Source organism: Copranaerobaculum intestinale, assembly GCF_009831105.1.
GTDB classification, from domain to species: domain Bacteria; phylum Bacillota_I; class Bacilli_A; order Erysipelotrichales; family Erysipelotrichaceae; genus Copranaerobaculum; species Copranaerobaculum intestinale.
The window spans coordinates 1-57,671 of record NZ_WUUQ01000004.1 but is presented as its reverse complement, the minus strand read 5'-3'; the positions used below and the strand labels follow the sequence as shown (position 1 = coordinate 57,671).

Annotated in this window: 50 protein-coding genes; 8 read left to right on the top strand and 42 right to left on the bottom strand. The window is 41.8% G+C overall.

The features are described 5' to 3' along the window. The first annotated feature begins 118 nt into the window (after nucleotides 1–118). Entirely contained in the window at nucleotides 119–556 is a 438-nt protein-coding gene (locus tag GSF08_RS09705) for a helix-turn-helix domain-containing protein (protein ID WP_160625609.1), read from the top strand. Nucleotides 557–565: 9 nt separating this feature from the next. Beyond that, the gene (locus GSF08_RS09700; protein ID WP_160625608.1) at nucleotides 566–862 is read left to right on the top strand and encodes an ImmA/IrrE family metallo-endopeptidase; all 297 of its coding nucleotides are present in this window, start codon (nucleotides 566–568) and stop codon (nucleotides 860–862) included. On the opposite strand, the gene feoB is transcribed toward GSF08_RS09700, so the two are convergent. The 14 genes from feoB to GSF08_RS09630 all read right to left on the bottom strand — a co-directional run bounded on the left by feoB (nucleotide 852) and on the right by GSF08_RS09630 (nucleotide 12,547). Further along, nucleotides 852–2,960, bottom strand: coding sequence for a ferrous iron transport protein B (gene feoB / locus GSF08_RS09695; protein WP_160625607.1), 2,109 nt, complete (start codon nucleotides 2,958–2,960; stop codon nucleotides 852–854). The two genes, GSF08_RS09700 and feoB, sit on opposite strands and share 11 nt — an antisense overlap. A gap of 3 nt (nucleotides 2,961–2,963) precedes the next feature. Beyond that, complete coding sequence (locus GSF08_RS09690; protein ID WP_160625606.1) at nucleotides 2,964–3,191, bottom strand: FeoA family protein; 228 nt, start codon at nucleotides 3,189–3,191, stop codon at nucleotides 2,964–2,966. A 329-nt stretch (nucleotides 3,192–3,520) separates the two neighbouring features. Further along, complete coding sequence (locus GSF08_RS09685) at nucleotides 3,521–3,712, bottom strand: hypothetical protein (RefSeq protein ID WP_160625605.1); 192 nt, start codon at nucleotides 3,710–3,712, stop codon at nucleotides 3,521–3,523. 12 nt (nucleotides 3,713–3,724) lie between these two features. Then, nucleotides 3,725–4,006, bottom strand: a complete 282-nt coding sequence (locus GSF08_RS09680; protein WP_160625604.1) for a hypothetical protein — start codon at nucleotides 4,004–4,006, stop codon at nucleotides 3,725–3,727. A gap of 28 nt (nucleotides 4,007–4,034) precedes the next feature. After that, on the bottom strand, nucleotides 4,035–4,439 hold the full coding sequence (locus GSF08_RS09675; protein WP_160625603.1) for a phage baseplate protein: 405 nt from the start codon (nucleotides 4,437–4,439) through the stop codon (nucleotides 4,035–4,037). Nucleotides 4,440–4,698: 259 nt separating this feature from the next. Next, a complete protein-coding gene (locus GSF08_RS09670) occupies nucleotides 4,699–5,157 on the bottom strand; it encodes a phage baseplate protein (protein WP_160625602.1) in 459 nt (152 codons plus the stop codon). A gap of 87 nt (nucleotides 5,158–5,244) precedes the next feature. After that, nucleotides 5,245–6,699: a hypothetical protein gene (locus GSF08_RS09665; RefSeq protein ID WP_160625601.1), complete on the bottom strand. Its 1,455-nt coding sequence runs from the start codon at nucleotides 6,697–6,699 to the stop codon at nucleotides 5,245–5,247. Further along, a complete protein-coding gene (locus GSF08_RS09660) occupies nucleotides 6,699–8,705 on the bottom strand; it encodes a hypothetical protein (protein WP_160625600.1) in 2,007 nt (668 codons plus the stop codon). The genes GSF08_RS09665 and GSF08_RS09660 overlap by 1 nt, the downstream gene beginning before the upstream one ends. 2 nt (nucleotides 8,706–8,707) lie before the next feature. Beyond that, nucleotides 8,708–9,073, bottom strand: coding sequence for a DUF6711 family protein (locus tag GSF08_RS09655; protein ID WP_160625599.1), 366 nt, complete (start codon nucleotides 9,071–9,073; stop codon nucleotides 8,708–8,710). A gap of 10 nt (nucleotides 9,074–9,083) precedes the next feature. Beyond that, nucleotides 9,084–10,940 (bottom strand): phage tail protein, encoded by a 1,857-nt coding sequence (locus GSF08_RS09650; protein WP_160625598.1) that lies wholly within the window; start codon nucleotides 10,938–10,940, stop codon nucleotides 9,084–9,086. Between the two features lie 57 nt (nucleotides 10,941–10,997). Continuing rightward, on the bottom strand, nucleotides 10,998–11,297 hold the full coding sequence (locus tag GSF08_RS09645) for a Gp15 family bacteriophage protein (protein ID WP_488225836.1): 300 nt from the start codon (nucleotides 11,295–11,297) through the stop codon (nucleotides 10,998–11,000). A 38-nt stretch (nucleotides 11,298–11,335) separates the two neighbouring features. Beyond that, nucleotides 11,336–11,698: a hypothetical protein gene (locus GSF08_RS09640; RefSeq protein WP_160625597.1), complete on the bottom strand. Its 363-nt coding sequence runs from the start codon at nucleotides 11,696–11,698 to the stop codon at nucleotides 11,336–11,338. A 13-nt stretch (nucleotides 11,699–11,711) separates the two neighbouring features. Then, on the bottom strand, nucleotides 11,712–12,155 hold the full coding sequence (locus GSF08_RS09635) for a phage tail tube protein (protein WP_249806058.1): 444 nt from the start codon (nucleotides 12,153–12,155) through the stop codon (nucleotides 11,712–11,714). A 2-nt stretch (nucleotides 12,156–12,157) separates the two neighbouring features. Further along, nucleotides 12,158–12,547 (bottom strand): phage tail terminator protein, encoded by a 390-nt coding sequence (locus GSF08_RS09630; RefSeq protein WP_160625595.1) that lies wholly within the window; start codon nucleotides 12,545–12,547, stop codon nucleotides 12,158–12,160. A 242-nt stretch (nucleotides 12,548–12,789) separates the two neighbouring features. Here GSF08_RS09630 and gdhA point away from each other — a divergent pair, with 242 nt between their 5' ends. Further along, nucleotides 12,790–14,124 carry an NADP-specific glutamate dehydrogenase gene (gene gdhA, locus GSF08_RS09625; protein ID WP_160625594.1) on the top strand — a complete coding sequence of 445 codons (1,335 nt, stop codon included), beginning with the start codon at nucleotides 12,790–12,792 and terminating at the stop codon, nucleotides 14,122–14,124. Between the two features lie 39 nt (nucleotides 14,125–14,163). Here gdhA and GSF08_RS09620 read toward each other — a convergent pair whose 3' ends face one another. The 4 genes from GSF08_RS09620 to GSF08_RS09605 are packed head-to-tail and all read right to left on the bottom strand — an operon-like array spanning nucleotide 14,164 to nucleotide 18,397. Further along, nucleotides 14,164–15,072: a phosphocholine cytidylyltransferase family protein gene (locus GSF08_RS09620; protein WP_160625593.1), complete on the bottom strand. Its 909-nt coding sequence runs from the start codon at nucleotides 15,070–15,072 to the stop codon at nucleotides 14,164–14,166. Nucleotide 15,073: 1 nt separating this feature from the next. Next, nucleotides 15,074–16,657 (bottom strand): ABC transporter permease subunit, encoded by a 1,584-nt coding sequence (locus GSF08_RS09615; protein ID WP_160625592.1) that lies wholly within the window; start codon nucleotides 16,655–16,657, stop codon nucleotides 15,074–15,076. After that, on the bottom strand, nucleotides 16,647–17,435 hold the full coding sequence (locus GSF08_RS09610; RefSeq protein ID WP_160625591.1) for an ABC transporter ATP-binding protein: 789 nt from the start codon (nucleotides 17,433–17,435) through the stop codon (nucleotides 16,647–16,649). Before GSF08_RS09610 ends, GSF08_RS09615 begins: the two co-directional genes overlap by 11 nt. Then, nucleotides 17,423–18,397, bottom strand: a complete 975-nt coding sequence (locus GSF08_RS09605; protein WP_160625590.1) for an extracellular solute-binding protein — start codon at nucleotides 18,395–18,397, stop codon at nucleotides 17,423–17,425. The genes GSF08_RS09610 and GSF08_RS09605 overlap by 13 nt, the downstream gene beginning before the upstream one ends. A 135-nt stretch (nucleotides 18,398–18,532) precedes the next feature. On the opposite strand from GSF08_RS09605, the gene GSF08_RS09600 reads away from it, so the two are divergent. Next, the gene (locus tag GSF08_RS09600; protein WP_160625589.1) at nucleotides 18,533–19,123 is read left to right on the top strand and encodes a hypothetical protein; all 591 of its coding nucleotides are present in this window, start codon (nucleotides 18,533–18,535) and stop codon (nucleotides 19,121–19,123) included. A gap of 110 nt (nucleotides 19,124–19,233) precedes the next feature. Here the strand turns inward: GSF08_RS09600 and nadE are convergent, their stop codons facing one another. After that, a complete protein-coding gene (gene nadE, locus GSF08_RS09595) occupies nucleotides 19,234–20,886 on the bottom strand; it encodes an NAD(+) synthase (protein WP_160625588.1) in 1,653 nt (550 codons plus the stop codon). A 148-nt stretch (nucleotides 20,887–21,034) separates the two neighbouring features. On the opposite strand from nadE, the gene ku reads away from it, so the two are divergent. Then, nucleotides 21,035–21,823, top strand: a complete 789-nt coding sequence (gene ku, locus GSF08_RS09590) for a non-homologous end joining protein Ku (protein WP_160625587.1) — start codon at nucleotides 21,035–21,037, stop codon at nucleotides 21,821–21,823. Next, a complete protein-coding gene (locus GSF08_RS09585; RefSeq protein WP_160625586.1) occupies nucleotides 21,820–22,758 on the top strand; it encodes an ATP-dependent DNA ligase in 939 nt (312 codons plus the stop codon). The genes ku and GSF08_RS09585 overlap by 4 nt, the downstream gene beginning before the upstream one ends. A gap of 46 nt (nucleotides 22,759–22,804) precedes the next feature. On the opposite strand, the gene GSF08_RS09580 is transcribed toward GSF08_RS09585, so the two are convergent. From GSF08_RS09580 to GSF08_RS09530, 11 genes are all read right to left on the bottom strand, one after another. Beyond that, entirely contained in the window at nucleotides 22,805–24,511 is a 1,707-nt protein-coding gene (locus GSF08_RS09580) for a C69 family dipeptidase (RefSeq protein WP_160625585.1), read from the bottom strand. A gap of 300 nt (nucleotides 24,512–24,811) precedes the next feature. Continuing rightward, entirely contained in the window at nucleotides 24,812–26,455 is a 1,644-nt protein-coding gene (locus tag GSF08_RS09575; RefSeq protein WP_160625584.1) for a putative manganese-dependent inorganic diphosphatase, read from the bottom strand. 173 nt (nucleotides 26,456–26,628) lie between these two features. Continuing rightward, the gene (locus GSF08_RS09570; protein ID WP_160625583.1) at nucleotides 26,629–27,102 is read right to left on the bottom strand and encodes a PTS sugar transporter subunit IIA; all 474 of its coding nucleotides are present in this window, start codon (nucleotides 27,100–27,102) and stop codon (nucleotides 26,629–26,631) included. 54 nt (nucleotides 27,103–27,156) lie between these two features. After that, on the bottom strand, nucleotides 27,157–28,557 hold the full coding sequence (locus GSF08_RS09565; RefSeq protein WP_160625582.1) for a serine hydrolase domain-containing protein: 1,401 nt from the start codon (nucleotides 28,555–28,557) through the stop codon (nucleotides 27,157–27,159). A 1-nt stretch (nucleotide 28,558) separates the two neighbouring features. Continuing rightward, nucleotides 28,559–29,983, bottom strand: coding sequence for a PTS transporter subunit EIIC (locus tag GSF08_RS09560; protein WP_160625581.1), 1,425 nt, complete (start codon nucleotides 29,981–29,983; stop codon nucleotides 28,559–28,561). Between the two features lie 134 nt (nucleotides 29,984–30,117). Further along, on the bottom strand, nucleotides 30,118–30,948 hold the full coding sequence (locus GSF08_RS09555; RefSeq protein WP_160625580.1) for a PRD domain-containing protein: 831 nt from the start codon (nucleotides 30,946–30,948) through the stop codon (nucleotides 30,118–30,120). Between the two features lie 249 nt (nucleotides 30,949–31,197). Next, nucleotides 31,198–34,701 (bottom strand): pyruvate:ferredoxin (flavodoxin) oxidoreductase, encoded by a 3,504-nt coding sequence (nifJ, locus tag GSF08_RS09550; RefSeq protein ID WP_160625579.1) that lies wholly within the window; start codon nucleotides 34,699–34,701, stop codon nucleotides 31,198–31,200. Between the two features lie 284 nt (nucleotides 34,702–34,985). Beyond that, nucleotides 34,986–42,596, bottom strand: coding sequence for an MSCRAMM family protein (locus GSF08_RS09545; protein ID WP_160625578.1), 7,611 nt, complete (start codon nucleotides 42,594–42,596; stop codon nucleotides 34,986–34,988). A 183-nt stretch (nucleotides 42,597–42,779) separates the two neighbouring features. After that, nucleotides 42,780–43,688 (bottom strand): LysR family transcriptional regulator, encoded by a 909-nt coding sequence (locus GSF08_RS09540; protein WP_160625577.1) that lies wholly within the window; start codon nucleotides 43,686–43,688, stop codon nucleotides 42,780–42,782. Between the two features lie 169 nt (nucleotides 43,689–43,857). Continuing rightward, a complete protein-coding gene (locus tag GSF08_RS09535; protein WP_160625576.1) occupies nucleotides 43,858–44,697 on the bottom strand; it encodes a hypothetical protein in 840 nt (279 codons plus the stop codon). Between the two features lie 34 nt (nucleotides 44,698–44,731). After that, nucleotides 44,732–45,187, bottom strand: coding sequence for a hypothetical protein (locus GSF08_RS09530; protein ID WP_160625575.1), 456 nt, complete (start codon nucleotides 45,185–45,187; stop codon nucleotides 44,732–44,734). A 134-nt stretch (nucleotides 45,188–45,321) separates the two neighbouring features. Between GSF08_RS09530 and GSF08_RS09525 the strand changes: the two genes are divergently transcribed. Then, nucleotides 45,322–46,164 carry a mechanosensitive ion channel family protein gene (locus tag GSF08_RS09525; RefSeq protein WP_160625574.1) on the top strand — a complete coding sequence of 281 codons (843 nt, stop codon included), beginning with the start codon at nucleotides 45,322–45,324 and terminating at the stop codon, nucleotides 46,162–46,164. 68 nt (nucleotides 46,165–46,232) lie between these two features. Here GSF08_RS09525 and GSF08_RS09520 read toward each other — a convergent pair whose 3' ends face one another. The 10 genes from GSF08_RS09520 to GSF08_RS09475 all read right to left on the bottom strand — a co-directional run bounded on the left by GSF08_RS09520 (nucleotide 46,233) and on the right by GSF08_RS09475 (nucleotide 54,846). Next, nucleotides 46,233–48,164 (bottom strand): BglG family transcription antiterminator, encoded by a 1,932-nt coding sequence (locus tag GSF08_RS09520; RefSeq protein WP_160625573.1) that lies wholly within the window; start codon nucleotides 48,162–48,164, stop codon nucleotides 46,233–46,235. A gap of 48 nt (nucleotides 48,165–48,212) precedes the next feature. Further along, the gene (locus GSF08_RS09515; RefSeq protein ID WP_160625572.1) at nucleotides 48,213–49,376 is read right to left on the bottom strand and encodes an SIS domain-containing protein; all 1,164 of its coding nucleotides are present in this window, start codon (nucleotides 49,374–49,376) and stop codon (nucleotides 48,213–48,215) included. 28 nt (nucleotides 49,377–49,404) lie between these two features. Continuing rightward, entirely contained in the window at nucleotides 49,405–49,800 is a 396-nt protein-coding gene (locus tag GSF08_RS09510) for a PTS sugar transporter subunit IIA (protein WP_160625571.1), read from the bottom strand. A 1-nt stretch (nucleotide 49,801) separates the two neighbouring features. Then, a complete protein-coding gene (locus tag GSF08_RS09505) occupies nucleotides 49,802–50,596 on the bottom strand; it encodes a PTS system mannose/fructose/sorbose family transporter subunit IID (RefSeq protein WP_160625570.1) in 795 nt (264 codons plus the stop codon). Continuing rightward, nucleotides 50,586–51,353 carry a PTS sugar transporter subunit IIC gene (locus GSF08_RS09500; protein ID WP_249806056.1) on the bottom strand — a complete coding sequence of 256 codons (768 nt, stop codon included), beginning with the start codon at nucleotides 51,351–51,353 and terminating at the stop codon, nucleotides 50,586–50,588. The genes GSF08_RS09505 and GSF08_RS09500 overlap by 11 nt, the downstream gene beginning before the upstream one ends. Before the next feature lie 9 nt (nucleotides 51,354–51,362). Further along, nucleotides 51,363–51,836 (bottom strand): PTS galactosamine transporter subunit IIB, encoded by a 474-nt coding sequence (agaB, locus tag GSF08_RS09495; RefSeq protein ID WP_160625569.1) that lies wholly within the window; start codon nucleotides 51,834–51,836, stop codon nucleotides 51,363–51,365. A 16-nt stretch (nucleotides 51,837–51,852) separates the two neighbouring features. Beyond that, nucleotides 51,853–52,233 carry a PTS sugar transporter subunit IIA gene (locus GSF08_RS09490; protein ID WP_160625568.1) on the bottom strand — a complete coding sequence of 127 codons (381 nt, stop codon included), beginning with the start codon at nucleotides 52,231–52,233 and terminating at the stop codon, nucleotides 51,853–51,855. Then, nucleotides 52,230–52,712 (bottom strand): PTS sugar transporter subunit IIB, encoded by a 483-nt coding sequence (locus GSF08_RS09485; RefSeq protein WP_160625567.1) that lies wholly within the window; start codon nucleotides 52,710–52,712, stop codon nucleotides 52,230–52,232. Before GSF08_RS09485 ends, GSF08_RS09490 begins: the two co-directional genes overlap by 4 nt. Before the next feature lie 392 nt (nucleotides 52,713–53,104). Then, a complete protein-coding gene (locus GSF08_RS09480) occupies nucleotides 53,105–53,563 on the bottom strand; it encodes a hypothetical protein (RefSeq protein ID WP_160625566.1) in 459 nt (152 codons plus the stop codon). A 98-nt stretch (nucleotides 53,564–53,661) separates the two neighbouring features. After that, nucleotides 53,662–54,846 carry a pyridoxal phosphate-dependent aminotransferase gene (locus GSF08_RS09475; protein WP_160625565.1) on the bottom strand — a complete coding sequence of 395 codons (1,185 nt, stop codon included), beginning with the start codon at nucleotides 54,844–54,846 and terminating at the stop codon, nucleotides 53,662–53,664. A 385-nt stretch (nucleotides 54,847–55,231) separates the two neighbouring features. Between GSF08_RS09475 and GSF08_RS11575 the strand changes: the two genes are divergently transcribed. Next, entirely contained in the window at nucleotides 55,232–56,020 is a 789-nt protein-coding gene (locus tag GSF08_RS11575; RefSeq protein WP_249806054.1) for a hypothetical protein, read from the top strand. Nucleotides 56,021–56,188: 168 nt separating this feature from the next. On the opposite strand, the gene GSF08_RS09465 is transcribed toward GSF08_RS11575, so the two are convergent. Further along, on the bottom strand, nucleotides 56,189–56,431 hold the full coding sequence (locus tag GSF08_RS09465; protein WP_160625564.1) for a hypothetical protein: 243 nt from the start codon (nucleotides 56,429–56,431) through the stop codon (nucleotides 56,189–56,191). Nucleotides 56,432–56,687: 256 nt separating this feature from the next. Beyond that, nucleotides 56,688–57,359, bottom strand: a complete 672-nt coding sequence (locus tag GSF08_RS09455) for a helix-turn-helix domain-containing protein (RefSeq protein WP_004612630.1) — start codon at nucleotides 57,357–57,359, stop codon at nucleotides 56,688–56,690. Nucleotides 57,360–57,671 lie beyond the last annotated feature (312 nt).

The window sequence follows — 57,671 nt, the reverse complement described above, 5'->3', positions numbered from 1 at the left end:
ACATCTTACTCCTGACAGTTCTAATATGTCAACCCATTCAAGACACAATTATTAACTGTGTCTTGAATACGTACATACATAATGTTACAATAAAATGGAAAAGATGTGAGGGATAAATATGTCAACATATGATAAACAGATTTATGAACACTTGGGTAAACGGCTACGGCAGCTTCGCAAGGCTAAGGGTTACTCTCTCGCCCAGGTTGCCGAACGTTTAGGCAAAACCAAAAAAACGGTGCAGCGATATGAAATGGGCATGCACCGCATGGAAATATCAACGATTCGACAACTCGCTGATTTATACGAAATCAGCTATGATGAACTCATGCAGGATATCCAGCAGAAGATGAGTATGCCCAAGATATATGGTGATCATCAAAATAATATTGATTTTCTGTCGGATAAACCAGAATTACTTTCTTTGTATCAGGACATCTGTGAGAAAGAAACACTAGCACTTTTATTTGATTCTGCGAAAGATCTGGAACCATCTGATTTGGAAATGGTGCTGACAATCATCCGCGGAATCCGCAAAGAACGAGGCATAGATTAGAGGTAGTATATGGATGAAATAGGATTTGAGGATTTTTGTGCACAACATGATATTCTGATTCATTTTAATGATCAGCTCAGCACCCGGATACGCGGTTTTTGCTATTACGACGGTGCTTATTATCATGTCATCATCAATTCTCGTTTTACAATCTATCAGCAGCAAAAAACCTTTTTTCATGAAGTAATACACATTATGGAAAATCATTTCAGTTGTGACCCTGATCATCAGGATCAATGCGAACAGCAAGCTAAGGAGCTTGTAAAAGAAATAATGGAGCAATTCTCTGATGTGATTACAGGATAAGAGAAAAAATTTGAAAGATGAAAAAGGCTGTCAGATAAGGAACGATCAGCATAGTTGATATCGAAATCAGCAGTAGTTTTCGTCCGTATTCACGATAGATTGCATTCAGCGTCATGACGCATGGGATACTCAGCAAAACATATAACATAAAGCAGAAAGCACGCAGTTTCGCTAGGCGGTCTGTCCACAGTTCGGATATCGCGTGGACCAGCGAGTCACTTTGCTTTTCATAACCGCCAATCGTAACCATATTGACCGCACTGTCCTTCACAGCGCTGCCCAGCTTTACCGCCAGAGTACGAGTATCTTCCCATAAATTCCACTCATAGGTTACATCACTTTTAGTTTTCAAAAGCACTTGATCCAAGAATCCAACCACGGTCTCTTTAGCAATCACACTGCCTGGTAAAGATGCCACCGTTTCCCATCGAGTGCCAAATCCAAGCGGCTGATATAGTACGCTCGCACTGCGCCCAAACGAAGCAATATAACTGCTTTCGATGTTTCCTTTTGGAAAATATGAAATCACCCAAATTAAAATCATCGCCCATAAGACTACATTCGTGGCCTTTTTTATATAACCCTTTACCTCCAACTTGACCTTATGAAAAACTGTTTTTAACTTTGGAACGCGGTAAGGCGGCAGTTCCAGGACAAATAGATCATGATCCTGAAAGGTTTGAAACCGACTGAAAATCATTGCTAAAAGCAGGGCCAGAAGAATCCCGATCGCATATACCGTAACAATCATCAACCCCGCTTTCTGTTTGAAAAACGCGGCCGCAAACAGCACATAGACCGGCAGCCTCGCACCGCATGACATAAAAGGTATCAAAACTGCGGTCAGCTTTTTCTGCCGTTCATTATCCAGCGTACGAGTTGCATAAACCGCCGGAACGTTACAGCCAAAACCAATTAGTAAAGAAACAAAGCTTTTACCGCTGAGGTGAAAATTACGCATCGCCCGGTCCAGTAAAAAGGCAATCCGCGACATATATCCGCTTTCCTCCAAGATCGCAAGCATGAGGTACAAGAAAGCCATCAGCGGAATAAATACCAGAACTCCGCCTACGCCTGCGATGATACCGTTGACAACCAGTTCTCGAAGCACTTTCGGTGCCCAGCTCAGCAGTAAATAGACATACTTGCTGATATATTCATGAACGGTATAATCGATAAAGTCATTCAATGGGGCACTGCCATGAAAAACAAACAGCAAAAGCAACGAAAATAAAAGAAAGAACAGCGGCAACCCCCAAAATCGATGCAGAAGCAGTTTATCTATACGCCGCGTTTTTTCCAATCGCAGGTCTTCATTTTCTTTTACATATTTCATCAGAGAATGAATTACCTCATAACGTTTTTCTTTCATTACTGCTTCACCGAATGGTTCCAGCTTCTGCTTGAGCTTCTCTTCATCAATTCCCCATGTACGAAACTGCAGGGCGGTTTCACGATCACCCTCACGTATTTTCGTGATCATGTCACAAATCTGTTTATCCTCCAGCTTTAAAAAATGCGGTATATGTTGTTCCACGTAATGAAAGAGTGCTACATATTTTTCATAATCAACATCTGGTAAAAGCGGATAATAGAAAACCGTTTTTCCGCTTTGATCGATAATCTCCTGTTGAACATGTTCATATTTAGAAGCATCATAAGCACTGGCCGCAATCACCGGAATCTGCAGCCGCCGCGACAGCTTCTGTATTTCAATATGAATGTGATAGCGATCAGCTTCATCCATAAAATTCAGTAAAAGAATCATCGGTACCTGCAGTTCCCGCAAAAGGAGCGTCAGATAGAGATTTCGCTGAAGATTAGTTGCATCTACAACATTAACGATACAATCCACTTTTTCCTGCTTCAAAAACTGTGATGTGATAATTTCTTCATTTGTGATGTCATCCAGACTATATGTACCGGGAAGATCAATCAAGTGATAGGAATCATCCTGCCATGTCACTGTGGCTTCCTTACGTTCTATTGTTACTCCAGGCCAGTTGCCGATCTTGAAATCCGCATGAGACAACGCATTAATCCAGGCACTCTTACCGACATTGGGATTCCCAACAAATGCAATCGTATATTCCTTCATATCTTACCCCTCCCGCGTAATCTCAATATTCTGCGCATCACTTCGGCGTAGAATCAAGAGATTGCCGCAGACAAAATACTCCAATGGATCTCCTAAGGGTGCAAGGCGTTCCATACGTATTACCGACCCCTTGTATACTCCTAAATGAAGCAGCCGGCGCTGATATTCCTCACTGAGATCAAGATGTGTGATTCGCGCTTTTTCCCTTGGTTTTAATTCTGTCAGTTTCATTGTTATCACCAATATCAGCATAACGAAACCTGTTTAAAAAAAAGCACGAATACCGATGAACGATTGCAGGAATTTTCGTAAATTCTTAACATATGATATAGGATGGTAAAAAGGCGGAATGACTCCACCTTTTCTATGAATTCATTAAATCTGTGTTATACTGATTTCACATTATTCTCAACCATTGCCATGCTTTTGATAATACTATTATACGTTTCTACTTACAGGCTCAAGTATTTGATCGATAATAAGTACAATAGCTTCATTGCACTTGACGACGGTTTTAAGTAGGAGAAGCATAGATTTCAACAATCTCTGCAATCAAAACATCACTGTTCATCTGATGCATTCGCTCGCTTTATACTTTGTGTTCCATAATAAAATGAAATGACCACAGTAAATACTGTCATGAACTGTTGTTCCTGCACTACCTGTATGATAGAAAGATAGGCAAAGACAAGTGTCAACACCAATGTCACAATGCTCTTCACATTCATCATTTTCAATAATTTTACTTTCATCTTGTCACCCCCTTATAGTCCAAACATTTGATTCTTTATATCAGTAATAACCACATAAGGTACATATCGATCTCCCTCTTTGAAATTTGTAAAGTCAATACTTTTCCCTCCAATTTTTTCTAGCCGATCAAATACTTCTTGTTTTTCATCTCCGCAAACAATCATACGGTGAATCCAGGAGGTGTTGTAATTATTATCATTAGGATTATCATCTTTGGTAATGGATACCACATCATCAATAGCATATTTACATGCAAACTCCCTGTTTATGATTGTAATAGTTATGACTTCCATATCATCTTATTGATTGCTCCGCAATCATTTAAGCAACCCGTTCCCAGAGAAATTTTGTGATGTACGGAGGCAGATTACCACTATCACCCTTTCCAGATACACTTGTCATCCATAAAGCCCACCAAGTCTTAAAAGTTGTATTTTCTGAGCCGCCATAATTACTGTTTATGCTATATCCCTTGAAACTATATGGACCACCCGAATTAGGAATCGGTGTACCATGGGAATGTTCCTGGAGCTCCTTGCTTCCTCCGATTTTATTAACACTATTGAATTCATCTTGATTCTCATCTACTCCGACGATCATACGACCCTTTATTCTCTGCCAGTGAGTACCCGAAAATTTCTGATTTGGATCAATTCCTTCAGGGAAGGAAGCAAAATCACCAATCGCATACATGCACGCTTCCTTTCCATTTATCATATACATCATATAGAAATCCTCCTTTTTAAGTAAATCTTCTGAATTCTTAATAATTTAACTTATTCAAAAGTTCCTAGCAGCACTATAAAATTAAAAATACTTATATTTCACTAAAATCTAGCAAGAATGTAAAACTTTCATATATGGTGAATCTCTACTTTATTATTCCTATTTTAATATGATTAAAAAGTTAACAACTTCTTCAAAACTATTTTAAATGAAACCATTATTTTCTATATCACACTGAAAGTAAAATATCCTTGCATTATCACGATTTTCTAATCCAAAAATACTTGACCTGATAAGGCTGCATATTATTATGAGCCAGATTTTCACCGCCAAGACTGAAATTTACAATACCAATTGAAATTGCGCCTGCGTTAGTTCCTGCAAGATTTCCATATCGACTGCATCGATTACCAGGTGAGAAACTCCCGCTAGCTCCAAATAGATTTGTAGCAACCCCCGCATTATGAAATTCTAATCGACCAGTCACATTAGGTAAATTCTTTACTGTTAAATTCTGCGTTTTCGATCCGCCAATGGAATTTATTGTCTTAAAGTCTGAATCAGTACTCATCATACCTACCGGAACTCTTCCAACGCACGTCATTTCCCATTTTGTTCCCTTATACATAACCGCAGGATTTTCAGCAATATCGGTTAAAATAATATCACCAATACGATAAGGACAAGGATGGATTCCGCTTAAACATTTCATTGTCATGGTCTATACCTCCATTATTATTCATGATCCACTGCTTCACATATCTTTTAGCAGAAGATAGTGAATACACTCTATTATGTTCCACAATCAAGCCTGCGGATCATCAAAAATCAACCAGTCCGAGCTGATCATACGACGTAAAGCAGAAGAATAAATCTGCAGACTTCCTCCCACTTGTTCATCATAAAATCCACCGATTGCTACACCATCTTCGTGGATTGACAAATGTGGATTTCCCTGTGACAATATTTCTTCTTTTACAAAAGAATCAAGCTTATCAGTAACGATCATGCGAATATCAAAATTTTTATTACTGAAGCCATCTGCACCTAAATCTCCTTTTATTTTCATGGTACAGGTAAATTCATCTTTTTGATCAATCGTTAAAGCCGTTGTTCCCTGTATCCATGTATTCGAATTTCGCTCCTTGTAGAAGTACGCAGCCGTTAACTGATTATTCACAAGTCCGAAATTATCGGCCCACATACTACCTTTAATATGAAGCGTTACATCATGACCAATGCCGCCTTCACTGCGAATCATCGTTATTTCCTGTATATAGGGCTTTTGATAATTTAAAAAAGATATGGCTGCAGATGAAATTTCAGTTGCATTACTTCGACTATCTACAGCATATACACGAATGAAAGAGTCATCTACATTTTCCAACTGCACTTCCTTGTCGATTGCTGTACAGGATACGGATTTACTTCCGCAGGTTATCTGATAGTGATGAAGAATCGCCCCCTTTTGGGGAATTGCTGCAGTAAGCATTACTCCTATCTTTGTATGATTTTTTATAATTGTCTGATCACTACAGAGATCCAAGTGATTTAGAGCCTTCCAGGTAAATCCACTGATAAGCGGGGCTGCATTATAAATAGTACCAATTGCTGATCTGGATGAGCTTCCGATTTTCGTTGTTCCATTGTATGTGGTAACAGTACCGGTGAAGGCAGTGCTGTTTACTGATTTCATCAAATTAAAAACCAATTGCTTCTCTGTTGCCGTAAATTGTATCACAGTATTATTTTGATAATTACTGATGGTTTTGATAAGCGTGTCCCCACAATAAATTTGCAGATCGTCTCTAAAACCGCCGTATTTTTTAGTAACATTGATTTTCAATATATCCTCAACGTTAAAATCTGTAAATGATGTCAAATCAGAAGCACGGGGAATTGGTGGTAGAGTAAGATTCATCGTTGCGGAACCATTCAACATATAAGAAGTGGAAATACCAAATTCTACACGGAATGCAGCTGTTCCATTTGCCGCATGATTTACAGTATAGACAGCACTACCTAAGGTATGTTCAACTGGATCTTGATGGAAATTTATGCTAAAGTGATTGCCTCCAATCCAAGCATCCCGTCGATCAAACTCTACCCATCCATAAGGATTCGTTCCCCTGAGGGTTAAATGAAAATTAAGAATTGATTGATTATTTGCTACCGACTGTGATATCGAATCATAATATAACCGTAAATACCAGTCACCAGATGGTGAGCCTACGTATAAGTCCTGATAACTAATTGCCATTATTTCACCCCTATATAGTTAAAAACTGTTTGATTATTAATATTTTGAACGAGTATTCCCGATAACTGTGTCCGATTTGCAATGCTGATTTCCTTCATATTTGCACCGGTGTCCGTAAATACGGCAATATATTCACCACTCTTATTTTTAAATCCGATTGTATCAGCATTTGCCTGAAATGTTACATCAGAACTATCCGAGCCGATTTCAATTCCGCGGCCAATTTTCACGTAATCATTCCAGCTTTCGCCGGGAGCCAAACAATATACAGAAGCTACTTCTCCCTGATTACCCATGAGATTAAAAATTGTACAGGAGTGATCGATATCAGACACAAATTTCAAAGATATTTCATTCGCTGTAACTTGAATTGTTTTTTCAACTTTCGTATAGCGATCATTCATCAGTGGTATTACCTCGTTGTCGATAACTAGGCTTACTTTAGCTAATTCTTTATGCTTCTGATATCCGAAAGAAAATGTATAAACACCATTTGGAACTTGAATTTGCTGCTCCAAAGTATCATTCATCAGCATCAGCGCATAGCCATAAATATTCTGCTTTTTAGCTTCTGTCGAATGGTCAACCGCATAAGTACCTTTCCAAATAGATTGGTTTTCCTGAAAAGTTGTACCAAAAATCCCCATCGAATCTTCAATGATATTATTTCCGCCAGTCATTGAAAATTGATTTTTTAATCCATCTAAGGATAAGGTAAAACTGTTCAGCTGAGATTTGACCTCTTCTTCATTTTTTTCAACTTGTGATACCGTTATATTCAAGGAATCCATTGTCTGCGACATACTGTTGGAAAGGCTTTTAAAATATTCTTCTGACTTTCCGTCAACAATTTCTATTTTTTGTTCAGTTTCCTCAACTTTTGATGTAATTTCCCCTTTTACCTTATCCACTTTCAGTTCAGTTTCTAAAACCTTTTTTTCAATGGAAGTTGCCCCTTCATAAGCTATTTCAGCTGCAGTCAAAGTTGGAGCATCAATCTGCGAAAGCAAGGAACCCTGAAATGACAGCGTATGATTCCACACATAAGATTGTTTAGAAGTATCATCAGGGCTCTTTATCGTAATCGCGTCACCGCAGTCAAATGCCGGGAATCCTTGCATCATACACGTTAATCCAGAATAGGAAAAGTCTTTCAGCGCAGTATACAAAGAAGAAATCAAAGCTTCTCTTCGATCATCCAATAAAGGGTTGTTGACAATGCGCAATTCATGAAGACCATCTCTTTTGATTGCTTCATCATCTTTCAAATATACATTATCATTCTGCGGATCACGCCCTAGCACTAAAGAATTAATCGGACCATAGTTTGAAAAGGTTTCCAACGTATAGTAATTTTGCGGCAATACGACAGTTGATTCCTCCAAAGGTTTGCGTAGCTCTAACTGATTGGTCCTAGTAATTTTCGCAAAGGTACCGCTAGCCTGAGCAATCGCTTTCACAACATCAGCACAGGTTGCATCCAAACCGAAGAATACTGGTTCAGCTATCACTTCTCGGTCGTTCAGAAACTGTTGGTCGCTGCACTGTATCCCTGCTTGCTTTGCGGCTTCATTTAACAGCTGTCGCCAAGTCATGGGATAAGTAAGATTTTCAAAATTAAAAATACGATTGAACAGCAGTCTGTCATCAATGAATTTTAAGGTTGTTTTACCTGAATCTTCCTTGCGCGTGCATTCGTAGACATGCATTCGGCCATAGGAGAGATAACTTATCTCTCCTTGATCCAAAACTACTCCAAAATAGGGAGTAAATGCTTTGTCTTCAAATATCTGATTCTGCTGACTAATAATATCTGCTTCTCCATACCTTCCAATAAAGGTTCCGAAAATTGTATCTGTCTCCCCATCATAGCATTCATCATGAATCACAATACTGGTTAGCGCACCGTCGTCTTGGACCCGAAAATCTTCAAAATCCAAATAGGCTCTGGTTTGCAGAGTATCCGCACTAATTGCTCGCTGAAATGCTTCACTCATAATCTGCATATTCAAATACCTCCAAGCGCCTGAAAATCAATTTTCAGGGGTGCATAACGCAGGGGATCCATGCTGTATATCTCCGGCTCATGATCGCCCGCATAAAATTCACCAAAACGATATGTTCCAGATTCAGGATCATACCATTCGATCATTACTTTCGGCAGTGCTAATAACTGCAGCAGTTCTTTCATTTCTTCGGGTTCCAGAATTCCAGTCTCCACTGAAAGTGATGGAATGCGGGCTATGCGGTAACGAATGAGACCACCGCACGCATTTCGCTGTTCATTACCGGTAAGTTCATTCAATATGGCTGAATACTTCGTGATATTCTTTATAACTTTATTATTTATTTTAAGTGTATATGTTAATTTCATAGATATCCTCCTATCGTATCATGGACAGTTCTTTTCGAGCACTTGAAATCAGTTTACCGGCCTTTTTACCGTCAATATTCAAATCAAGACCGCGTACTTCCAAGATAAGTTGACTCAGTAGTTTTTCCATTCGATCATTGTTATGGCTACCCATTCTGACATTCAGATCAGAAGCAAGCTGTGTAATCCAACCCGTGTTATGTTCCAACGGCATGACAGCTTCACGACCTGCTTCACCTACGATTGCCAAAGTTGGTTGATCAATGATACCACCTGTTGCCAAAGGCTTGATTCTTGGTATATCAAATCCGATATGACCACCACCTAGCCAGTCAGGAATATCTATTGAAATCTTATTCAGGGCTTTGATCGCACTGTTGATCATACCGATGACAATATTGATCGGCCCCTTTAGGATCGCAGCAGCTCCGTCAAAGATACCAGAAAAAATACTCCTGATGCCATCCCAGGCTTTTCCCCAGTCACTGCTGAATACGCCGGTGATGAAATCGATAATACCGTTAAATATCTTTTTCAGTGATTCAAAGACATCACTTACAGTTTTCCCCATTCCGCCAATGACTGTTCCAACTGCTGAGAATACAGTATTCCAAGCGGCCATAAATACATCACTTAGAAAATTGATCACACCTGAAATGATTTCCATCAATGCATCCCAAACACCAGATACGACATCAAAGAAGGTCGTGAATACATTAATAATCACATCAATCACTGTACTGACAACATTTTCAACCATGTGAAACGCGCTGCACAGAACATCCATTAGCCATGATGCAATTGGCTGCAGTACATTGTTCCAGATTGCCTGCAGTAATTCCCAAATCATTTGAATGGCTGGTTGCCAGTTTGACCAAACATCCATAACCGTTTTAATCACTGTCGTAAATACTTCGGACAAAAAATTTGCAAACGGAACTAAAATGTTATTGAACAGATCCATAAGGATGCCAGATACAATATTCAATGCTCCCATGAGCACTTCTCCCAGCCAGATTCCCAATGGCAGCAAAACCGTTTCCCATAGATTCATTAATACATCAATGAGAACTGCAAGACAGTTATCCCAGAAATCCTGGAGAAAGGATGATACTGTTTCGATAATCGGCACAACCGTATCTGCGATTGTCCCGATAATACTGTCAATCAGATTACGGAATCCTTCATTATTATTGTAAAGATCAATAAAAACCGGAATCAATAACTGCAGCACTGTCAATAAAGCTCCTAACGGATTTGCCTTGACTACTTCAAACAGACCCTTCAGCGATCCCACCAGTGAGGATGTAAAGGAAGATACACTGAGACCAATCCCGCTGAATCCTTCTTTCAAACTGCTTAGTGAACCTTTTAAGTCAGAGAACTTCCCGGATATTCCGCCGAATGTCGATTTCAGAGTTTCAAAGGAAATCGGTATAGAATTGATCTTGCTAGTAAGGAAATCAATATTTCCTGGCAACTCCAGTAATTTAGTTTTTAATTCATCAAAAGCTTTGAAGCCATTCTTAAAATCGTTAAAAGCACTTCTCAGTGATTTGAAGGATGTTATCAGGGAATCTAATTTTGGCGGGCCATTTCCTCCTTCCATACTGCCTCCAGCAGTGGTGGAACTACTAGTTCCTGATGGTGAAAACTGCGGCATTTGAATACTGCTAATAATTTTAGCCATCGCTTTTAATGCTGATATTGCACGATTCTTAAACGAGTCGAGCGTTGTGATCATAACTACGCCGGTTTGGCTCAAACTGCTGTTAAGCGAATTAAAAGCCTGCAATATACTGTTTCTCAGTTGTGCACTGAGTGTATCTATATCCGGTTGCAGCTGCACCCTAATTGTTTCTGCCATATATGTAACCTCCTTTACGCAAAAAGGCACCCTTCGGTGCCTTTTGATGATACCGAGCTATCGGAAAGCATGCGCCATCATATTCTGCAGATCAACGATCTGTTTTTCCATATCGGTTGAAGTGAGTTTGTCCAGCTGTTCCTGCCGTTTCTTTTCTCTCCAATTATTTCGGATCTGATGCTGTTCTGCTGTGAAGCTTTTCAATACGCGGGGATCTTCTTCACTTCGGATACTCACAATCTGACCCAATGGAGTTTCCGGCATAATGCCGGCGAGCAGCGCTGAAAACTGTACCCAGTCCATAGATTCATCATAGAGGTTCTTTCCCGGATATTGCATTGCAAAAGAAGCCTCAATTAAATCCCAATCATCAAACAGATCGTACCAGTCCTCGGCTATTTTTTTTTGCCTGCTTGGTTGCTGCGCTTTTCTACTTCTTCAATACTGATATTGGCAATTGCAGCAGAAATTGATTTGACAACATCCTGAAGTGCATCAAACGTCCAGTCTTCTCTGCTGGCAATATACTCCGCACCTGCTTTACCCAGAGCCATTGTAATCATCTTGTCCATCATTTCCAGCTGGCTGTGATTGGGATTCCCTTCGCTATTCCGTTCATATTCATCCATCATTGCCATCATAGCTATAACGTTATTTTTACTGGTGTTAATGGTATATACATGTTCTTCATCCAGGACTAAGAAGGGTCTTTCATTAGCTGTCTTTAAACGTTCGACAAGATCATATTTGCGTGCCATCTTTATTTGATCCTTACGCTTTTTCAGCCGCCGGCGTGTATACCGGTCTTCCATTGGCAATCATGTCAAATTCTAACGGCGTAATATTAGTACTGTCTCCGCCGATCGTTTTTACATCTAAAACACAGTCAAATGCCAATGTGGCCCCATCCGGAAAATCAACAATAACTTTAGTTGCACAGTCAGCCGCATCTTTATAGGCGGCCGCAGCTACATAATCATTTCCAGCATCACCAATGCAGCGTTTTCCTTTCAATGAAATTGTCATTTTCTTAGCCGTCATTAAAGAACGTGCCCAGCCGGATCCGTCTAATGGCGTCCAGTTTTCTGTTCCATTTTCCATTGCTATCGAAAAGGATTCCATATCCTTTACACTGACCATATCCGCCTCAGCTGATGTCAGCCCTTTAGAACCAATTTTAAAAGTCATGTTGTATACAGGAAATACTCCGTTCATAATCATTCTCCTTCTTCATTTTGATAATTGATTAATGCCGCTGCCTCAAATACAGTTGCACCCTCACTTGTTTTTCTTATCCACAGCGGATATTCATATGCCATTTGGATATGATTGATCGCATGTGCACCGATACTGGAAGCCTGATTCAGAAGATCATAAATCTGCCAAGCAACGTTTTCGGCATCATCTTCACCTGTCTGAGCATACTGTACAGCAATGCTCAGGTTACAATAAGAACTGCTTTTCCCAATTGACGCTGGGGCAATCGCTCCCTTTACTGTCCGGATTGCTGCCTGACGATCACTTCCCTCAGTTACCTCCCCAATGCTCACATATACATTATCCAAATAACTTTGTATCCACAGTTTGATTTCTTGTAGCGTAATCATTACATACCCTCCAACTCTTTCATCGTTTTTGACATGTCTTATGATGAATTTCTACCGTTTTACAGGTCACGTTCCTGATTGGATATCGATCCGTTTAATGTCTTGATCTGGACAACCTCGCTTGGTGATAACATCTTACATCAAGCCCATTACCAACATGTTGGAATGCAAGTCATAAAAAAAATAGTTTCATATAATCGGGAATCGTTTATAATAAAAATAAGAAAATAGGAGGGAATCATATGACATATATTGAAAAGATCAAAGATGAGCTCGTGAAGCGCAACGGCGCCGATAAAGAATTTATCCAAGCCGCAGATGAAGTATTGGATTCACTTGAGAAAGTCATCGAAAAACATCCTGAGTATCAGGATGCCGGAATTCTGGAACGGTTGATTGAGCCGGAACGGCAAATTATGTTTCGCGTTCCCTGGGTAAACGATCAAGGAGAAGTGAAAGTAAACCGCGGCTTCCGTGTACAATACAACTCAGCCATCGGTCCTTACAAAGGTGGTTTGCGGTTTCATCCTTCGGTCAATTTAAGCATTATCAAATTCTTAGGCTTTGAACAAATTTTTAAAAATTCACTGACCGGTCTGCCGATGGGCGGCGGAAAAGGCGGAAGCGATTTCGATCCAAAAGGAAAAAGCGAACATGAAGTAATGCGTTTCTGCCAAAGTTTCATGACTGAATTATACCGGCATATCGGTCCAAACGTAGATGTTCCGGCTGGGGATATCGGCGTTGGGGCCCGTGAAGTCGGCTATCTGTACGGTCAATATAAGCGCCTTGCCAATGAATTCACCGGAACGATGACTGGAAAAGGTCTCACATGGGGCGGTTCACTAACCCGCAAAGAAGCAACCGGCTATGGTTTGTGCTATTTCACGGATGCGATGCTGAAAGATCACAACAGCAGCTTTGAGAATAAGCAGGTGGTTATATCCGGATCCGGCAATGTGGCTATCTATGCGGCAGAAAAAGCAACACAGCTAGGCGCAAAAGTAATCGCAATGTCAGATTCCAGAGGATTTATTCATGATCCTAATGGCATCGATCTGAAAGCGGTCAAGGATATCAAGGAGATAAAACGCGGAAGAATCAAGGATTATCTAAACGATCATGATCATGCTGAATATACGGAGGGAGCTAAGGGAATTTGGAGTTTACCTTGCGATATTGCCCTGCCATGTGCAACCCAGAATGAGTTGGATGCGTCCGCAGCGCAAGCGCTTTTAAAAAATGGCGTGATCGCAGTAGCGGAGGGCGCTAATATGCCTTGTACCCCAGAGGCAATCGCTTGCTTTCAAAAACAGGGTATCTTATACGCACCCGGTAAAGCAAGCAATGCCGGTGGGGTAGCATGTTCCGGCTTGGAAATGAGTCAGAATTCACTGCGCCTTAGCTGGACGAATGAAGAAGTAGATCAGCGCCTGAAGGATATCATGGAACGCATTTATCACAATGTTCATGATACAGCCAAGCAATACGGCATGGCTGAAAATTATGTTGCCGGCGCCAATATTGCCGGTTTCCTAAAGGTTGCACAAGCCATGATGGAACAAGGTGTCGTATAAGTAAAAAAAAGATTCATGCGTGTAATAGCATGAATCTTTTTATACGGCATAAATCGGATCGATTGCTTTTAATTCATTAAAAGTATCAATTTCTATAATATCCTCTTTATGACAAGGCTTAACCATGATTTTATAATGACTGATAAAATCACGCAGCGCTACTTCATCCCAGTATTTTTCTTTTCCTCCAGGCATTTCGAAAGAAGCCTTGATATCATCAGCCATTTTTTCTCCATCTTCCTTATTCCAGTAACTGATACCAAACATATGATGACAGTTTTTTCCGCCCACTCCTAATTTAGAAATATAACCGCGTTTTGTAAAGAAACACCAATCATCTGTCATATCTACTTTCATTCCTAAATAATTCGAAGTATATTCATATTTCCGTATCAGCTTCGGATTATAAAGCATTAAATCACTTTCGAATACATAGCTGTTCGATAAATTCTCACGTACCATCATCATTGAACTGATATTGTTGGATTCATTATATAAGGGATTCTCTACAAATTTAATGGTTGGGTACTTCTTCAAAAGGACATCAAACTGCTCCCCTAAATATCCGCGAACAATGGTGATATCCTTTATGCCCGCATCCACTACAGCATCTAACAGCGTTTCAATAATTCGTTTTCCATGTACTAAAATTAAGGGCTTAGGTGTATTTAAAGTAATCGGAACCAAACGCGATCCAAAACCAGCCGCAATAAAGATTGCCTTTTTTACTTTATAGGGCTCCAGCCAGTTGTATCCCTTTAACGTAACCTCGTAACGAGAACCGGTGCGTGCAAGGATAAGCTCCTGTTCCTTGAGCTCTTCCAACGTTTTATTAACTAAGCCTAATGACATATCGAGCCGTGCTGCCAAGGTTCGCTGTGTGTGCTTTTTATCCTGTTCACATTCAATGGTAACTAAGATTTCAAATTGATTATAAGTAAGATTCATATTAAGCCTCCTGTTTCTGCAGCTGTCGCTTGATAAAGAATACCGATATTTTTAATAAACCGTTTACGAGCAAGATCAAAATTGAGATAAAGGCTGTTGCCTCAATCAGCGATTGAGAATCAAACTGCGGGATCAGCAAGGCTAACGGCATATTTTTGAAATTGGCAAGGAATGATACCGCCGAAATTGTCACCATGCAGTTGACAAAGAAATAACTGAACATTTCTACAATGGTTGCTTGGGTACATGGCAGATACACATCCAAAAGCATTCTGATTCGGCTGATACCCAGGGTCGTTGATACATCCTCCAGATTTTCATTGAATTTGCATAATGAATTATACGCCAAAAGATAAGGAGATGCAAAAAAATGTATAATATTAACAAGAATCAAAATCATAATAGTTCCATATATGAAGGTACCCTTAAAGAATAAAACATAAGATAGACCAAGTACAATTCCCGGTACTGCGAGTGACACCATTGAAATCAAATGCAGCGTCATATTAGAAAAGGTACGATGTGATCTAGCGGTAAGAAAAGCGGTAAAATAGGATACAGCAGTACCTAAAACTGAGGTTGCCAAAGCGATGGCCAGGGAATTTACCAAATACATATCAACTCCCAGGGTAAATGCTTTTTTAATGTTGTGCAGAGATAGACTCATATCAATTGGATACTGCCTAACAAAGCTCAGATAAGCAAAGGCTATCAGGGGCAGCGAAACAAGCACAACGGTTCCGATGCACAGCAAATATGCCAAACCATCCCTACGCTTATTGGGTCCAATCTGATAAGGCTTGGTAACCGTGCTGACATTTCCGTTATCTTCACTCCTTAAATCAATCACAAAGGCAATCACGGCAGGAATCAGCAACAGAAGACCGAGAATAGCTCCCTTTGAAAAATCGAGCAGTCCAATGACTTCCCGGTACATATAGACGGGAATTGTCATCATCTTGCCGCCGACAATCAGCGGAACTCCGTAATCCGTGAAGATTAAGGTAAATGTCGCAAAAATAATCGAAATGAGCGGTGCTTTTAAATTAGGCAGAGTAATGGTAACAAATTGCTGCCATTTGCTGAGACCTAACACCTGAGCCGCTTCATATACCGTATAATCTTCATATCGAAAAATATCAGTCAGCATTAAAAAGGCAACGGGAAAGCTGTACAGCACCGATCCAATGACAATCCCCACTAATCCATACAGATGAATATTGATTCCTAATAGATTCGTCAAGATCCCATTGTCACCAAATAGCAAAACCAAACCCATTCCATGCGAAATGCTGGGAATCAGCATTGGCAAGGTAAACAATACGCTGAATACAGATTTATAACGGATTCTGCTGCGGTTCACACACCACGCCAGCCCCAATGCAAGCGTGACCGATATTAACATGGAAATCGTTGTCGCAAGCAGCGAATTGCCGATCATCGGCCAAAACTGAGCGGATGAGGCAACCTTGGCAAAGTCCTCTGGCTGAATATGCGTAATCAATAAAATCAGAGGAAAGAGCACGCTGACACATAAAAACAATCCAACTAGAATTTTCAGGGTTGAGAAACGTTTACTTTTCATGATCGATTCTTCCTGTGCATTTTAATAATGATTCATACTTTTGATCCAGATGCGCTACGACAAAATCTCTTACATAATCATTTGCCGGATGATCATAAATATTACGCGGCGTATCCAGCTGTTCGATATTTCCTTCACTCATGATCATGATGCGATCCGACAAGTAAAATGCTTCTTCCTGTTCGTGGGTAATAAAAATCATCGTAGCCTGAAATTTCTTTTGGATATCCTTCAGCTCTCTTTTCATAACTTCCCGCATCGATACATCCAGTGCGGAAATCGGTTCATCAAGCAGAATAATATTGGGATTCAATGCCAATGTTCTGGCAATCGCCACACGCTGCTGCTGCCCTCCGGAAAGCTGTTTTGGTTTTTTATCCAACTGATCAGACATACCGATCAAATCCAGCGTTCTTTTCGCAATTTCACGTGCGTCACCCGCCGTTTCTTGATGTAGCTTTAATGCGTACTCAACATTGCCAAGCACCGTCATATTAGGAAATAACGCATAATTTTGAAATACAATTCCCATGCCTCGTTTCTCCGGTGACAGATTAGAAATTTCCTTTCCCTCCAGAATAATTTCCCCGCTGTTTTGCTTCTCCAATCCAATGAGAATGCGCAGGAGGGTTGTTTTCCCACAGCCGCTAGGTCCCAGCACCGACAGAAATTCACCCGGTTTTACATCGAATGATATATGATTCAACACATCTTTGCCGTCAAAATTTTTATAAAGATCTTTCACGATTAGCTTTAGATTCGAATTTAATATTTCCATAATGATAACAGCCTTTCTTTTTCTTTTAAATCCTCAATCCCGTTCATATCTGCATACTGAATATCTTTAGGATAATGCGGAATCCGATTCACCTGTTGCTTTAAAATTGGTTCAGGACTGAAATATTCTTTATCATAAACCAGAAAATCATTGATAATAAAAGAATATACTCGCTGAATATCCTTATTATGTTCTCGACCTTTTATAATTCCGGCTCCGGTCAAGGAATAAGGAGAACCGAATTCCGGACGCAGTATTTCAAAATGATTTCCGTTGTTACTTTCGTTTACTCCCTGAAAAGTCAAGCCGAGCCCGATCGCTACTTCACCTTGAATCAACAGTTTGACCGGCCCAGATCCCGATTCGCTGAATTGTTTCACATTCACAGCCAGCCGATCAATATAATTCAAAGCAGCTTTTTCACCTAATTTATTTACAAGATTCTTATAAAAGAAATACCCGGTGCCGCTTGATTTCGGATCAGGCATAGCAATTAAACCCTTGTATTCAGGTTTTAATAAATCATCATATGTTTTCGGTATATCAAGATGATGTTTTTTTATGACATCTTTATTCACAATGATACTTCCCGCCTGCCGATCCCATATTACATAGCGGTCATCTGGAGATTTTGCATCCGCAAGGTAATCCAGCTTTGAGAATTGTGAACTTGGCGCAAGCTGATCTTTAATCATTTCTAAATATGCTGTCTCCAAATTCACAACGATGTCTGCATCGGTATTTTCCTGTTCTACATGAATACGCGCAGCTGCTTTAGCCGTAGGCATATACATGACAAAAACATGCAAGTCGGGAAATTTCTGATTCAGCTGCTTCTGAAGCTCATCGTTTCGAAACTGCTCCATGCTGGAATATACGATAATGGTATTGGCTTCCTGCTTCTGCATAATGGTAAGTAAACAAGCACACGCTGCCAGCAAACCGATTATTATTTTTTTCAAAATATCACCCTTTTGTTCATAAAGGTAATTATACATTCTATTTTTGAACAAATCAATACATTTAAGCCAGAATCTTCATAGCGACCTGCATAGCTTTTGAATTATCAATCATACTAGCTTTATAAGGGGGCATCTATGAAAAAAATACTGTTAATAATTTGCATGTTAATTATGAATATCACCGCTGTAAATGCTGTAAACCCAAAGCAGATTTTGATTCTGGCAAAGGAGCTCCCAGATATGTATATCCTGCAGGATGATGGAAATAAGCAGTTTCAGGTTCGCATCCTGGATCGCCGCACCGCTATGCCGATGACCTGTCTGAATCAGGAAAAAGCCAGATTTGATGAGCTGAAACTAAATGAAACTGCCATTACCTGTCAGATACAGTCGATTAACTCCCATATGAATTTACACATCAAGCATTATATTCGTTTGAATCTGTCAAATATCGCAAAAGACTTTCATATTAAACTAAAGGATTATGATCTTCATAAATTCAGTTCAACCCTCCAAATTTTTCAAGCGATTGGACAGCATCTCAGTTTTAAGACGATCGCCAATTACCAGCACTACCTTAAAACTGATTTATCCTTAAGAGATTTATATACCTTATTTAAACACTATCAGGATGGACCGATCCAAGTGCACTACCTCTATCCGCGTTTGATTTGGCTGCCGCTGAATAAAAGCTACTATCCTTTAGATAAAACATTCTATCGTTAGCTTTGATTTAAAAATGCACCTCCTTTGAGATGATCCAACAAAGAGGTGCATTTCATTTATCTGGTCTTTTATTTAGATGTGATCCATCAGACGTTTCCATGCGTATTAAATCACTGAATTGGCTGCTTTAAAATTGCATCGCGCAATTTCTGATACTCCGCTTCATCGAATTGAGATTGCGTTTCTATATAGGCATTGCCATAGGGATTTGCTGAAATACACAAAATAGGCGGGAACTGTATTCGTTTGAAGCCATTGCGTGTCATGGTTTGAACCAGCCAATCTAAATCATCAATAAATGCCTGCGGATCATCCAATCCATAATAACGCAGCCAGCGTCCAGCCGGGGTATCAAAAGCTGTTTTATCAAGATACATCCGCATCCATGCTGTGATCGTCAAATCGCTGTGCAGATGTTCAATTATATAATCATGATAGAACCATTTCATCGGATCCAACTGATCCTGCTTCAATTCCGCACTTGGCGGCATTTCCCAGGTAATGCCATCACTGTGTACAACCGGAAGCAAGCGCTGCGGAATCGCTTCAACATTCAGCCGATGATTGATTTCTTTTGCGATATCAAACAGCTGTACCTTGCTGACATCGCCGATCACACAAAGCGCACCGATTGCATCTCCATAAAGCGTGCAGTATCCCAGTGCTGCCTCTACCTTATTGCCATTGTTCACAACGACACCATTATGAATCGATGCAAAGGTGGATAATAGATGTCCCCGCAGCCGTGCCTGCATGTTCTCTTTCACCAATGAATTCCACGATTCTTCATCATATCCATATTCTTTTACCGTATTCACAGAGCTTTCCATCAGCAATTCAATGCTGCCTTCATGTATCGCGATGCCAAGCTTTTCAGCTAAGCCAGAAGCATTGGAAACCGTCTTATCACTGTTATAGCGAGTGGCCATATTATAACCGATCACCCGTTCTTTACCTAGTGCCATGGTTAAAACAGCGGCTGTAACACTGCTGTCCAGCCCTCCGGATAAGCCAACGATCCATGGCATGTTTCCGCCTAATAGCTGTGCATCAAATTCTTTCACACCAAACAATAAAGCATCCAGCAGCGAAGGGTTTTCAAAGCATTCATGAACATTACTCCAAACGATCCCCGTTTGAAAAGCTTTGCTTCGCACTAAGACCTGATGATTTTGCGTAACCACGCAGGAACCGTCAAAAACGCTTATATTTTTACCTATATTCTGAATACCCATGGCATTTACATAAACCGTACTGCCTTTAATCACGTGCGGCTTATCATATATCCAAGGAGAACAATCAATATTGATATTCAAATCGGCAATCTGTTGTTCATAGCCGAAATTCAACGCCAGGGTCAAATCCTGATACTCAATTGCCGCATTGATATCGCTCTCTTTAAAATAGCGTGAATCCTGAAAAAAGAAATGATCCTGATTGCGTTTCACCCGCATATACGTTTTACCCTGATACGCAAAAAAAGCACTGTTAAACCGCATACGGTGACGATAACGAATATTGCCCCATACGATCGCAATTGAATCTGCCAGCTTAGTAATCTTTTCATTAAAGCTGTCAACATATTGACACCAATCATCATCAAGCCATTTATCTCCCAGCAAATAGCCGCTCACTGCATTTTGCGGAAACACAATCAAATCAGCATTTTCACGCTTTGCCGCCTCAATCTGTTCCTTCATAAACGTAAAGTTTTCTTCACACTTCCCCGCTTTTACATTCATTTCGATACAAGCGATCTTCATAAACAGTCCTCCTGTCTTATGCCTTGTATTATACTACATTTTCATGCATTTGTATGATTCATAAGCATTCCTTTTTTATCAAGCGATCGTTTGCTTTTCTTCCACATAGACATCACAAACACGTGCATACTAATGCTGAGGTGATTCTATGCCAGCAAGACATAAGGGTGCAATATCGTTCGGACTGGTTCATATCCCGGTTCAGCTGTATAAAACAACCAGAGATATCGATATCAGCTTCAACCAGCTCTGCAAGGAAACCAAGGAACGGGTACGTTATAAAAAATTCTGTCCCAACTGTAAAAAAGAAATCAAAACGTCCGATATCGTAAAAGGATATCAATATGAAAAGGATAAATATGTCATTATGAGTGATGAAGAGCTCGATCAACTGAAAACAGAAACAGATCGGACAATCCACATCCTGCAGTTCACAAAGCTTGCCGATATCAGTGATATCTATTATGAGAAAAACTTTTACGCGGTACCGGAAAAAGGCGGTGAAAAAGCTTTTGAATTACTTCATCAGGCGATGCTCAACCAGAAAGTTGTTGCCATCGCAAAAACCGTGATGGGTACAAAGGAGCAGCTGTTGGCGCTCTGTCCCAAAGAAGAAGGCATCCTATTTAAGACGCTTTTCTATGAGGATGAAATTGAATCAGTTCCTAAGGTTGTAAACAAGCAGAAACTTACCAAAAGTGAAATGAACATGGCGAAAGCATTGATCGATTCGATGACCTCTCCATTCCATCCAGAAGAATTTGAAGACGAATATCAAAAACGGCTGCGTCAGGCAATTGAAGCGAAAATTACCGGAAAGGAAATCAGTGAACCTAAAGCGGATGAACGAGATACTGTCGTTGATCTCATGGAGGCTTTGAAACAAAGTGTAGCGATGACGAAAAAACCGGCCGGTAAACGTCGTCCGCAGGCATGAACAGCTTTGTTGAACGCACCATTCGACCGATGCTGATCGGTGAAACTGCTGAACCGTTTGACAGCGATGATTATCTCTTTGAACTCAAGTTGGATGGTCTGCGTTGTCTGATGTATTTGGAAAATGACCGAGCCGAAATCTACAATAAGCGAAATGTAAATATTACGGAGGTTTTTCCCGAGTTTCATGATCTCTATAAATATGTGAAAACACCCTGTTTATTGGACGGAGAACTAATTGTATATGAACAAGGAGCAATTGATTTTTTTGCCCTTCAGCAGCGTGCACATCAAAAAAATCCCTTTCGTGCAAAGCTAGCTTCAAATTCTCATCCCGCTCATTTTACCGCATTTGATATTCTGTATGCCAAAGATAATTGGATTATGGATCAGCCGCTCACAAAACGTAAAAAGATACTGAATCAAACGGTACGATCCGAGTACGAGCGATTCTCGGTTTCACGAACGATTGAGCGTTATGGAACCGCTCTTTATCAGATGACAGTGGAGAAAAATTTAGAAGGGATCGTTGCCAAACAAAAAAGCAGTACTTATATACCAGACTCCCGCACAAAAAAATGGGTAAAGGTCAAAAATCTAATGGATGATGATTACGTCATATGTGGTTATATTCCCAAGCATGATTCGATCATATCACTGGTACTTTCCCAATATGAACAGGGTGAACTGCAATACTGCGGTCATGTCACAATGGGAGTCAGAAATTTACATTTCCTCGAAGATCAGCAAATCTCTATCCTGAAGGAGTGTCCCCTGGCAAAGCTTCCTCCCCATCATGAAAATGCAGTTTGGCTGGAGCCAAAGGCTGTCGCTGTGGTTAAATTCATGATGAAAACTGAATCAGGTTCTTTACGGCAGCCGATCTTCAAAGGTTTTCGTACAGATAAGAATCCACGCGACTGTATTCGCAGATAATATAAAAAGATGTCGAAATCTCGGCATCTTTTTATAATTCGTTTAATTAAGCAGCTTTACGTTTCAGTAGGAACAATACGGCTGCCGCAAGACCGGTAACGCCAAATGTGCTGGCTAATGCGCCGACATTTGTAGTATCACCAGTAGGGACACCTGTTTTGTGAGTGTCATCAGCTGGTTTTTCAGGTTCAGGCTGTGGTTCAACATCCATGTTAAAACTGTAAGTAGGAGCAACCGCACCGCCATTCATCAAAGATGGTACGAAAGCCGTTGTAGGAGCAGGGTTTGCGTCAACAAAAGCTGAGAGCTCTTTCAAAATAGTTTTTTCATGACCTAATACTTCACCAGCTACTGCCTTACCTAAAGAAGTAGCTTTTGCGCTAAGCTGTGACTTATCTGTGTTATATAGCTGCAGCATTCCCTGATCAACAGCTTTCTGCTGCTCAATCAGTTTCTGCTGGTAACTACGCCAGTAAGCCTTTACATTAGCACCGTACATTGCACGGTTTTTAGAAGATAATTCCTGAACTTTAAAGAAGTTCCAATAGAATGAATTTTCGTTAAATTTAGAGGCACCGTTGCCGGTAGCAACCTGATATGCTTCATGAGTATCTGTTAACAACTGTGCATAATACGGCACATAAACCGTAAATTCACCATTAGCCATCGCTAACCATTCAAGACCAGCTAACTCTTTCGGCATATTCTTACGCTGCTGCTGAATGTGGATCTCCATCTGTGTATCCGCACCGATTGCACGGTAACCAGTTGTATCTGTAGCATATGGTGTTCCTTCATAACGATATCCTAAAACATTTACAACATCCATTACACCAACTTTTTTATCAGGGCTGAACAGCAGATCCATACCAGTTGCTGTATTAGGATCCGGATCTACAGTATTGATAATAGATGGAGCTAATAAGTTTTTACCGCCCCAAACACGGTAAGTGTTACTTGCTGAATATTTTGCCATATATGATTTTGCTACCAAGAAACGATTCTGAGCATCATATTGTGCCGTTCCTGCATCAATTGCCGTCTGCTCCAAATTAGCTGATTTGATAACATCGCTTGCTGGATAAGACGCAATTTCGCCAAGCATCATCATATTTGGAATAACAGCTACTTTGTCAGTTGGCATTTTAATAGCTGCATACTGATGACCGGATACAATTTCCATGTACCAAACTTCATTCTGATCACTAACCATGATCGTATTACATTCACCGGCACCGTATGTATCAACAACGTTTGCCAGAATTTCAATAGCATTACGAGCTGAAGTAGCCTGAGAAAGCAGGATGCTTCCCATAGATTCTTCTGTAATACCAGTATTTCTTACCAACGGATCTTTTGCTTTGATACTAGCGTGATAACTAGTTGATACAGTAGCTGTTACAGAAACTCCGTTTTCATTGAAACCAGCTTCTGCAAATCCTTCTGCTTCCGGCTTACCGTCATCGGTATAGTCATCCTGTACCAAGGTATAACGGTAAGTATGTGATGGCAAAGGCATTGTAAATCCAGTAACATCTGTATACATAGCGCCAGCCGCATGATCCTCAGCATGATGTACTTTAAACATCTTGTTGTGGTTTTTCTGCAGATCTTCAGAACGAGCTACGATACTGGATCCATCGTCAGAAACATCACTGCCGACATAAACCATCGTACATGCTGATACACTGGAGATACTGCCATATGCAAACATGGATGTAAACAGAACAGCAGCAATTCGCTTTAAGTTCATATTTTGCTAATCCTCCCTAATATTATCTCAATAATTAGACTTTTATATACATCTAACATACCAGTTAAAACTGGTTTTTTTGTGCTTAAAAAGACATTTATTTGCCGTTTTTATCAATTCTATACGTATTCATTAAAGTCTACTTATCAAGACAGAATACGCAAATTTTACTACATAATCCTAGGACCAAGTACATTATCTACCATTCAAAATGAGAAGTCAACAAAAATTTAGTAACCCCTTACATTTTTGTATAATTAACGACAAAATGTGACAAAATAAAACCTCATTTCTGAGGTTTTATGCTTCCTTTATGATTTTTGACAAAGCTGGAATTATCTGTTTTTTACGTGAAATAACACTATCTACGAAATACTGTTCATCCATAATATCTTCTTTGAAAGCTTCATCGACAATCCAACTTAGTTCACCGATAAACACTAAATTGCTTCCTTTTCCTTCAACATCGGTAAAACACATCATCAACAGATCGAATTTGTTGATTGTATTGATTGTTTTTAGGTATTCGATGAAATCTCGTTTAATATCAACCATTTCCTGTTTATCAGCCAGATTAATCTGACCGATCGCGATTCGCTTTCCATCGATATTGTATTCTTTAAAGTCATTATAGAGGATTTCAGAAAGCGTTTTACCTTTCAGCGTAGCGACTGCCTTGAACATATCCGGAGCGATGCCGCTTAGATTAATGTCGGCTATGCCTGCCAGCCATTCTGCCAAGATTCGGTCGACCGGCGTAGTAGTCGGTGAGTTGAAATTCATCGTATCTGAAATAATTCCATAACACATGAGCGCTGCAGTGACGGAATCGGGCTCCATATTCTGTTCCTTATACATCATGGCGATGATTGAACAGGTTGAACCGATAATTTCATTACGAAAGCGCACCGGACTGCTGGTCTCCACATCTCCGATCCGATGATGATCGACGATCTCCAGAATTTCCGCATCGCGGAGATCATCAATGCTTTGTGATGTTTCATTGTGATCGACCAAGATAAATTTCTTTTTCTGATAATTCAGTAAGTGATAACGGCTGATTGCCCCAAGTACACGGCCCTGATTGTTTAACACCGGGTAGGAACGAAAACGCGACTGGGACATTTTCTTATAGACGTCATCAATATACTGATGATTGTCAAAGGATACCACCTTTCGGCACATAATGCTGGATACCGGAATCGCCTGATAGATGATATTTGCTACATCCATCATTGATTTCATCGTCTGTACGATAATACATCCGTTTTCTTTTGCACTTTCGACAATACCCTTTGAAATGATATCAACTCCTGCCAGAATCAAACAGGAAGCACCGTTTTCTACCACATGACGCTGCAGGCTTAAATCATCACTCATCACGACAACGCTGTCTCTAAAATCAATTTCATGGCGGTCATGATGATTGGAGGTTATGATATGCACATTTCCCTTCCGCCGGAAACGATCAGGTTTATATACCAGATTTCCGTCCAGCACCTCACAGATATTTTCTACCGGTGTTTCCGCCATCAGCGCTTTGATATTCGCCCTGGGATTCAGCAGGATATGGGCAATATCTGATAGTGATACAACGCCGATCAGGCGATTGTCAGAATCAACCACGTACAGCGATGTACTGCGTCCCTGATCTGTGCTCACACACATTTTATCCCATGCTTCTTTCAGTGTTTTCTCCTTGGTGATAGTCAGCGGCTGATCAAATGGTACATCATACAGCTTCAGTTTTGCATTTTGAATATAAATCGGCTCCTGAACGTTAAATTTATTCAGGATGTAGGTTGTTTCTGAATTTAATTCTCCGATTCGGCACGCGATCGCACTAATCCCCAGGCGGCGCTTTAATTCCGCATATGCAATCGCCGATACGATTGAATCGGTATCAGGATTTTTATGTCCGATAATATGAATAATATCTTCCATAATTCCCCTCGCTTTCTTAAAGTACACATAATCATAACCAAAAACTAGAGAAAAAGCAAATCATACTATTCAAGAAAAAAGAAGCAGACAGCTGCTTCTTTTAGAAATTGCATGATATATTCAGGATCGAAGAGTCTTCATAACCGATAAATCCATTCATAATCCTGTATGCATCATTGCAGCGTGAAGATTTCGGTAGTGCCGCTGCTTACTTGCGTATTGTCACAAAGCACAGTATGCAGACCGTTATCTTTCACGATAACCACAATCGTGGTCAGATCCACCTGCTGCTCCTTCATGAATCCACGATCAATTTTAAGCAGCGGCGTCCCCACTTGAACTGAATCTCCTTGTTTTCTCAGCGGTGTTAATCCCTGCCCTTTCAGGCGGACCGTTTCCAGACCGACATGGATGAGAATTTCAATACCGCCGGGCATAACGATACCGAAAGCATGAAGTGTATCCGCAATCAAATGAATCGTTCCTGCACATGGTGAATATATCGTATCCCCCGATAGTTCAAAGGCTGCCCCTGCACCGATCATCTTTGTTGCGAATACCGGGTCATTTACCGCTTCCAGAGGAATTTGAATACCGTCAACCGGTGCATATACATGAACAGCTTTCTTTTTAAAAAATTTAAACATCATCATTTCCTCCCCATCTGCAATATTCATGCAATCTATGAATATTTACATTTCTCATAGTCGTTTGAAGACACACTTTGTTTCAGTCAGATTCGTATATAAACCGTCGATATGATAATACAGTACAACATGATAACGATCAAATGCAAAGGTCAAGGTTGTCACCGCAGAATGATCATGCTCACGTATGACAACCTTCAGCGTGGTCGGCGTTATCCAGGCATAGGATGCAAATAAAGTATTATCAACCGTGCTGGGCTGTTCATTGCACAGACTATCATAAGACATAAACGTATTAAAAGTATGGAACTGATTATCCTGTGCCAGCCAACTGTTATATCCTGCTAATACGCAGTACGTCTGCTGATTGCGGCTGATATGAATTTGAATTTTGTCATCCTCTGATTCAAAGCGAATCCAATCCAATTTAAAATCATTTACACCAGCAGGAATCAATTCATGCAGCCATGGATCTAAGACCGTTTCTTTAGATGTACCAGATAGCGGTAATATTTTAAACACGGGTATCGGTGCAGTTTCCGGCTGATCCTCCATCGCTTCAAATAAACAATCCAAAATCGCCTGACTGCCGGTTGAATTATTAAACATCGCAACGACCAGATTATTTTCCGGCTGAATGAAGCACAGCTGAGCATGCAGACCGGACATCCGATAGCCGCCTCTTGTACACATCCAGAAATGCAGACCATAACCCTGTCGATTTTCACTTCGTTGTGCCGGATAAACATTCACATTTTTCATTTGATAGCTGGTTGCTTGCTTCAGCCAGGATTCTGAAAGTACCTGCAATCCCTTATAAGTCCCATGATCCAAACAGCATTTACCGAATTTCATCAAATCGTGAATACGCAGGTGCAGACCATAGCCGCCGATCGACAAACCCTGCTGATCCTCCTGCCAGTAATAATCAACGATCTGCAGCGGAGCAAACAATCGTGGTCTTAAATACTCGCTCATTTTTTCCCCGGTAAGCTTTGTTACAAGGGCAGACAGCATATGTGAACAATGACTGTTATAGAAAAATACTGAACCCGGAGCATATGCCAGCTTCTTTCCCAAAATTGTCTGAATCCAATGATCCCCCCTCATCACCTCCACCTCGCAGTCCTGTCCCAAAGACATCGTCAGCAGATGGCGAATCGTAACCTGCAAAAATGCCGGATCTTCCACATCGTTTCGATACTCAGGAAAATAGGATATCCATGGCTTTTCAATATCAATCCTCTGTTCTGCTTCCAGAAATCCGATCGCCATTGAGGTAAAGGACTTGGTAACCGAATATACGGGATGCAGTTTCTCCAGTTCATATGGATGAAAAGCTTCCTCAATCAGAAGCTGATCATTCTGACAAATACTCAAAGCATGACATTCGATATGCCGGCGCTTCAGAATATCAAGAAAATGGCAGATGGTTTCTTCTCGCATCTTCAACATATCAATCCTCCATCAAAGCTTCAATTTCCTGCATGATATATTTCACATCAGTACCGATGACAATCTGAATCGCATTGTCGCCAAGATGAACGACTCCCTTTGCCCCAGTCTTTAATATATTGTCCTCATTGATCAGCTTGCCGTCTTTTAATTCCACACGCAGACGGGTAATGCAGTTTTCCATATCTACAATATTCGCTTTACCGCCCAGATTCTCTAATACCTTTTTCGCCATATAGCGGTAATTGGTATGAGCCAGCTTCAGATTTTGTTCATCCTCGCTGATTGCTTCACCATATTCTATATCATCCTCACGGCCCGGGGTTTTGATATCCTTCTTAACAATCACGTAACGGAAACTGAAATAGTACAGCAGGGCCATTGGAATACCGACCACTAAGATCATAAGCGGCGCTGAAGCTTTATTATAAAGTACAACATAGTCGATGAAGCTGAATCCAAAGGTTAAGCCTTCTTTAACATTTAAAAGATACAGAAAGCCGCCTGCAATACCGGTGAACAACGCGTGCATGACATACAGCTGAGGTCCGACAAACATAAAGGAAAATTCAACCGGCTCGGTAATACCGGTAACAAAGGATGTCAGGGCATTGGTAACCATCGCACCTTTGATTTCTGATTTTTTCTCTTTCTTGGCAGTATTGTAGATAGCGGCGCAGACTGCCGGTAATCCAAACATTGTAACAACGAAGTACATGGCCAAAAAGGCACCGGCCGTAGGATCACCGGCCGCAAAGCGAGCAATTTCTCCCTTTACGATACCGCCGTTTACAGCGAAAGAACCCATTTCATAAAAGATATAAACATTCAGAATATGATGCAGTCCGATGGGGATCAACAGACGGTTCAAAATACCGTAAATAATGACGCCGATCACTCCGGCGGAACCGATCCAGATCGCAAAGGTATTCAAAACATCCTGAATTGGAGCCCATACATAGGCGAAGATACAGCCTAATGCAATCATACACAGCGGTGCTAACGTGATAACAAATTTATCACCGGTGAAGAAATTAAACATGCTCGGGGTTTTCCACTCACGGCTGTGATTATAAATAAATACCGTGGTGATACCTACCAAAATACCGGCAAATACACCCATGCTTACATTTTCATTAACTGTTGTAAGCACATTTTTAAAAGCCATCAAGGATAAGACGACCGCAACGATCGGGCTGGTTTTATCCTTGGTTTTTGCGAATGCACTGATTGCGCCAATTGCAAATAACAGATCGATATTTCCGAATACGACAGAACTCACCGCAGTCAATACCGGTAAATTCAGGATGGTCGGATCTCCTAAAAACAGCAGCAAACCGCCAAGCGGCAGCACGACGATCGGCAGCAGCATAGCTTTGCCGAACTTATTCATTTGATTCATAAATCGGTTCCAATACTTTTTCATAATTTCATCACTCCTTTTTCTGTATTTGGTAGACGGTACTTCTTTCAAGCTCCTCACTCTCACCTCCTGCTTTTCATATTGACTTTTCAGCATCGCATCTCTTTCTTCTTCCTTTCCGGTTGAAACAATGCTTTTTATCGTTTGATGAACTTGGTGATATGAATTGCCAAGTAGACAATTTCCTGTCTGCTTAAGGAAACCCCGTATTCCTTCTGAATCAGGGTATTGATCCGATCAATGCTCTTACGCAGCTTTGCATCTTTTTCAATAAATATCGCGTAAAGCTCATCGGCATTAGCCAGAGCCTGATCCTGCCCGGTTTTCAGCTTCGACAGTAAGTATTTAACATGCATGACAAAACGGTAATAATCAAAATCATTCTGATCGATTTCCAGTTTCATCTCTTCCTCGATGATTCCGGTAATGATCTTGGTGCAGTTCATGATATCCAATAGATTGTCCTTCTTATTGGTTCCGGATGCGTTTAAAATGTGAAGCACAATATAACCCGCTTCGTCATCCGGTAACTGCACCTGACTGGTTTGATGAATTTCCTGTAATGCCCACTTCGCAATATCATACTCCTGAGGATACAGCCAGCGAGTTTCTCTTAGGATCAAATTGGGAAGCTCAATCCCCTTTTGAACACGTTCAATAGCAAAAGAGATATGATCGACAAGACTGAATAAACACAAGTCATTGATATTGGGATACAGCTCTTTTTTCACTTTTTCCAGAATGGCTTCTGACACCCGAATGTATTCATAGGGGGTTGTTTCCATGAGCCGGTACAGACGATTCCGCTTGTTTTTCTCTATGGTGTACACCTTTTGAACGCGTCCTAGATTGACAAAGTCCTTCGGCTTTTTACTAAAGCCGACACCCTTGCCGGTGACAATCGCTTCACTGCCATCCTCAAGGACTACTGCAGCGGCATTGTTGTTGAATACCTTAACGACCTGCATATTCATCCTTCCTTTCTTTTTAAACAAAAAAAGACAAAACTACTTTCCGACCGCTTAAAAGCAAGTCTTGTGAAAAGTAAGTTTTGCCTGTTTTCTACAGTAACAATCTCACATAAATTTATAAATGTATCTATTTGTCTATATCTTATAATGAGATTTCGCTTCTGTCAATCCTCCCTTTTCCAGAAATTTCTGGAAGTTATCTGAAAAAAAGAGAAGCAAACTTGCTTCCCTTTTTCATTTGATCGATTATTCCTGAGTCAGTTTTACTAAGCGTTTGTGACGGCGCATAGCATCCTTCTTCGTCTTTTCGAACATTTCGTATGCTGTTTCACCTTTTAACTTCGGCAGCTGAGCATAACGGGTTTCATTCATCATGAAGTCAACCATCTTCTCGTAATCCGGTTCTTTAGAGTCGATGGTAAGCGGCTGTTCATTTCTCGGATCGTAGCGGTAAAGATCTACATAACCACATTCAACCGCTTTCTTCTGGGTAATCTGATGATTGGACAGACCGCCCTTAATACCGTGCTCAACACATGGTGAGTATGCGATGATCAAAGATGGTCCATCATAGCTTTCCGCTTCACGGATTGCTTTCAATGTCTGGTTCTTGTCAGCACCCATAGAAATCTGAGCCACATAAACATGACCGTAAGCCATAGCAATCTGGCCGAGGTCTTTCTTCGCGGTGGATTTACCGCCGGCCGCAAATTTCGCAATGGAAGCAGCCTGTGAAGATTTTGAAGACTGACCGCCGGTATTGGAGTACACTTCAGTATCCATTACCAGAACGTTTACATTCAGATTATTTGCCAATACATGATCAAGTCCGCCGTAACCGATGTCATAAGACCATCCGTCACCACCGATGATCCATACAGATTTGCTTACCAGATCTTCCTTGGTCAATGCTTTTACAGCATCAATATCAGATTTCGCAGCCAGCTCTTTGATAACCGGTGCCAATTCTCTTTCTTTTTCACGATCTCCGTGTACGCTGATATAAGAAGCAAATGCCTCTTTCAGCTCTGGAGCTACCTTATCCATGTTTTCTTCCATGGTTTTCAGGATACGTGCTTCTTTATAGTTTTGAGACAGTGCCATACCATAGCCGAATTCCGCATTGTCTTCGAATAAAGAGTTCGCCCAAGCGACACCTTCACCATTCTTATCCGTTACAAACGGAGTAGATGGGGTAGATCCGCAATAGATGGAAGAACATCCAGTTGCATTCGCAACCAGCATATCGCGTCCGAACAGCTGAGATACCAATTTGTAATAAGGAGTTTCACCACAGCCCGGGCAGCTTCCGGATACTTCAAAGTAAGGCATCAGGAACTGTGAGCCCTTAACCGTAGTAGTTGGGAAATATTCACTCTTATAATCAACCTCTTTGAACAGATAGTCAGCCAATGGCTCCTGATCCAATTTTTCGTTGATGTCAACCATTTCCAGTGCCTTCTTACCGGCTTTACCTGGACATTCCACAACGCACAGACCACAGCCGACACAGTTTGCCGGTGTAACCTGAATGCGGTACTGCATGTTTTCAACACCTTTGCCCATTGCCTGGATGGTCTTGAATTCCATCGGAGCATTCTTAATTTCTTCTTCCGTCAGCAGGAATGGACGAATGGTCGCATGCGGACAAACAAAGCTACAGAATCCACACTGGATACAATTTTCTGGGTGCCATGTCGGTACCTGAACCGCAATCGTACGTTTTTCCTTAAAGGAAACATCATTGCGGATCGAACCATCCAGCAGGAAATCTCCGGTAAATGCAGATACCGGCATATCATAGCCTTCCAGACCATTGATTGCGGCAACATGATTATCAAAATATTCATCACCGGTCAGCTTGCGGCCAGCATTGTAAGTCAACTCTGCCCAGCTTGGATCTACAGCAACCTCTTCGATGCCGTCTTTGCCGGCGTCGATTGCTTTGTAGTTCAACTGAACCACAGCATCACCCTTTTTGGAGTAAGATTTTTTAGCCGCTGCTTTCATCAGATCAACTGCTGTTGCATACGGCATGATCTGCTCATTCAAAGCGAAGAACGCAGACTGCAGGATCGTATTCGTTCTGCGGCCCATGCCGATCTCCTGAGCGATCTTTGTGGCGTTGATAATAAACAGCTTAGCATGTTTTTTAGCCAGCTGTACCTTCATGCGGTTAGGCATGTGCTCCACAATTTCCTCTTTCGAGAATGTGGTATTCAATAAGAAGGAACCGCCGTCTTTCAGGTTTCTTACCATGTCATATTTAAACATATAGGCATCCAATGAGCAGGAAACGAAGTCAGCATTATTAATATAGTACGTAGAATGAATCGGTGAGTTGCCGAAGCGCAGGTGTGAACGCGTTACCCCGCCGGCTTTCTTGGAGTCATATGCAAAGTAAGCCTGTGCATACTGATCGGTATTGTCACCGATGATCTTAACAGTTGATTTATTGGCAGAAACCGTACCGTCTGATCCAAGTCCCCAGAACAGGCAGCTCGTGTAGTCTGCATTCACCTGGAAGCTTTCATCATAAGGCAGGCTCAGGTTGGTTACATCATCGTTGATGCCAACGGTAAAGCCGGTGAACGGATTGTCCTGTTTCAGGTGATCATAAACCGCTTTGATATGGCAAGGCTGCGTATCTTTTGAACCTAAGCCATAGCGGCCGCCAACGATTTCGATGTCTTTGTGACCGTGCAGAGCAGCCAATACATCCAGGTACAGAGGCTCCCCGGTAGCGCCGGTTTCCTTGGTACGGTCGAGTACCGCAATCTTCTTCACGCTCTTCGGCAGAACTGCTTCTAAGTATTTCACGGAGAACGGACGATACAGATGAACCTTGATCAAGCCGACCTTTTCTCCCTGTGCGCATAACGCATCTACGGTTTCTTTAATTGTTTCCGTTACCGAACACATTGCCACAATAACACGTTCTGCATCTTCTGCACCATAATACGTGAACGGTGCATATTCACGTCCCGTGATTTCTGAGATTTTCTTCATATAGTCAGCAACAACATCCGGTACGGCATCGTAGTGGCTGTTTCTTGCTTCTACACCCTGGAAGAAGATATCATCGTTTTCCGCACCGCCGCGGGTAACCGGGTTAGTGTGCGGATTCAACGCTCTGGCACGGTATGCGTCCAGTGCTGAATAGTCAATCATATCTTTAAATACTTCAGTATCCATGACTTCAATCTTCTGAATTTCATGTGAAGTACGGAATCCGTCAAAGAAATGCATGAACGGAACCTGTGCCTTGATTGCGGAAAGATGTGCAACACCGGCCAGATCCATTGCTTCCTGTACGGAGTGAGAAGCCATCATGCAGATACCAGTCTGTCTGCATGCATAGATATCTTCATGGTCACCGAAGATATTCAGTGCACGGGAAGCCAGTGCACGTGCAGAAACGTGCAGTACGCCCGGCAGCATTTCGCCGACCATTTTGTAAATATTAGGAATCATCAGCAGCAATCCCTGGGATGCTGTGAAGGTTGTCGCAAGGGTTCCAGCCTGCAGAGCACCGTGTACAGCGCCGGCTGCACCGCCCTCAGATTGAAGCTCAGCAACCTTTACGACCGTGTCGAAAAGATTTTTACGTCCCTGACTTGCCCAAACATCAACAACTTCAGCCATCGGTGAAGACGGAGTGATCGGGTAGATAGCAGACAATTCGGTAAACGCATAGGCGCAATGCGCAGTAGCGGTATTACCATCCATTGACATAAACTGTTTTGTCATTTGTTTTCCTCCTTATAGTCCTTTCTTATTATAGCCCTTACGAACCTATATTGCCAGTTTTTATTGTGCATTTTTTGGTGTTTTCTTTATAAATTCCTCCAATTTCCATAAATTTTTACCTCACCCTTGTGAAAAAATACACGATTAATAGCTGGAAATAATTTCTGCCTTGGAAAGTTCTTACAATCTCCATATCAAAAACTTGTGAATTTATTAATTTGTATGAACAGAAAAATAAACATAAAAAAGGCAGCTGAGGCTGCCCTTTTTCAATATCGGTTACTCTATTCGATTACAATACTGATAGAATGATCGTTTTTTTGATCGGATTCATACAGCGGCCGTACCTGCTTCATGACACAAGTTACATTATGATTGCGGGAATCGACAACATTCACTCGTGCATAGGGCTGCTTCTCACCACCGTTGATCCGATAATACGGTTCATAGCCATAGGAATCCTGTGCTTCGACATAGTAAGTGCCGGTATCCAACTGCTCATTGATATACATGAAACGGTTGTTTTGATTCAGTGCAACTACCTGATCAATATCCTCACCGCTGAAACGCACATGGAACTCCTGCTTTGGCTGCGGCTTATGCAGAATACCGTCAGCATCCTCGACCATGACCTGAGCGGTAATTGAGCCGCGTACTGCCTGATCATCGGCCGTATTCAATATTTCCACCAAATTGCTTACATCCGGCCCAACAAAGAAGGCTGCTTCCGCAAGCGGCTCACCGCCGTTTACAATATAAGATGTCGTATAGCCGGCTGCTTGGGATTCCCGGAGCGTATAATTGCCCTCCGGAAGATTGTTCATATAGTGATACCAGTTGTTTGCCTGGTTCAGTTCAACGGTTTCATTCACACTTGGCCCCTGCACGATCACTTGGAACACTTCATCGTTTCGCGGCTTGCCCAAGGTACCGTTTTCCTGTACTACAAACTTCATGAATTCCAAACTATTGGCATCGGCTGTCAGCTCATTGATGATATCCACGTGATTAGCATTATTGTCAACATTCAGCTGACCAATCTCCACCGGTGCCTGGTTATTGATCCGATACGTCACCTGATATTCTCCGGAATTATCTGCTTCCTGTACCGTATATGTGCCCTTCGGCAGATCACTGATCGTTTCGATAAAGCGATTATCATAATTCAGCGTATAGATCTGATAGAAATTTGCGGACATCAGCGCAACTGAGAATTCATCTCCCAGTACCGGTGCGCTCTCTGAGCCGTCTGCCGACTTGATACGTTTGCGTAAGGTGATGGAGCCGGTAGATACACCAGGATAATTGATCATCTTTACTTCATTTACGTCATGGTTGACAAAGACCGTGGCATAATCCACTTCACTGCCATCGTTGATGATATAAGATACTTTATTCGGATTATCCACTTCACTGATCGTATAGTTGCCGTTGCTTAAATTTTCAAGCTTAACACACCAGTTGTTGGTGTTGTCAAGACGCTGTATCTCATTATATCCGGCCGCGGTGATACGCACCTGATAGCTGGCTGCACCGCTTGGCTTCACCAACTGGTTATCGCTGTTTCTCAGATACTTGCAGATTTGAATCGTTCCGCCCTGCGGCGGCGTCATCTGGGAATTGACCACTTGTACGATATTGGTGTTGCCGCGGACATCGATGATGCCGTTATCCACTTCACTGCCGCCGTTGACAATATAGGTGACCTTGTCGCCGGTAGTAATTTCCTGGAGTACATAAGTTCCCTCTCCCAGCCGGTCATATACAGTGCACCAATTATTATCACGGTTCAGCTTTGTACCGGTATTGAGTCCCGGACCGGATATATGCATCAAAAACTCTGCATCACCGCTGGGACGAACCAGTAAGCCGCGTTCATCGCGGATATACTTGCAAAGCTGAATACTGCCGCCGCTTGGTGACAGGGCGGTATTGATGACCTGCACATGGCTGGCGGTTTGATCAATGCGGACGATCGCATTGTCCACCTCCGAACCATTGTTGATAATATACGTTACTTTATCGGCTGTAGACAGCTCCTGCAGTACATACGTTCCAGTTGGCAGGTTATTCAGCGTATCACACCAGTCGTTGTCACGATCCAGGGTACGGGTCAGATTCAGCCCCGGTCCAGAAACATGCATCAAATATTTCGCATCACCGCTGGGACGAATCAACTGTCCCTGCGTGTTGCGGATAAACTTACACAAATGCAAGCTTCCGCCCTGCGAAGCTTCGCTTCGGTTAATGATCTGAACCGTATTTGCTTCCCCATTGACATAAACTACCGCATAATCGATTTCACTGCCGTCATTGACGATATAGGTGACATCATCGCCGTTGTTCATTTCCTGCACCGTATAATTACCCGGCTTCAGATTTTCCAGCGTCACACACCAGTTATTCATCCGATTCAGCTTTTTTGTTTCATTGTATCCGGCTTTTGATATCTGTACTTCAAATTCACGGTTGCCGCTGGGACGAATCAAATCTCCCGCAGTATCACGGATATATTTGCAAATCTGAATGGTACCGTTATCCTTTGTTTCCTCCTGATTGATGATATCTACCTGATGAGCTGAGCCAAGTACGGTTACGACAGCGAAATTCACTTCATTTCCGCCATCGATGATATAGGTTACCTGATGATCGCCTAATTCTTCTACGGTGTAGTTGCCGTCAGTGAGATTACTTAAGATCATCGTAAAGTTATTATTTTTATCCAGCGTAATGGTTCGATTGAAGCCGGACTTACTGACATGGATACGATAGCGGGCCGATGAATCCGGCTGCATCATTTGATTGTCAGCGCTGCGTACATATTTGCGCAGGGTAATCGAGCCGCGGTCTTGGACACTTGGCGTATTGATAATTTTTACCTCATTCGCACTGCCGTCTACTTCAATATAAGCTTCATCGCTCTCCGCTTCATCATTCACCATATATGAGACGGTGTTATCGCCGCTGTTTTTCTCCATGATCCGATAAGTGCCTGCTTGTAAATCATCAGCAGCCGCGCACCAGTTGTTGGCAGCGCTCAGGATCATTGTTTTTGCCATCCCCGGACCTTCCAGTACTGCTTCAAACACAGCCGATGAAGCAGGCTTCACCAGTTCGCCGCCGGCATTTCTCAAATATTTACAGATACGAATACTGCCGGCATCGCTTTCACCCTCGCGGTTGATCACACTGATGCTATGGCTGCCGCCGTTTACCGATACGCGAGCCGTTTGCGTCTCTGCTTTGCCATCAACGATATAAGTGACATCTCTGCCGCCTAGTTCTTCAACCTCATAGACGCCGTCTTGCAGCTGATCAACTTTGACACAGTAGCGATTTGCCTGATTCAGCGTAAATTCCTGTGAGAAATTGCCGCTTCTCAATACCACCTGATAGGTGCCCCTTGACGGCCGGCTTAAGCTGCCGTCGCTGCGGATAAACTTACAAATTTGAATAGCTGAGTCACCGGATGCGGAGCTATTGATCACCTTCACCTGATGAGCAGATCCCAAAACATGCACAACTGCTTCCTTGGTTTCCTTCCCTCCGTCTACCATATACGTTACCTGATTGCCCACAATCGGCACTTCCTTAATCAGATACATGCCGTCATCCAGCATTTCAGCTTTGACACAATACTCATTTTCCGCATTCAGAACGTACTCGCGGTCTTCGGCAGGACCACTCAGCACAATCTTATAAGCTTCATCGCCAATCGGCTTGCTTAAACAGCCGCAGCTGTTGTCACGATAGAGTTTGCAGATAGAAATACTTCCCTTATTACAGTCCATCACATTAATGATCTCAACACTTTGATCCTGTTCACTGATGGAAACCATCGCATGATTCAGTTCTCTTCCCCCATTGATGCGGTAGCGCACTTTTTCCATGCCCTCTTCCAGCTCCTGGACAATGCTGTAACGAGCTTGTTTCAATCCGGCAATTTCAACTCTCCATTGATTGGCGCTGCTGAGAACATAGTGATTTGAAAACTCACGGCTTTCCACATCAACATGGAAACGCATATTGCCGCTCGGTGAAAGCAGATTGTTATTACAGTCGCGGATCATTGCGTGAATACTCAGGATGCCGCTGTTCTGCATTTCTTCATTGATTACCGTAATATCCACATCCTCATCCATTACTTCAAATCGACCGTCCATCTGTTCACAGCCATTGATCTCATACATCGTTTCAAAGCCCTCATGATTGATTTCAACAATTTCATAGCGGCCATTTTTCACATCGTGTACTGTCATCTCAAAATTGTTACGATGTGTGAGATGCAGGGTTTCTTCACGTCCCTCACCGCTCAGCTTCATTGTGAAGTGCTGATCATTGGTCGGCTTTATCAGACACTCCTCTTCCATCATGCACTTACATACATGCACATCACAGCCAATTTTCGCAAAAATCAGTTTAACTGCCGTATCCCCGCAGTCAACCGGTACCCGGCCTTCCATAACCGGACAGCCGTCTACTTCTACTTCCATTTGATAATCGCTGTCTGCCGCACTGATACGATAAATACCGCTGTACAGATTCTCTAATCGAATGCACCAGTCGTTGCTGCAGTCGAGTGTATATTCTTCATTGCAGCCGTCCTTGGCGATACAGAATGTAAAAGCATCGCTGTCGATCGGATCATACAGGCTTCCGCCCTCTCTTACAAATGCACAGATATCCAGATTTCCGGTTACCCGATCCTGATTGATGACCTTGATCTCTACATCATTCATATCAACAAAGAAGATACCCTGCGTCATTTCTTTATCATCGATGATAAAGCTTGCATCGTATTCCGGACACATGGCCTCCTTGATCTCATATCTTCCCGGCCGTAAATCATCCAGACATAAACACCAGTTGTTGTCATAATTGAGATCAAAGGTCTGACAGTACGATTCCCCCTCGATCTTAATTTCAAAGCATTCATCTCGATGCGGTCTTACCAGCATCCCGCTCTCATCACGAATCCACTTGCTGACTTCAACATCGGCATGCGGAAGCATTTCGTTGATCATCAGGATGTGGACATCTTTCTTTGCAACTGAGAAGCTGCCGTCATTGCGGCACTCTCCGTCAATCATAAAGCTTACTTCATAGCCGCATGCTTTTTCATAAATGTGATACATGCCTGCTTCCAGCTGATCCAGACAGATCTTCCAGTCGTTGGTGCAGTCCAGCGTATAGTAGTCTCGGCAGTTTTTGCCTTCCACCAGAATTTCGAAACAGTCATCCTCTTCTGGCTTACATAAATTGCCGCACTCATCCTTGAGCTGTTTTTCAATCGTTACAAGCGGTACCGGTATCGTGTCATTTACTACTCTGATATCAATATCACTACGGCCTACTATAAAGGAACCGTCACTGTCGCAGCCATTGATTAAAATACGACCATTTCCCTTGATTTCCTTCACATGATATTTGCCTTCCTCCAGATCATTCAGACAAACTGTAAAGCTATTCTCCGCATCCAGCGTAAAGCATTCCTTGTACCGACGGCCTTTCAGCTCTATTTCATAGCAGCCATATTCCGGCGTATACAGCTCACCGTCGTCACATATCCACTTACTGATGCAGACTTCTCCGACACAGGTGCGGACCTGATTGATGATCGTTACTTCGATATCCTGTTCATATAATGAAACTGAAGCACGGTTTTTGCGTTTTCCGTTGATTTCATAGCTTACCAGATAACCATAATCATCCTTCTGGTAAATGCGGTAGCGTCCCTTTGGTAGCTGATCCATGCTGATACACCAGTTATTCTCACAGCTTAACACATATTCCTTAGAGAATTTGCGGCCTTCTACCAGCACCGTGAAGCATTCACGATCATCCGGTCGGTTGAGATCGCCGTCGCAGGTTTCAATGCGGCTGCAGATACGCAGTGTGCCAAAGCGATCCTCCGGGTTGATAATAACGATCTCATGCGGACATTCATCCATTTCCACACAGGCACAGCTGCGTTCACAGCCATCAACCAGATAGCGTACATTCTCACTGTTCAACTCGCTGACACAATATGTTCCCTGGCGCAGATCATCCGCACAGATTCTCCAACCATTACGGTATGAAAGGGTCGTATCCACACATTCTCCGCCGCCTTCCAGCCGAATTTCAAAACGATCACTGCCGGACGGCTTTACCAATGCTCCGCCTTCGGTTTCCATCATCTTGCAGATCGTCAGCGTACCGATGTGACTAGGACGTTCTTCATTAACGATTTTTACTTCATTGGTGCCACTTCCCTCTACGATGAAACGAGCTTTACGATTCATCGGGCAGCCGTTTACCATATACCATGTGTCCATATCATCCAGACACTGTTCCTTGACTTCATAACTGCCTTCGCGAAGATTATCGAAGCTGACACACCAATCATTCGCCTCGTTCAGCACAAAGCTCTCTTTCATGAAATAGCTTTTCAGCGTCGCATAAAACACATAATCACGTTTCGGACGCACCAGCTCACCATTTTCATTACGAATATATTTGCTGATGGTAACCCTTCCTTTACAGCGTTCGGTGTTGACCACTTTAACACTGTTGGAGAAGCCCTCACTCACATTGACACAGGCAGTTGTCATTTCTTCGCCGCCGTTCACAATATAAGAAGTGCTGTATTCATTGCAGTCTAGCTCGCATACCTCATAATAGCCGCTGCAGATCGTATCAATATCCACACACCAATTATTAGACTCGTTTAAATTAAATACTTCCTGACGGCCGCAGCCGGTAAGCATGACCTTAAAGCTTTCACAGCCGCATGGCCGATTCAGCCGCCCATGATCATCACGGATATACTTGCAAATGCGCAAACGTGATCCACAGCAGTCATCACTCACCGGATACGAATTGATGATCATAACGTCGTTGCTGTCACAGGCATCCATTTCCACCTGGGCATAATTACATTCCGGCATTCCGTTCACAATGTAGCTTACCTCATAGCCGCCGGTGCATTCTTCACTGATGGAATACGTGCCCGGACACATATCGAATAGATCAGCGGTAAAATGGTTGGCTTCATTCAACATCACGATCTGATCCATCGAAGCACCCAATACATGTACCGAGAAGCATCCATTCTGCGGTACAACCAGGGTACCGTCATCCTCGCGGATCAGCTTAGTCAATGTCAATATATTCGATGGCTTCTTGGTGAGGATCAACTGTGCTTCGTTATGCGTGCCGGCTAAAATATCCATTTCACCGCAATCGGTTTCCGGTCCGTTATTGAAACGATAGCTCAACGCATAACCCTCTGCATCTTCCATATGGATGCACACCATACCGCTGAACACATCCTGAAGCGTAACGTGGTGATCATTACCGCGATCCAGTGTGACCACGTGATCTCGTTTTGACTGCGTGATATGCACGACATAACAGTCATCATCCTCAAGCGGCACGATTTCATTAAATTCATTGCGTTTTACTGTGTAAAGCTCTAATTCTGTCGGATCCTGCTTCATACATTCGATACGCAGTTCATGATGATCGTTGCGGAAGTATATATGAGCATAATCCTCTTCCTGCACTTCCTCATCCACCACATAGCGAATCATAAAACGGTCCCCGTTCATCATCTGGTAACCATCCTTATCGGTCAAGACCGCAACTGCCTCTACCCCGGTCATATCGGTTAATGTCAGATGAGCAATACCATCATCATTGGCTGCCAACGGCAGCGTCTGCATCGTTTCCTTAGAATCACTGACTGTCAAAAATAGACCATCCGGCAACGGTGATACGTTGCCTGCTATATCCTTAAGCTGGACGATGACATCCAGTGACCCCGAAGAATTAGGCTGGCAGTCATCCGGGCCAATCGTTGCCAGAAGACTAGGAATACATCTGCCGAATACTACATTTCTCCATGAATTCATCTTTATCCTCCTTCGATATCACACACATACTTCAAGACACTCTATTATATGTGCCCAGTTGGAAAAGGATATTCGATTTTCATAAAAACTGATAAAACTAGAAAAAAAGCCGTGACATATAAACATCACCGCCCCGTGCTTTTACTAAAAAAGTCAGTCCTTATCAAGACTGACTATCCTATATTATATATTGGAATTCAAATCCTTCAGTATCATCTGACAGCTGTGATAAAATTCCTGAAACTGATCCTTAAAAATCGTTTCATTCAAATAAATCATAAAGAATTCACGCATCAGTTTACAGCCCTTGATCTTAACTGCCGCTAAAGCATGCTCCGCAAGCTCTTCACGGATTGCGCTTTGGTATACAAAGCCGATGCCGATCCCCTCTTTGATCATCTGCTTGATCACTTCATTGTCATTGATTACCATATGAGAACGGAAGCTGCCCACGCTCAGATTGTTTGTCTGCAAAGCCTGGTTCACTACCGCGCCGCATACATCATGCTCATCCCCGTGCAGCAGCCGCTCATCTAAAATATCATTGAAGCTGACCGTACCTTTTGATGAAAGTTCATGATCCACAGGAACTGCCAACACAATTTCTTCCTTACGGAGCGCCTGAGCGTGTACGGTACTGCTGTCAAAGTTGCCCTCGACAAACGCCATATCAATTTCACCGCGGCGCAGCTGATTCACCAGCTGATCGGTTGCATCTACCGTCAATTCAACCTCGAACATACGATCGGTATCTTCAAGCCGTTTCAGTACGGCGGGCATCCAATACTGGGCAATCGTAGCGCTTGCTCCCAGCTTCAGGCTTGTCTTGTCTTCATTCAAACACAGAATGTCTGAGAACACTTTTGAGCTGTTTGCCTGCAGTGCAGAAGCACAGCGGTATAAATATTCTCCCTCTTTGGTCGTGGTCAATTTTTTCTTAGCATAATGAAACAGCTTTACCTGATAGGCTGCTTCCAGATACTTAATATGCTGGGTCACAGCCGGTTGTGTAATTTTCAGATTTTTGGCTGTTTTCGTATAATTCATCGTCTGATAAAGATTCATGAATGTCAGTAATCGATAGTCTAACATATAGTTGATTCCTCCGGCCTTTATGTAATTTACAGTTTAACTATACAATGTCATAGTCAATCTTTCAATATCTTGAGTCATAAAAATGACAAATATCTACATAAAAACCGCTAAATTCTGCTAATTTATAACATTTTGTGTAATTTTAATCACAAAAGTGAAATTTTTATCATATGTCCTCAGTATGTTCTTCTACAATGTCGATTGTAATAGTTCCGGATATCGGATTCTGTACCGGAAATAATTCAATTTCGGTTTCATAAACCTGTGCATAATACAGATAAACATAGGTCAGCAATACAGCTGAACCAAGGTAATTCAATAGATACAGACCAAGGATTTCATAGGCAAGCGTCATCTTCTGCTTATCAAATGCCTGTATGATTGCCTGCTGGGTCGTAACACTGTTTTTAAACTGACCCTGAATCAGCAGCTGCAGTGCGAAGGATATCACCAGGCTGAATACCAGATAAGGGATCATAGCCCGCACCAGCGGCTTCCAGTTACGCTTCAGCAGCGTAATACACGTTGCTAGGATTGAGAATACCCCCTTGCATCCATCGTGTACCGCAAAAGCGAAGAAGCACTGCAAGATGACAACGATGACCGATACGATAAAAGCAAGCACCATGTAAAGCATAGGAATCGCTGTCAGCATGATCGCGAGCAGCATCATGATCATGGTGGAAAAAATACTCATCAAAACCGTAAAGCCAAGCTCGGTCGGAAACCGCTTCAGTGAATATTTTGCTTCTTCTATAATCGAACAGGAACCGCGAAGCGTAGATAAAAAGACAAACAGCAAAGCAAAATTTACGATCAATAATAAGCCGAACAGCAGCACATACATCAGCAGTGCCGATCCGCTCACATTCTCCGTGATCATTGCATCCGCATAGCCGATCAAGGCATTCAGCAGCTGCAGCACGATCACCATTACCGTAAGCTTAACCCGGTTATCGCGAAAACAATCCATCATCATGCGCTTATAATCCTGATAATTTTTCATAAACATCCTCCATCCTTGAAAAAAGAAAACAGCGTTATTTGACCGCTGTGCTTTTTTTCTTTGTCATCTCACCGACATGTTCACTTAAATAACGTTTCATTTTCCGTTTTGACAAACAGTCAAAAGCAATCCGTTTACCGTTTTTAAATGTAATCTGCACCGTATCAGTCGCAAAGCGCCCTACTTCGTAAGACCAGCTTTTTATCTCATCATAAAATACGATGTAGCACTCCTCCGCATCTTTTTCATTATAGAAAACGATGTAATCCTCATAAAATTCTGTTAGTATCTTATTTTTTACAAACACCAGATAATACAGGAATATGGCAATCATGAAAATGCCCCATAGATAGCTTGTCATGAAAAACATATACAGACCAATAAAAAGAAACAATGCGATAAATACATACGGCTTAGCGTTGATTTTGTCAATTGCTTCTCGGGGTTCTGGCAAGTTTCTGGTTTTTAGCTTTTTACTCCTTATATCCACGTTATTTACACCTCTGTTTACTCATAATTATATATCTTTTTCGGTTTATATCAACTGTATCACATAATTCCACTTATTTTTTTATCAAAGGGGGAAATGCGTGTATAATAGTGTCAGTAAAGGAGGAAATTCCTATGTGGAAGCAATTATCAGAATTTGGAAGCAGTTATCTGGAAAACGGACTTTTAAACTTTATCCTTTCCGTTCTCATTATCCTGCTCATATCCTTTATCATATCTAACGTTTTGAAAAAAGTGATACTGCATCGCGCGAAAGATAAACCAAAATTCGCACTGCGCATCAAAAGTATCATTGTTTACAGCTTTGCCGCCTACGCGATCATGATGCAGATCATACCGCTTCAGCGCATCGGGACAACTTTATTAGCCAGCTCCGGAGTTGTCGCAGTTGTCGTCGGCTTAGCGGCCCAGGAAGCACTCGGAAACCTCGTAAACGGCATGATGATCTCGATATTCAAGCCGTTTCGCATCGGCGATCTGATCAAATTAAACGACGGTCAGCTGGTTGGAACAGTGGAAGATATTTCACTTCGCCATACGGTGATCCGGACGTTTGAAAATACTCATGTAATGATTCCCAACAGTGAAATGAATAAGGCAACGCTTGAAAATGTCACGGACAACGGGAATCAGAAAGCGAACTTTCTGGAAATACCGATCAGCTATGACGCTGATATCGATATGGCTATCTCGATTATCAATCAGGCAGTATATGAACATCCGGACTTTATCGATGTACGTACGCCCAAGGAAATCAAAGACAAAGTACCTCCGGTCATCACCCGGCTGGTCGATTACCAGGAGCGCGGCATTCTCTTAAAGACAACCGCATACTCCAAAGATAACGCTATCGGATTCGCGATGCTGTGTGATCTGCGTCTCACTATCAAGAAGCGCTTTGATGAAGCAGGCATCCCCTTTGCCTATCCTTACCGGGTTGTCAAAATGAAGTCGTAAAAAAATCCCTATGAGATGATACCCAGAGTTGGACTGCCAACAAAGCGGGTCATTTCACATGGGATTTTTTATTCACGCTCAATGATATCTAAAAATTGTTTTTGAATGCAGGAAATACTGCTGTCCTTGAAAAAACTGTTTACCTGTTCTTCATCACGAATCCATTTAGAAAGAACATACAGAATACCGGACAGCCATCCCATATCACAAGCAGCACATTGCACACAGATGATCACCTGAATGATGCGGTGATCTTTTTCAATTGGTTTTTCCAGCTTACCGATTAAAAACGATGTCTCAGCCGCATCTACGCCGTTTAGCAGCACGGCAATGTGATTATCGCTGATGCACAGCGGCATTTCGTTGATCTGATTCCATTTTCCGGCAGAGTCATCCATCCGTTTTTCCAAAATGCGGGAAAAGGATTTCAATACCGCATGAATATGTTCACCGCGAAGGGATACGACCCGACTGCTTTTCAAATAGCGGGAAAAAGGAATATCCTTAAATTCTAAATACTGATAAAAATGTTTTACGGTGTGAATTTCCGATTCATCAAACGCATGCAAAACAATCAGCGGTGCACTTTTCGGCAATTCCAGCGGAACTGTGCTGATGATCAGATAGTAATCCTGTACATTAATTTGAGGAATCTGATAGGTATCCATCATCGTGAAGGTCACATGATACTTTGCCAGGGCTTCCTTCATCTGTGACAATATCGTTATCATTTCCGGACGGCCGCGGCCGCAGACCAGCGCAACCTTCTTCACTTCCGCATTGCGGCAGCGTTCCACTGCCATATTGAAATACAGCACCAGATAACCGAACTCATTAAAATCAATGTGGATATGATAGCTGGCTTCGATCTCCCGGCAGAAACCGGCTGTGATCCACGACGCATATAAATAACGAATCGTCGATTCATAGGCTAACGGATTCCGCATGACCATCCCCATCTGGATTCGTCTGATCATCGGCTCCAAGTGCAGAATCAGAAGATCGATCAATTCGAGATCACCGCAAAGATCAATCCGGTATTGCTTCTTCACTGCCCTAAGTCCCTTGATAATCACCTCCCGCAGATCATTCTGCCGTTTCGCTGATACATCCATCTGTTCATTAATATGTTTGCTGATCAAATGCATCGTCAGATAAACAACTTCCGATCGGGGAATATCCATATCCAGCACGTCTTCCAAAATTCCGCAGTATTTCAAAGCAGCTTCCCATTCAGGTGTGTCAGCCACATAGGACATCTGTTCTTCACTGCATTCTACATAATTGGAAAAAGTCAGTCTGCGCATCATGACCGCAATATGAATCATCAGATTTTCGACAGACAGATCTGACAGATGAATGTGATAATCCATCAGCACCGACAATAATTCATGACGAAGATGCGCCAGCTCTTTTTGATTCTGATTGGAATTGAACATAATATTATCTTTGACATAGAAGCGCTCCCCCACTGCATTATGAAAGAAATACTCGGCAATGCATTGGCGTTTAGCGCTTTCCTTTCCGGTGATGATCGTGCCCCGTGATGGAGTATGGATCAGCTTCAGACCATATTGCTGAAGATTTTCACGCACCATTTTCATATCATTGGTAATCGTTGATCGCCCGACATACAGTTCTTCCATAAAATCTTCAAATTTAATGTAATAATCTATGATCAATAATTTTTTTATGATGTAATTCACTCGCTCGTAGGAATAACGGGGAATATTCTGATCCGCAACCAGATCATTTTGTTCCATCAGCCGTACCAGTTCTTGATAAGATCGCTCATCATCGACATAGATCTGATAGCCGCGGCCCGGTTTTGAGCAAAGCTTCGCTCCATACGAAGCGATGATTTCGCCCAAAACCTGCAGATCTTTTTTCACCGTACGGGAGGTGACGCCGACAACCTGTGACAGATAATTACTGGTAAGCGGTCCTTCGCTCTTAGAAAGGGTATGAAATAATAATATCGTTCGCTTACTCAAATACATGCAATCACCTCATTCATATCCTAAACCATTAACTATAAAAAGTATAGTTTAGGAAGATTTTGGATGAATAATGGTTTTTACCGGAGATGTAGTTTCATACGTGCCAAAGGGAATATCACACCCAATGCCGTACAGCCAGCTTCGGTATACCGCGATCAGCTGAGCTGCCAAAATATACGGCAAGGCCAAATAGCATTCCGGAATATTCGTTCCCGCAAGCTTCACAACGCCATCACAGTACGGTGCATAGTCCGCTTTGGTGTCTGGGGCCATCACAAGAAAGAAGTTATGCTCATTTTCATATCCCCGCATTTCCTTCAGCATATCCAGTGTATAGGCATCTGCATATTCATCACCGGTAAACAGACACACGATCAAAGAGGAAAAGCGCTCTTTGACGAAGGAGGCAGGGCCATGGCGGTAGCCAAGCGGTGAATCATACATCGTACACAGCTTGCCTGCCGACAACTCCAGTGCTTTCAGCGCCGCTTCCTGTGCCAGTCCTTTCAAATTGCCGCTGCCCAGATAGATCAAGCGATCAAAAGCCCGTTCATTGACAATCTTCTTCAAGTCGCTGCTGTATGTGTTCAGCACAGCATTACCGTTTTTTACGATCCAGTCCACATAGGGAAGCTGCTGATCCAGGGAATCCAGATGAAAACACAAATAGCCGGACAGCACCATCGAGGTAAAGCTGGAGGTCATTGCATAGCTTAAATCATTGGTTCCCTCCGGCATGAGCACCAAAAGCGCATGCTCCTTTTGTTTTCCGTACTGTGCCAGCTTACCCAACGGATTACAGGTCAGGATCAGATGCTTTACCTGATTTTTTAAATACTGGTTGGCCAGCTCCACCACTGCTACAGATTCCGGTGAATTACCGCTGCGGGCACAGGATACCAGCACGGTCTTTTTCGTATCATCAAAATACAGCTGCGGATGGGACAGCAGATCAGTAGTACCGATCGAATATACATTTTTATTCCCATTCTTACAAAGTGATCGATATACCGTATTGCCGACAAACTCAGAGGTACCAGCACCGGTAAAGATCACCTCATCATAATCCTTTAAAAATTCCTGAAGCTCGTTTTTCATAGATTGAATCAGCTCATAGGTTTGCATCCAAATGGTTGGCTGCTGTTCGATTTCCCGAAGTACATAAGCTGAATTCTTAAGTATTTTCTCATCCGTATTCATACGATCAATCATATTGCATCTCCTTTCAGAAAAGAGGCAGCTACTGCCTCTTTTTGGGTAAAAATTGGATAGCCGTCTGCTGAGTGGTATGGATCATCATTTCTGCAAGCTCCTCCAGTGATAGCTCCAGATGGAAGATTACCTCGAGAATAGCTGATAAATTCATTCCTCCCACGACATGAATCCGAGGATTCTTCATCGCCATCATCGCAGCGGCCTGATATGGGGTAGCTCCCGCAATATCACATACGAACAAATAGCCTCCGTCGGTATCACGGTTTACAACTTCCTGATAAAGTGCAGTCAAAGCGGCGGCTGATGTACAGGTATCATAATTGATATAATAAATCTGTTTCTGCTCGCCTGCGATTGCTTCCAGCGTTCCTTTTACTCCGTCGGCATAGCATTCATGCCCAGTGACAATCAGATAATTCATGTCAGACAATATTCAGATAAGAGAGAACGACTGCCAAAACAATGATGCCGGCAATCAGAACCGTCGGTTTAATGCCTTTCTTCTTATACAGGTAATAAATCAGCATGGTGAATAACGCCGGCAGTAAGTTTGGAAAAATATTGTCGATTAAATCCTTCTGCAAAGAAATTTTATTCGCGCTGTTCAATACGATTTCCGGGGTCAGGGACAGCGATACAAATGATGCCACCAAACCGCCGATAACGGTTGTACCCAAAATCGTCGCGGCACGGGACACACGAGCCGTCTGTGATTTCAAAGAGGATACTGCCTTCGTTCCCAAACGATAACCCATATGAGCAAGCAGGAAACGACAAAGGAAGAACGCAAAGAAGACAGCGAAGAAGATTACTGGTCCCAGCACATTTCCCTGCTGGGCAATGGATGCACTGATTCCGGCGGTAATCGGCAGAACGGTAAACCAGAAGACCGCATCACCGATACCGGCGATCGGAGCAAACATGGAGTTCTTTAAACCGTTGATCAGATCACGCGGCTCTCTTGCCTCTTCCATCGCAACGATGATCCCCATTAAGAAAGGAGCCAGCGTTGGGTGGGTATTGATAAATTTAGTATGATCCTTTAAAGCCAGACCGAGATTTTCTTTGTCATCACCGTAAGTTTTCGCCAAGGTAGGAGCAATGGATGCTGCCCAGCCTGCACCCTGCATACGCTCATAGTTAAAGGAAGCCTGCAGGAGCACAGAACGTGCCGCCATCTTGGTTATATCTTTTTTCGTTAATTTATTAGATTCCACGTTTTACACCTCCTGACGCTTTTTCTTTACCGGTATTGTGATAATCAAGCAATGCCAGGGCACCGCCGATCAGGGCAACCGGAAGGATATTGCCAAATGAAATGAAGCAGGCGCATACAAATCCGATGATCAAATATGCCATGAATTCGCGTTTCAGCAGAACCGCCAGCAGCATACAGAAACCAACTGCAGGCAGTAATCCGCCGGCAACACTGAGTCCATTCATCAGACGTTCCGGGAAGGAATTGACAATGGATGTAATCAAATCCTGAGCCGCATAGGTACAAAGGAAAGTAACAACTGCAAAGCATAAGCCGGTAATGATCAGCGTTAAGACATGCAAGCGAACCAGGCCTTTGGCATCGCCTTTTTCTGCCATATTGTCAGCAGGTTTCATGAAAAATGCAAAGATCGTACCTTTTAATGTTCCTAAATACTGCATCAAGAAGCAGAATGGTAATGCCAGCGGGAATGCTTCACTTGGTTTTATTCCCTGCGTAATTGCCAGATACGTAGTCATGATGCCGGCAATCGTACCGTTTGGTACCGATGCTCCGCCGGCTGGCGTCAAACCGGCAAACGCCAGTTCTACTAAGCCTCCGGCAATGACGCCGGTTTCCAAATCATTTAAGATAATTCCGCTGAAGGTCGCAACCATGATCGGACGGAAGAGAAAAAACGCTTCCATCAAATCATCAAGACCGACAATAAATGCCATACTGGCAAGCAGAATCCCCTGTAGTAATGTAATTTGCATAATGCCTCCTTATTTAAATTGTTCTGCCATTTTTCCTGGTATTTCCTGTATAAATACTTCAATTCCCTTGTCTTGCATTGCATGAAGATTCTTCAGATCTTCATCATCAACAAAGACTTTTAAACTGATTTGATGCTTTCCCTCTTCAAAGTGCATGTTACCGATATTCACTTTTTTGATCGGAACATTGCCTTCAATCAGCTTCAGCATTTCAAACGGTGTTCTGGTCACAATAAAGATCCGCTGATCATCGGATGCATTCCAGATGATGTCGATGGTTTCCTGTACGGTAAAAAAGCGGATTTCAGCTCCTGATGTCACTGCCGTGAGTTCCATCAATTCCTGCTGCACCTCTTCATGTGCCACTTCATCATCAGCCACGACGATTAAATTGGCTCCCAGATAATTTGTCCAGGAGACTCCAACCTGCCCGTGCACAAGGCGGTTGTCTATTCTCCCCAACAGAATATTCGGCTGATCCATAATCCTGTTCTCCTTTCTACTGTTTCCAATATCTGATATCTGCCTGCGCATCAGCAGTTATCCGTTTAATATACGCTTCCATGTCCGCCTCCAGCGGCTGCAGCGCAAATTGAATCAGCATCAGCATATTTAATCCGCTGATGACATACATATTCGGTCTTCCTTTCGCGGCATTGACAGCCACCTTGGTACTGCTGGCAATCGATAGCTCACTCAGCACCAAAAAGGTATCATTTTCATTCCATTCTTCCAGCAGCTTTTTCTGCACTGCTTCCAGACTTGCTCTTGCATCCACACCAATACAGCGAATAAAGGAAGTATCCGCAAGAAAATTATGCAGCGTTTCCAGATAGGCATCCGCCAATGTATCATGTGTGATCAAAATTAATCGCTTCATACATCAATATCCTTAATGAAATCCTGAATCGGCTTTCGCTTCTCACTGGGAATTTCCTGTACATAGACACAAGCCCGCTCTCCGATTTTACGGCATAGCTCAATATCTGCCGCATTGAGCGCAACCGAATCCTGAATGCGCAGTACATGACTGCGGGATCGAAGACCTCCGATATTCAATTCGGTAATCATCGGAAATTGTTCGAGGATACATTGAGCATCACGCAGATTCTTAATGACTACCATGATCCGTGAGTCACTATCTGCGGCTTCTTTTAAATATAAAAATGCCTGTGACAGATCCTGAATGATGATCTGAACGCCGCGCGGTTTGGCTAAACGCAATGACATCATTGTAAATTCATCATTCACCGCTGCCTGATTGGCAATTAAAATGGTATCTGCCTGCAGATGCTTGGTCCATGATATAGCCATCTGCCCATGTAGTAAACGGTCATCTACACGTACCAAAACAATCATATATATCCCCTTCTTTCATTTCCTTAATTTTATTATAAAAGATTTCCAAAAAAGTAAAATGGCTGTTTTTTCACTATCACTGGTGAAATAAGACAGCCACAATACACGTTTTCCATAATATTCCTTTCCTTATTAGGATTGTCAAAAAAATAGGTATTTCGGATATGGTGTTTTCAAAAAAGACTTTCGAAAACCATTCAGGATATGATTTACCTGAGGATAAACATCTGCAGAAGCGCTAAAGCCAATAGATCGAGCACGATCGTTAAGATTACAAAACATATGGTGAGGAATCTAAATGTAATCAATACAATCGTAAATCGAAGCATGCATTCTCAATAACAAAAAGAGTATCTCAAAAATATGAGATACTCCATTAGTATTGTGGAACATTACTGCACTATTTCCCCATCTTTATTAATACGAATAATTTCAAATGGAATTGCCCGTTTGCTTTCTTTTAAACTCTTTGCCACAAACGGTACGGCGTTTTCACAGCATTCTTTGTCCATAATCACCAGCATCATTGTTTTGATGGTATGTAGACTTAAAATATCCTTTAGCCGTGCATGCAGAGACATCGCATCATGCGGGCAGAAAATCAGAGCAACCTTATCTTTGATGAATCGCTCATGGAACTGAGCATAGGCAAAGGCCGTGCAGTCAGCCGCCAATAAGAGGTCACAATCATCAAAATGATGATCATCTACCGGTATTTGAGTCAGCTTGATCGGCCAGTTATAAAGTTCTGAATAATTCATAGAATCACAGCAGCCTGAACAGCAGCCAGTTTCTTCATGAACCTCATTATCCTCACAGACCAATTTCACAAAAGCATCAAAATCATGCACATTATCACCTCATCACGCATATCATATAGTACTTCCATGTAAATTTCATGTCATATGCTCAAAGAAAAAGCGACTGTACCGACAGCCGCCCTTTTCCATTATTTCTTTGACAAGATTTCCATGCCCTTTTCAAGACGATCAAGTCCCTCCTTCAGCACAACATCGCTGGTCGAGAAACACAATCTTACATATCCGGCAGAATTGGGGCCGAAAAATGCATCTGATCCCGGTACTAGGGCCAGCTTTGCTTCCTTCTTCATAAATTCAACAAAGCTCTCGCTGTCCATACCGGTTTCCTTAATGTTGATAAACAATACAAACGTCGCATCGGGCTTCACCACGCTCAGCTTCTCTATCGCATTAATACGGTTTACTGCATAATCGCGATTTTTGGTAAGCTGTTCAACAAAACCGTCCACCCAATAAAAGCACTCATCCAGACAGGTCTGGGCTGCTACCTGTGATAAAGAGGAAATACCACCGGCAGTTGTCAGCACTTCGCTGGCTTCCACAATTTTCTCAAAGAGTTCTGCATCCTGCGCATAAATACAGCCGGCCCGCAGACCCGCCACCCCAAATGCCTTTGAAAAGCCATAAATCGTCATCACCTTGTTATTTTTAGTGGGATCAAGATGCAGAATACTGTGAAAGGTATTCGGCGGATATACAATATCCGACCAAATTTCATCATTCATAATATACATATCATGCTTAAAGCACAAATCCTGAATCAGCTGAAGATCCTCAAGTGTATACAGCTGACCAAGCGGGTTGTGGGGATTGCATAAGCCAAGCATTTTTGTTCTTGGAGTAACATAGTCCTTTAAGGTACTGAGGTCGATATGACCGTCTTTGATGTTTGCCGGGAAATAGATACATTTCGCCCCAGCCGCGGTCATCGATTTTTTAAACAGAAAGTCAACCGGATCAAAAATAATACACTCATCACCGGGTTTCAATACTGTTTTGGCAGCGATATACATCGCTCTGGCAGCACTGTCAATCGGTAAAACCAATTCAGGGTCAACCGATTCCTTTTTACGTTTCCACATCGCCTTGGCAATACTTTCTTTCAGTGATGTAAATCCGGTCTTTGGTGTATAACAGAAATAACCTCCCTGAATATAGCGAATCAATGCTTCACCGATTTCTTTTGCGCATGGGAAATCCGTATCCGCCGCAGTCATCGGAAGCACACCGTCCTCCATTTCCGCCCAGCGAAGATTATAAGCACGTTCCTTTAAAATCTTAAAATCAATCACCTCATGATCAAACAAACCCATTCTAACACCTCTTTCTTTATTTGTTTCATCATAAAGAAGGATTGGCGATAAGTCAATAATCACTTGCTTTTTCACCCTTATAAAAAGCCCGCTTTCACATGTTATTCTTTTATAAATCTACTTGATCGCAGCTGTATGATTATATCCGTTTCATGAAATTTATATAAATAATCATTACTAGCAAAATAAAGCATAGCAAAATATATTAGATCAAATTCAATTTTATCGTAAAGCTGTTCCCGGTATGACATATAAATAGACAGTTATATTTTACGAATATTCCCTTGACCGGTTTTTTCTAGTATAAATTATTTCATAAAACCTTTATAATGAAAATGATCAATGATGAATATGTAAGGATAAGAAATACAAGGGAGGGCTGTTTATGGATGAAAAAAACTTGAAAGCAAATATTTTTTTCAGTTTATCTCCAGAACAGAAAAGAAGCTTTCAGTCATACATTCCAACAAAAGTATATACGACCGAAAAATACGTAGCTATTCTGGTTGCCATCAGCCAATTCGTTATGATTCTATTATTTCTTTTCGGCAATAAATTATCTGCGGCATCTCCACGATCTCTAGGTTATTTCAGTTTGTATATTTTTTTATTTATTATGACTTGTATCGCTCTTGTTTTATATCCGTATACGGTAAAAAAGAAAGAATTAAAACAATTTTTTTGGCTCCGGCGAGGTTATACTGTAGTTTTATGTATCTGGGTACTCGGGGTATCTTATATGGAATTGGTCGGCGGAAAGGGGCTTTCTGTATATTGTTACTTAATACCCACAACCGCAGCAGTGCTGCTTATGACACCTGTTGAAAGTGCTGTTATTTTTGGCGGATGCTGGCTGATTCTGGTTATTATGGCAATTTGTTTTTCGCCAAATCACAGTAATAGCTTTGCTTATATAGTAAACAGCATTTTGGTAACTGTATTAGCTTATTACATATCCTTTCGCTACTATCGCAGTACTGCAATTGAATTTAGTGATCATGATACAATTTCAAAGCAGTATGATGAAATTCAAAAGAAAAATGATCTATTGGTTGAACTGGTTAACGTTGACCAGCTTACCGGATTAAAAAACCGCCATTATTTATTAGAAATTTTATATCTAATTTTTGATTATCCGCATAAACACTATACTTTCAAGTATTTTGCAGTATAGAAAATCATTCATTTTACCACGAATTTACCACGATTGAATGAGCCTTGATATGACCATTATAATAACACCCAAAAGACACCATTACACCTAAATGGTGTCTTTTTAAAAGCAGTCAATCCTAAGACTAACTGCTTTGTATGTAGAGATATGAAGTTGTCAAACTGAAATTTACATAAATCTGCTTATCAAATTATATGCTGTGATTACATAGATAAAAATTGCTATACCCGTAAATATCATAGCATCTTTCTTCGCACCCTTATCATAACACTCCTTTGCCTTTGTCAAAAAGGTTAATCCCATAAATACAAACATAATCGGCAGTGTTATATCAGTGGACACTATGTTCATTAGTCCCAGAGAGCCAAAAATAATAGTTAATACGCTAAAGATTGCTTTCCACATACGCATACATAGTCCTCCTTTGCAAATTCAAATCTGTCCGTTTCTTCATATCCATATTATAACAGTTCCATATATCTGCCACAATAAAAATCAACATACCCTTTAAATATTTTCTGCATTGAACATACACACTTTTTCTTTCTTCCTCTTGATTACCCACCACAGAAAAGAAAAAGCCCTGTCAAGAGCCTTGCCACCATTGGTGGTGCTTTGCACTCTTTACTGGGCTTTTTGTTTGCTGTATCTTCCATGCAAGAGGAAATTAAAGACCTCTGTTCCATTTCGCCTTTAGATAATCTTCATAATCTCCCTCATTAAAGTCTACTTGTGGAGAAGTATTAGGAATATTTTTTCTGTTATCTATATCTGCAAGTTGACGGAATATCCAGTCATCATAAGGGTTGTGATATTTGTATTCTTTCGGCTGTTCTCTGTATCGGTCTAACCCTCGCATTTCCTTATGTACTTTCATCATGCGTTCTATTTTTTGACGCTGTATCAACTGTTTGATTTCCATAAGTTCTTCAATTTCTACAACCTCATTAGAAAGATAATTGCTGATGTATCTAATCAATATGGTTTCCATGTAAAATCTGTATTCGTTTTCATTATCGAAAAATTCATTTTCAGACAGATAATCTAAAGAAACATTGAAGTCCTGTTCCCGTTTGATAATATCCATGATATATGGCTCGGTGTGGTCGATATACTTCCATTCTCCCGACAATAATTCATTGGGCGTTACACCCAGCACGTCCATTATCTTTTCCAGCGTATCAAAGGTAGGATAATTCACACCTCGTTCAATCTTGGAAAGGCTCTGCATATTGATACCGATTTTATCCGCAAGTTCCTGCTGTTTCATTCCTCTATGTTTTCTTATGGTCTGTATGTTCTCTCCTAAGAAACTGATTTTCTTTTCATAATGCTCCATAACTTAGTATAACCGCTCCTTTCGTTGCTTTTTTTGGTGTTTATAAGCATATCATACTTAATATGTATCTAAAAGTCAACAAAAACTTCTTGACAAGTAATTCTAATGACGTTATTATCGTATCAGATAGAGTGATTAAGCACGCTAGGGTCAATCACACGCTTGAGTAAGCATAGAAAAGATATATTTTCACTTTGATAGCATGAATAAACATGGACTATCAGACCGAAAATAAGGTTTCTGACTGGGGCTGTTCCGTTTAGCCACGAGCCTTACAAGGCTCGTGAGCGTTAAGAACGGAGCAGACACAGG

Bases quoted from the DNA above. Each gene is read 5' to 3' on its own strand.
- GSF08_RS09705 (WP_160625609.1), top strand. From the start codon at position 119: ATGTCAACATATGATAAACAGATTTATGAACACTTGGGTAAACGGCTA.
- GSF08_RS09700 (WP_160625608.1), top strand. From the start codon at position 566: ATGGATGAAATAGGATTTGAGGATTTTTGTGCACAACATGATATTCTG.
- feoB (WP_160625607.1), bottom strand. From the start codon at position 2,960: ATGAAGGAATATACGATTGCATTTGTTGGGAATCCCAATGTCGGTAAG.
- GSF08_RS09690 (WP_160625606.1), bottom strand. From the start codon at position 3,191: ATGAAACTGACAGAATTAAAACCAAGGGAAAAAGCGCGAATCACACAT.
- GSF08_RS09685 (WP_160625605.1), bottom strand. From the start codon at position 3,712: ATGAAAGTAAAATTATTGAAAATGATGAATGTGAAGAGCATTGTGACA.
- GSF08_RS09680 (WP_160625604.1), bottom strand. From the start codon at position 4,006: ATGGAAGTCATAACTATTACAATCATAAACAGGGAGTTTGCATGTAAA.
- GSF08_RS09675 (WP_160625603.1), bottom strand. From the start codon at position 4,439: ATGATGTATATGATAAATGGAAAGGAAGCGTGCATGTATGCGATTGGT.
- GSF08_RS09670 (WP_160625602.1), bottom strand. From the start codon at position 5,157: ATGACAATGAAATGTTTAAGCGGAATCCATCCTTGTCCTTATCGTATT.
- GSF08_RS09665 (WP_160625601.1), bottom strand. From the start codon at position 6,699: ATGGCAATTAGTTATCAGGACTTATACGTAGGCTCACCATCTGGTGAC.
- GSF08_RS09660 (WP_160625600.1), bottom strand. From the start codon at position 8,705: ATGCAGATTATGAGTGAAGCATTTCAGCGAGCAATTAGTGCGGATACT.
- GSF08_RS09655 (WP_160625599.1), bottom strand. From the start codon at position 9,073: ATGAAATTAACATATACACTTAAAATAAATAATAAAGTTATAAAGAAT.
- GSF08_RS09650 (WP_160625598.1), bottom strand. From the start codon at position 10,940: ATGGCAGAAACAATTAGGGTGCAGCTGCAACCGGATATAGATACACTC.
- GSF08_RS09640 (WP_160625597.1), bottom strand. From the start codon at position 11,698: ATGGCACGCAAATATGATCTTGTCGAACGTTTAAAGACAGCTAATGAA.
- GSF08_RS09635 (WP_249806058.1), bottom strand. From the start codon at position 12,155: ATGAACGGAGTATTTCCTGTATACAACATGACTTTTAAAATTGGTTCT.
- GSF08_RS09630 (WP_160625595.1), bottom strand. From the start codon at position 12,547: ATGATTACGCTACAAGAAATCAAACTGTGGATACAAAGTTATTTGGAT.
- gdhA (WP_160625594.1), top strand. From the start codon at position 12,790: ATGACATATATTGAAAAGATCAAAGATGAGCTCGTGAAGCGCAACGGC.
- GSF08_RS09620 (WP_160625593.1), bottom strand. From the start codon at position 15,072: ATGAATCTTACTTATAATCAATTTGAAATCTTAGTTACCATTGAATGT.
- GSF08_RS09615 (WP_160625592.1), bottom strand. From the start codon at position 16,657: ATGAAAAGTAAACGTTTCTCAACCCTGAAAATTCTAGTTGGATTGTTT.
- GSF08_RS09610 (WP_160625591.1), bottom strand. From the start codon at position 17,435: ATGGAAATATTAAATTCGAATCTAAAGCTAATCGTGAAAGATCTTTAT.
- GSF08_RS09600 (WP_160625589.1), top strand. From the start codon at position 18,533: ATGAAAAAAATACTGTTAATAATTTGCATGTTAATTATGAATATCACC.
- nadE (WP_160625588.1), bottom strand. From the start codon at position 20,886: ATGAAGATCGCTTGTATCGAAATGAATGTAAAAGCGGGGAAGTGTGAA.
- ku (WP_160625587.1), top strand. From the start codon at position 21,035: ATGCCAGCAAGACATAAGGGTGCAATATCGTTCGGACTGGTTCATATC.
- GSF08_RS09585 (WP_160625586.1), top strand. From the start codon at position 21,820: ATGAACAGCTTTGTTGAACGCACCATTCGACCGATGCTGATCGGTGAA.
- GSF08_RS09580 (WP_160625585.1), bottom strand. From the start codon at position 24,511: ATGAACTTAAAGCGAATTGCTGCTGTTCTGTTTACATCCATGTTTGCA.
- GSF08_RS09575 (WP_160625584.1), bottom strand. From the start codon at position 26,455: ATGGAAGATATTATTCATATTATCGGACATAAAAATCCTGATACCGAT.
- GSF08_RS09570 (WP_160625583.1), bottom strand. From the start codon at position 27,102: ATGTTTAAATTTTTTAAAAAGAAAGCTGTTCATGTATATGCACCGGTT.
- GSF08_RS09565 (WP_160625582.1), bottom strand. From the start codon at position 28,557: ATGTTGAAGATGCGAGAAGAAACCATCTGCCATTTTCTTGATATTCTG.
- GSF08_RS09560 (WP_160625581.1), bottom strand. From the start codon at position 29,983: ATGAAAAAGTATTGGAACCGATTTATGAATCAAATGAATAAGTTCGGC.
- GSF08_RS09555 (WP_160625580.1), bottom strand. From the start codon at position 30,948: ATGCAGGTCGTTAAGGTATTCAACAACAATGCCGCTGCAGTAGTCCTT.
- nifJ (WP_160625579.1), bottom strand. From the start codon at position 34,701: ATGACAAAACAGTTTATGTCAATGGATGGTAATACCGCTACTGCGCAT.
- GSF08_RS09545 (WP_160625578.1), bottom strand. From the start codon at position 42,596: ATGAATTCATGGAGAAATGTAGTATTCGGCAGATGTATTCCTAGTCTT.
- GSF08_RS09540 (WP_160625577.1), bottom strand. From the start codon at position 43,688: ATGTTAGACTATCGATTACTGACATTCATGAATCTTTATCAGACGATG.
- GSF08_RS09535 (WP_160625576.1), bottom strand. From the start codon at position 44,697: ATGAAAAATTATCAGGATTATAAGCGCATGATGATGGATTGTTTTCGC.
- GSF08_RS09525 (WP_160625574.1), top strand. From the start codon at position 45,322: ATGTGGAAGCAATTATCAGAATTTGGAAGCAGTTATCTGGAAAACGGA.
- GSF08_RS09520 (WP_160625573.1), bottom strand. From the start codon at position 48,164: ATGTATTTGAGTAAGCGAACGATATTATTATTTCATACCCTTTCTAAG.
- GSF08_RS09515 (WP_160625572.1), bottom strand. From the start codon at position 49,376: ATGATTGATCGTATGAATACGGATGAGAAAATACTTAAGAATTCAGCT.
- GSF08_RS09510 (WP_160625571.1), bottom strand. From the start codon at position 49,800: ATGAATTATCTGATTGTCACTGGGCATGAATGCTATGCCGACGGAGTA.
- GSF08_RS09500 (WP_249806056.1), bottom strand. From the start codon at position 51,353: ATGCAAATTACATTACTACAGGGGATTCTGCTTGCCAGTATGGCATTT.
- agaB (WP_160625569.1), bottom strand. From the start codon at position 51,836: ATGGATCAGCCGAATATTCTGTTGGGGAGAATAGACAACCGCCTTGTG.
- GSF08_RS09490 (WP_160625568.1), bottom strand. From the start codon at position 52,233: ATGAAGCGATTAATTTTGATCACACATGATACATTGGCGGATGCCTAT.
- GSF08_RS09485 (WP_160625567.1), bottom strand. From the start codon at position 52,712: ATGATTGTTTTGGTACGTGTAGATGACCGTTTACTACATGGGCAGATG.
- GSF08_RS09475 (WP_160625565.1), bottom strand. From the start codon at position 54,846: ATGGGTTTGTTTGATCATGAGGTGATTGATTTTAAGATTTTAAAGGAA.
- GSF08_RS11575 (WP_249806054.1), top strand. From the start codon at position 55,232: ATGGATGAAAAAAACTTGAAAGCAAATATTTTTTTCAGTTTATCTCCA.
- GSF08_RS09465 (WP_160625564.1), bottom strand. From the start codon at position 56,431: ATGCGTATGTGGAAAGCAATCTTTAGCGTATTAACTATTATTTTTGGC.
- GSF08_RS09455 (WP_004612630.1), bottom strand. From the start codon at position 57,359: ATGGAGCATTATGAAAAGAAAATCAGTTTCTTAGGAGAGAACATACAG.